We start from the raw sequence: 52824 nt of genomic DNA on the forward strand, positions 1-52824 counted from the left end.
ACCCGGCACGGCACCCGCTGGTCAGACCGGGACCGTCCCGCCGCAAGGCAGGACTATCGATCGTGCGCTCACTACAGCGCACTGAAAGGTAACGGCAGGGGTCAGGTCACGGGGGCGGATGTGACTGGCGGTCTTGCCGCGGAGTGCGGTTTCCAGCCGGTCGCGGGCGTCGGTGTGGGTGGCGATGCGTTCGTTGAGGACTGCCAGGCGGTCCAGCGCGACGCGCAGGCCGGCGGGTGAGGGTGGCGCGGCGGCGACATCGCCGTCCAGGCAGGGCAGGAACACGCGCACGTCGTCGAGGGTGAGTCCGGCGGCCAGCAGGTGGCGGATGTTGCGGACCCGCACCGCGGCTTGCTCGTCGTAGCTGCGGTAGCCGTTGGCGGCTCGTTCGGAGGAGATCAGCCCGGCCTGTTCGTAGTGGCGCAGGGCCCGGGCGGTCGTTCCTGTCGCCTTGGCCAGCTCACCGATCCGCACGCTGTCTCCTCCCGGGTCACTCCTGTCACGCCACGACCGCTCCGCCGTCGATCGGCAGCACCACTCCGGTGACGAAGGATGCCGCTGGTGCGGCCAGCTGGGTGATCGCCCAGGCTACCTCCTCGGGGCGGCCGATCCGGGCCAGTGGGGTGTGCGCCAGTTGCCACTGCCGGACTGCGGCCGACTGCTGCGGCGTCAGGCCCTGGTGCTCGCCGATGGGGGTGTCGACCGCGCCCGGGGCGACCGCGACCACCCGGATCCCGCGGGGTGCCAACTCGACCGCCCAGCTGCGGGTCAACGTCTCCAGCGCGGTCTTGGTCGCGGCGTAGACCGAGTTGCCGGGCCAGGCCCGCTGCCCCACCGCCGTGCTGACGTTGACGATCACCCCGGCCGAGGCCTCCAGCAGCGGCAGCGTGGCCTGGGTCAACAGGATCGGCGCGACGAGGTTGGTGGCGATCTGCGGTGCGATCAGCTGTGGGGTCAGTGCGCCGAGGGCGCCGCCGCGCACGATGCCGGCGTTGTTGACCAGCACGTCCAATCGGCCGTATGCCTGCGACACCGCCAGGGCGATCTGCTCGGGGCCGTCCTCCGCGGTGATGTCGACGGGCAGCGGCGTGATCCGGTGGTGCCCGGCCGCGGTCTCCTTGAGCGGTTCGCTTCGCCGTCCGATCGCGACCACGTGGGCGCCCTCGGCGGCGAAGGCGCGGGCGGTGGCCCGGCCGATGCCGGTGCCGGTGCCGGCGCCGGTGACGGCGACGATGCTGTCGCTTCGCGGTGCGGTGCTGTCCATGCCGGTCATCGTGCAACGCTGCCGCCTGCGGCAAGGTCAACCTCTCGCCGGGAAGAGTGCATGCGGCGCCAGGGGCGGACCCGGCCAGGTGCGCGCATCCGGGCTGCGTCGGACCGATCACCCGACAGGTGGGTCGCGTTCATGCACGGCGCGGGCGGGCAGGGTCCGCGCTGGGGCCGGGTGCCGGCGGTGCCATCGGTGCGCTACCGCTCCGCACCTGGCCGCAACTCACCTGTCGGGTGATCGGTCCGATGTCAGGGAGCGTCGGAGGTCGGCGGTCGAACGGGCACGAGGGGGAGCTTCATGGCGAAGGACGAGAAGGACAAGGCGGCGGAGGATGCCCCCAAGAAGGGCGGCAAGAAGAAGCTCATCATGATCCTCGCGATCGTCCTGGTCGCGCTCGCCGGCGGTGGCGCCGGTGGGTACTTCATGTTCGCGCCGAAGAAGGCGGAGGCCGAGGTCCTCGTGGCCGGTGCCGTCGTGCCGCTGGACGCGGTCACGATCAACCTCGCCGACGGGCACTACCTGAAGCTGAAGATGACGCTGCAGGCGACCGACAAGGCGGCCGAGGCCCCGGACGGCAGCAAGGCGCTCGACGCCGCGATCTCGCTGTTCAGCAACATGGACTCCAAGGAGCTGCTGACCAACGAGGGCCGCGAGAAGTACAAGACGCAGCTCAAGGAGAGGGTCGTCAAGGCCTACACGGTCGACAAGGAGAAGGAGGTCATGGACGTGTACTACACCACGTTCGTGATCCAGTAGTCAGTGCGGGGCCCGGGCGGTCCGGCTCAGGCGGACGGCCGGCGGAGCGTGAGGTACGGCACAGCGCCCGGCTCGGGCTCGTAGCGGTCGACCTCGGCGAAGCCGCGCGCCTCCGCGAACCGGACACCGCCGGCGTTCGCCGCCCAGACCACCGTTTCGACCGCGGGGGCGGCGTGGCCGGCGGCCTGACGCATCGCCCGCTCGTACAGCGCCGAACCCAGCCCACGCCCCCGCCACCGGGGCAGGACCCGGACGATCACCGTGGACGCCCCGCCGTCGGCCTCGGGCGGGCGGACGGTGGTGCAGCCGACGAGCACGTCACCGTCGTAGGCGACCTCCAGCAGATACCTGCCGACGCGTTCGCGCGCCTCGTCCGCCGACATCGCGGCGTCCGGCACGACCGTGTTGTGCACCAGCCGCCAGTCCTCGAGCGTGGCGTCGTCGGTGACCGGTCCGATCCGCAGGCTCGACATGGCGTGACCATACGACAGCGGCGCCCGGCACGATGGCCGGGCGCCGCTGAAGCGCTTCGCGTGAAGACTTACAGAGCCCGACGGCCCCGACCGGCGAAGCCGGCAACCAGCGCCACACCGACGGCGGCGAGCAGCACCTGCACGACGAGCTCGCCCCAGTCGACGCCGGGCGTGTCGGTCGCGATGCCGATCGCGTTGGCCAGGACCGTGCCCAGCAGCGCGGCGACGACGCCGACGACCATGGTCAGCAGGATCGACATGTGCTGCCGGCCCGGGACCACGAGCCGCCCGAGCGCACCCACGATCAGACCGACGATCAGCGCGGTGATGATCCCAGTGACGGTCATTGCTCCTCCTGAACTTCGTAGCTTCCTGTGTGCCTCGGCCCTCTCCCGCTCCGCCTCGGCTCTGCTTCAGTGATGCCCGTGGGTTCCTGATCCGAAACCGATCGCACCCGTCCCCGATCGGGGACGGGTAATTCGTTGTACGGCGGGCGGGGCGCCTCCCTACCCTGGGCGGACCATGTCGACCACCAAGCGGCCCGATCCGCGCCTCGCCCGCACCGACGACTCCTGGCTGACCCTTCCCAACCCGCACGGCGTGCCGGTCGAGATCTGCGCGGGACCCGAGGTGCCGATCGAGCCCGCCGCCATCGACGAGCTGCTCACCGTTGTGGAGACGGCGGCCACGCTCGCCGCGATGGGCGCGAGTCTGGACCGGGTCGTGTGCACCCCCGACTTCCACAAGGGCGCCGGGATCCCGATCGGCACCGTCCTGCAGACCACCGGCGCCCTCATCCCGCAGGCGGTCGGCAACGACATCAACTGCGGCATGCGGGTCGAAGCCACGTCGCTGACCGTCGACCGGGTCCGGCCGCACCTGGACCGCCTGGAGCAGCACCTGCGACACCTGTTCTTCGAGGGCGGCCGGCGCATCGGCCTCACCCCCGCCCACCGCGAGGGCCTGCTCCGCGACGGGCTGCCGGGCCTGCTGTCCGCGGGTCTGCTCGGCGACGGGGCCTGGGCACAGGTGTCCCCGGAAGACCTCTCCCCGGACAACCTGCACGCCGCCGGGCACCCCGTCGCGTCCGCCGACGGTTTCCGCGACTGGATCAACAGCGGCGGCTCCGGCGGCGGCACCAGCTACGACAGCATCATCGGCAGCGTCGGCGGCGGCAACCACTTCGCCGAGCTGCAGTACGTCTCGGAGATCCACGACGGCGCGGCCGCCTACGCCTGGGGGCTCGCCCCGGGACGGGTGATGCTGATGGTGCACACGGGGTCGCTGTCCCTGGGCCACCAGGCCAACTCCACCGGCCAGGACCAGGCCCGCGCCCTGTGGCCCCAGGGCATGCCGATGCCGCGCAACCGCATCCTGCCCATGCTGCTGTCCGGCGACGAACGCCGCATCGAGAAGTACCTGACGGCGTTCGCGAACGCGGCCAACTTCGCCATCGGCAACCGCTTCTTCCTGGCCCTGATGATGCGGGCCGGCCTCTCCGCCGTCGCCGGTCAGGTCGATTCGCGCCTGGTGTACGAGTCGCCGCACAACCTCCTGTGGCCCTCCGCCGACGGCACTGTCGTGCACCGCAAGGGCGCCACCCCGGCGGCAGGCCCCGGCGAGCCGGCCCCGTGGGGGGAGCCGGTCATCGTGCCGGGCTCGATGGGTGCCCCCAGCTACCTGCTGCGCGGCCTCGGCAACCCGCGCGCCCTGCAGAGCGCCTGCCACGGCGCCGGCCGCAGCGTCCCGCGCGGCTCCGCCTCCCGCGGCAGCGACGCCGAGCTCGACGCGTTCCTGGAGGAGTTCCGCGTGGTGACCCCGCTGAACCACCGCGACCCGGCCCTCGCCGGCCGCCGCGACATCCTCGACGCCTGGCGCCGCGACCTCAAGCAGGAGGCGCCGTGGGCGTACAAGGAGGTGGGCCCGGTCGTCCGCACCCTGGAGACCGCAGGCGTGGCCATGCCGGTCGCCGAGCTCCGCCCCCTTCTCACCGTCAAGGGCTGACCTCTGGTGCCGCGGGCCACGCCGGGACGTGGCAGGCGGTGCCCGTGAGGTGGCCCGGTCGGGCAGCTCCGCCGGGACGTCGACCGTGATCTGCAGGGCGCCCGGCGGTGGTCAGGCGGTCGAGGCGAGGGACTGCTCGACCCAGCGGCGCAGGACGGTGGCGTTGGCGGCGCCGGACTGGCGGGCGACGACCTTGCCGTCCTTCACGATCATGAGGGTGGGCACGGCGCGGACGTCGAAGCGGCGCGACAGGCCGGGGGCCTTGTCGATGTCGACCTTCACGAGCTTGACCGTGCCGGCGAGCTCGGTGGCGACCTGCTCCAGGGCGGGGCTCACCGCGCGGCACGGGCCGCACCAGGTGGCCCACAGGTCGACGAGGACCGGGGTCGACGAGCGCTCGGCGACCTCGGCGAACGTGTCGTCACCGGCGTCGACGATCCACGGCAGCTTCGCGCCGCAGCTGCCGCAGGCGGGTCGGCCCGACGCCGCCGCCGGGACCCGGTTCCGTTTGCCGCATGCCGTGCACGCCACGATGTTGCCCGCCACCAGTCACTCCCGTTCACTCTGGACGCAGCTCAGACCCCCGCAGGTGCAAGCGCCGCTCGTACCGGCGAAATTCCCGCGACACGCGTCAGGACGTGCGGAGCTTGCGGACGGCGAGGGTCACGGCGCCGGCGGCGAGCAGGACGCCGACGGCGGTGCCCGCCGGGCCGCTGAAGCGGTCGACCTCCTGCCAGCGCTCGGCGAGCATCCAGCCGGCGCCGATGAACAGGGCGTTCCACACGCCCGAGCCGGCGGTGGTCAGCAGCACGAACTTCGGCAGCCGCATCCGCTCGATCCCCGCCGGGATCGACACGAGGCTGCGCAGCACCGGCACGCACCGTGACAGGGCCACGACCCACGAGCCGTGCCGGTGGAAGAGCCTCCGGCCGCGCTCCAGGTCGCGCTGCCCGGCGAGCAGGAACCAGCGGCGCCCCGCGAGCCGGTGCAGCCGCTCGTATCCGAGGCGGGCGCCGAGCCAGTAGAGCAGCAGCGACCCGGCGACGGCCCCGGCGGTCGCGCACAGCCAGACGAGCACCGGGTGCATGGCGCCGGCCCGCGCCCGGAAGCCCGCCAGCGGCAGGATCAGCTCCGACGGGATCGGCGGGACCAGGGTCTCCAGGGCGATGAGCAGCCCGACCCCGACGGGGCCCAGCTGATCGATGACGGCGAAGATCCAGTCTGTCATCGCATGGAGCCTACCCGCGGGCAGGCTCAGACGCTGGTCGCCATGGGGCCGCCGAGCCAGGCGACGGCGTCGGTGAGGGCGGCGACCGGGTCGACGTCGGTGCCGCGGCTGTCCGCATACGCGCGGTGCAGGTTGGGCACGAGCCGCTCCGCGTCGGCCCAGCCGGCGAACTCGCCGAGGTCGCAGCCGCGGGCGGCCTCGAGCGGGGTCAGCCCGGCCCGCATGCCCGCGTCGGCGGTGTCGAGGACGAGCCGAAGGTACCGCCGGATCCGGTCGAACACGGGATCGATGTCGGCGGCGGTGAGCAGCGGCCCGTGCCCCGGGACGAGATGGTCGGGCCCGAACGAGGCGAGCCAGTCCAGGGCCGCGATCGCGCCGGTGACGGAGCCCATGAACACCAGCGGGGTGAGGCCGTTGAAGACGAGGTCGCCGGCGAAGAGGACCCGCTCCTCGGGCAGCCACGCGACGAGGTCGCCGGTCGTGTGCGCGGGCCCGCCGGGGTGCACGACGTCGACCCGGCGCTGTCCGATGTGGACGGTGAGCCGGTCCTGCACGGTGATGTCGGGGAGCCTGCGGGTGACGGCGCCCCAGTCGGGGACGGGCTGCCACAGCGGCGGGCAGCCGTCGATGACCGGGTCGACGCGCAGCCCTTCGCGCATGAGCTCGTGGCCGACGATGACGGTGGCGGCGGGCAGGAGGCTGTTGCCATAGGTGTGGTCGCCGTGCAGGTGCGTGTTGACGGCGAGGCGGACCGTGCCGCCGGCGGTCGCGTCGTGCACGGCGGCGAGGAAGCGCCTGGTGCGGGCCTCGGTCGCGCAGGTGTCGACCAGCAGGACCTGGTCACCACCGGCGACGACGCCGGCGTTGTTGAGCCACCACGTGCCGTCGGCCTGGACCCACGCGTGCACCCCGGGCACGACCTCGTGCAGCGACATGCCCCGCAGCGTACCCCCCGGCCGCAGGCGACCGTTGTCAAGGCCGCCGGCGCAGCGGGATGTCGCCGGGGGTGATGAGGCCGAGCCTGACCAGGTCGAAGTCCAGGTCGCGCTCCCACTCGACGCGCGGCGCGACGAGCTGGCCGCCACTCTGCGCGAACGTCAGGTGCGCGGCCCCACCGGCCGAGCCCAGGAACAGGCCCGGGCGGCGGCTGGCGCCGAACCCGCCGAGCGTCTCCAGGCGCCGCGGGCGCTGCCCGTCGACGAGCGCCGCGGCCCAGCGCCAGGGGGCGGCGTTCGCCATGAGGGCGGTCGCGTTGGTGGTCCACTTGTCGGTCCACTCCCGCAGCCGGAAGCTCTCCGGCAGCCCCTGCAGCACGCGCGCGGTGGCCCGGTCGGTGGTGACGCCGCACATGTCCAGGACGTCCAGGGCGTGGCCGGCCAGCAGCGCGTCGACGACCGCGCCGGCGTCGGCGAACGCGCCCCACAGCTCGTCGACGCCGGTGGCGGGGGACTGCCAGTACTGCGGCATCCGGTCCCAGCGGTGATACGCCGACGCGCCCGCGACCCGCGTGAGGCCCGCCCGCAGGCCGCCGCCGGGGACCACGCCGACCGTGAGCCAGATGCCCTTGCCCGCCGGTTTCGCCGGCGGCACGACCTCCCGCAGCAGCACCTGGACGCGACCGGCGAGCCGGCCGCCGGTCCGGTCGCGCGGGAACCACCACCGGATCCCGGGCAGGAACAGCCCGGCGACGGTCTCGTCGAGGTCCTCCGCCTGCCGCTCCGACAGCACCGGCAGCAGCGCCGGGTCGAGTGCCACGTCGACGGGGACCCGGCCGCTGGTCAGCTTCGACGTCGCCAGGCGCTGCAGCCGGGCGCGGCGGCGGCCCTCGGCCTCGACCGCGGGGACGACGGACCAGGTCGCCTCCCACTGCGCCCAGTCCTCGACGGCGGCGACGACGTCCTCGGGGAACACCGAGTGGAACTGGCCGGACGGCACCGCGAGCGGGTCGCCGTGCTCCAGCGGCCGCGCGTCGCCCGGGCGGCGCTCGTAGAACGCGGCGGTGAACCCGAGCACGGCCGTCGGGTCCGGCAGGGCCCGCACCTGCTCCCAGTCGCCGACGCGGTCGCCGGGCCGGATGTCGGCGACGGTCACGACCGCGTAGGCCTCGTCGCCCGGCATCCGCACCCAGGCGCCCGGCTCCACCGGACTCGCCGACCATTGGCGCGGCGCCTGGCGGACCACCGGCTCCAGGCCGGACCGGCGCAACGCGTCGACCGCTGCGGTCAGGGACGTCTCCACGGGGAACACCATAAGGTGAGATCATGGACGAGCTGCAGGGGAGCTTGGCGGGGCCGGTCGCCCGTGGCGCGGTGCCCGGCCTGGTGGCCGCGGTCGCCGGCGCGGACGGGCCGGTCCGGATCGAGGTGCTGGGCACGACGTCGACCGGGCCGGACGCGGTGCCGATGCGCCGTGACACCCCCGTCCGGCTGACGTCGGTGACGAAGCCGATCGTCGCGGCGGCCGCGATGACGCTGGTCGAGGACGGGCTGCTCGCCCTCGACGAGCCCGTCGACCGGCTGCTGCCGGAGCTCGCCGGCCCGCGGGTGCTGCGCCGCCCCGACGGCGACGTCGACGACACGGTGCCGGCGCGGCGGGCGATCACCGTCGAGGACGTGCTCACCTACCGCATGGGTCACGGGCTGCTGCTCGACCCGGCGGCCGACCCGCCGATCAACCCGCCGGTGCCGGTCGTCCGGGCCGCCGACGCGCTCGACCTGGCCATCGTCCGGCCCGACCCGCGGACCCCGCACGACGTCGACGAGTGGATGCGCCGGTTCGCCACCCTGCCGCTGCTGTTCCAGCCGGGGGAGCGCTGGGCGTACAGCACCAGCGGCCACGTCCTCGGGGTGCTGGTCGCGCGGGCGGCCGGGATGCGGCTGGGCGACGCGCTGCGCGAGCGGCTGTTCGAACCGCTCGGCATGACCTCCACCGGCTTCTCGCTGCCGCCGGAGCGGGCCGCCGAGCTGCCGGCCGTGTACTTCCAGGGCGTCCGGCAGACGGACGTGGCGACCGCGGCGGCCTGGACCCGCGAGCCGGCGTTCCCCGACGGCGCCGCCGGGCTGGCGTCCACTGTGGACGACATGGTGGCGTTCGGCCGGCACCTGCTGCGTGGCGGCCCGGCGCTGCGGGCGATGACGGTGAACCACCTGACACCGGCCCAGATCGAGGGCGGCGGGATGCTGCTCGGCGGGCACGGCTGGGGGTACGGCATGGCGGTCCACGCCGACGGCACCTACGGCTGGGACGGCGGCTACGGCACGTCGTGGAGCAACAGCCCGGCGACCGGCACGGTGCGGGTCCTGCTGACCCAGGTGTCCGACGTGCTCTTCGACGGCACGGTGCAGGAGTTCACGCGCCGCGCGGTGTCCGCGCCTCCATCGGGGGGCTGAGCTTCTCGGCGGCCCTGGCACGCTGTGCGGTGGCCGGCCGCCCGGACTTGAGGCGCGCCGCGCCGGAGGGTGGGGTCGCTTGCGGCGTGCCGTTTGCCCGTGGGGTCTGCGCGCCGTTGGCCGGTGCCGGGTTCGACGGGCCGCGGGCCAGGCGTTTGCGGGCGCGGTTGCCGCACGGGTCGGCGGAGCACCAGCGGCGGGTGCCGGTGTGCGACGCGTCCAGGAACAGCGCGCCGCACGACGGGTCGGCGCACGCCCGCACCCGCGCGGCGGCGGGCGACGTGACCAGGTCGAGGGCGTCGCGGGCGACCAGCGCCAGGGTGGCCGTGACCGGGTCGGCGGCCTGCCAGCGCGGCACCCCACCGGCGTCGAGGAACGGCACCGGCACCGACCGGGCCGCGGCGTCGTTGACCGCGTCCCGCACCTGGGCGGGCACCCCGGCCGCACCGGCCACGACCAGCGCGTGGACCGCCTCGCGGAGGCGCCGCGCGCCGGCGACGATCGGCGCGGGCACGCTGCTGCCGGCCGGCGGCGCGACCGGGCCGAACTGCCGGACCCACGCCGCGAGCGCCGGGCCGTCGGGCAGGTCCTCGACCGGCGTGCCGCTGGCGCGGTCGCGCAGCGTGTGGACGAAGTCCAGACACAGCCGTCCTGTGCCCTGGCGAAAGGACATTGACGCAGCATAGCCGGTACAGTGCGGCCCGTGACTGTGACCGGGCCGGGGTACACGTGGCGGGGCGCGTTCACCGACGCTGAGGTGGAGTCGCTGCACGCCGAGGGCTTCGGCCACCCGCCGACCGGCAGCGCGTGGTGGGCCCGGGTCAACCGGCACAGCCTCGGCTGGGTCTGCGCCCGCGCGGAAGGCCGGCTGGTCGGGTTCGTCAACGTGGCCTGGGACGGCGCGTCCCACGCGTTCGTGCTCGACACCGTCGTCTCGTCCGCCGGCCGGCGCCGCGGCGTCGGCACGGGCCTCGTCGCCGCGGCCGTCCAGGGTGCCCGCGCCGGCGGCTGCGAGTGGCTCCACGTCGACTTCGAGGACCACCTGCGCGGCTTCTACCTGGCGTCGTGCGGCTTCACCCCGACCGGTGCCGGCCTCATCAAACTTTGAGCGGGGTTGCGGGCGCTGCCCGTACACCTGCAGAATGGACGACATGATCCGCACTCACCGGAAGGGCGCGTCCGCCCTCGCGCGTTGACCGCCACGGCGCGGCGTGCCGCCGCTGCCCCCACCCTCCGCCAGTCCGCCGCCCGTGAAACCCGGGTCCTCGAGCTGTGGCATCGCGCGGAGCCGATCCGCGACGAGTGGCTCGAAGCAGCCCGGTCCACCGGCCCGGCCGACCGGGCGACCACCGAACACCTCATCGCCGGCATCTACCGCCGGCAGCACCGGCGCGTGCCGGTGTTCCGCTGGGTCGCCTCGCCACGACAGGCGCTACCCCTGCTCACCGGGCTGCCGACGCACGAGGTCCTGCAGTCCTGGGTCCGCGACCGGCGTCCACGAGGGACACCACCGGTCGCCGGCGACATCGCCGCCGGCCTGGCCCGCCTGCGCGGCGCGCTCGACGACGCCGTCGAGCACACCGAGCTGACCGCGGCGGCGGCGAAGAAGCCGTGGCCGGTCCTCCCGCCGCGACAGGCCCTGCAGGCAGGGGTCCCGCTGCTGGAGGTCCTGCACCGGTCGCTGCACGAGCCCCTTGCCGCCGGCCTCACCTGGCCGGTGCGGTCCGCCCTGAGTCCACACAGGACGGTGCCGGTCTGCTGGTACGGCCAGCAGGACGCGACCTGGATCGGCTTCTACGACACGATCCGTAAGCTGGGCCTCGCCAGGTTCCGCCCGCACGACGACGCGCACCTCGACGAGTGGGCCGCCCTGGCCCGCGCCGCCGGCTGGTGGTGGCCCGGCGACGACCTGTGCGTCCTCGTCGAACGCCCTTCGCAGGTCGCCCCACGCCGCGTCGGCTACCGCGACGGCACCACCATTACCTGGTGACGCCGCTCAACGTCACCTGGTGACGCTGCTCAACGTCACCTGGTGACGCCGCTCAACCGAGGCTGAGCCCGTGCTCCTGCAGGGCCTCCTGCAGGAGCCGCAGCGCCTTCGGTCCGACGCCGTGCAACCCGGCCAGCCGCACACGGGGGACGCCGGCCACGTCACGCAGTGACGTGTACCCGGCGTCGTGCAGCGCCCGGGTCGCCGGCGCGCCGATCTTCGGCAGCGTGTCGAGGTCGGGTTTCGCGGTCATTCGGGTTCATCCAGGGTCATTCAGCGTCATCCCGGGTCATCCAGGGTCATTCGGGGAGCTCGACGCCCGACAGGGAGGCGCAGGCGGCGAGGAGGCCGTCCTGGACGGACCGGTCGTACGCGGCCGGGTTGGCCTTCAGGCCGGCGCGGCGCTTGAAGTAGCGGCCGGTGACCGTCGCGGCCGGGTCGTCGGAGGTCGCCAGCCAGACCTGGGTCTCGGCGCCCTCCGGCAGCCCGTCGGTGGCGTTGGGGCCGCCGAGCTTCGTGCGGATCCAGCCCGGGTCGACGGCGTTGCTGCGCACCTGCGGCCACAGCCGCGCGACCGCGAACGCGAGCGCCACGTCGTGCAGTTTCGAGTCGCTGTACGCCTGCATGCCGTGCCATGGTTTGCGCTCGTACTGCAGGTCGTCGAGGTCGGCGACCCCGACCGACTCCAGGCCGGAGGTGAGGTAGACCAGGCGCGACGGCTTCGGCATGAGCGCGGTCAGCACGTACGGCGCGAGCACGTTCACCTGGAACGTCCGCTCCAGGCCGTCGCCGGTGGTGCGCCGCTCGTCCTGCCCGCCGATGCCCGCGTTGTGCACGACCACGTCGAACTGCCCGGCGTCCCGCCCGAGGGCCTTCGTCTCCGCCAAGGACGCGAGGTCCCCGACGACCACCGGCACGCCCGGCAGCCCGGCCGCCGCGGCCCGCTCCGCGCTGCGCGCGTGCAGCACCACCTCGTGCCCGAGCCGCAGCAACTGCTCCGCGGTCTCCAGCCCGATCCCGTCCGTCGACCCTGTCACCAGTACCCGTGCCATACCCGACATTCTAGGATCGGCCGATGGCTGACTTCGTCCGGCGGTACTTCCGCGGACCTCACCTGGTGTGGGCGAAGGCGACCAGGCTCGTCGCCGACGACGACCGCGGCCTGCTGCTGTGGCTGCCCGCAGGCGCCGAGTTCGCGTGCCGGGTCGACGCGGACGGACGGCCGCTGCGGGCCGCGCCGACGGTGGACGCCTACGGCGCGGCGCCGCTCGCGACCCGGACGTGGCGCGGCTACGACGTCCTGTTGCTGCACCCGCCCGGCGCCGCGCACTCGGTGTGGTGGTTCTTCGCCGGCGGCGAGTTCGCCGGCTGGTACGTGAACCTTGAGTCCCCGGCGGTCCGCCGCGACGGCGGGATCGACGTCGTCGACCACCATCTCGACATCGAGGTGGCTCCCGACCGGCGCTGGCGGTGGAAGGATGAGGACAAGTTCACCGCCTGCATCGGCCGCCCTGGCTTCTGGAGCGCCGAGCAGGCCGCGGTGATCCGGGCCGAGGGTGAGCGGGTCGCCGCGGCCGTCGACGCGGGACGGTTCCCGTTCGACGGGACGTGGTGCGACTTCAGCCCGGGCGAGTGGCCGCTGCCGCAGCTACCCGCGGAAGGTGCGGCGGAGGTCGGCGACCCACTCGGACGGTAGCTCCCAGGGGATGAAGTGGCCGCCGCGGTCGTGGGCGGTGACGTTGACATGGTGGTACCAGGGGGCGCGGTCGCTGGCGAGGAACTGGTCGACGCGCTGCTGGGTGGTGGTGACGCCGGGTGGGTTCTCGTGGCCGACGAAGGTGATTCCGGTGGGGGCCTCGACGACCGGCCGCCGGTCGTGTGAGGGCTGCCACGGGTAGCGGTTGTTGTTGGCGTACGTGCGGATCGAGCTCCCGATCGACCCGCCGGCCCAGATGATGGTCGCGTGGGTGAGCAGGTCGTCCTTGGAGAACACGGTCTCGATGTCGCCGCCGTTGTCTGACCACGCGGTCCAGCGGCGCAGCACCCAGGCGAGCATGCCGGCGGGTGAGTCGTTGAGCGCGTAGGCGAGCGTGTCGGGGTCCAGGACGTGCACGGCGAGGTGCACCGCGAAGCGCCGGTCGAGAGCCAGGATCCGCTCGTACACCTCCGGCGGCAGGCCATCGGGGATCGGCCTGCCGCCGGAGAAGTCCCACGCCCGGTCGCCGGTGAAGAAGTCCAGCCTCAGCGCGGAGCCGATGTGGATGCCGTGCAGGTGGCCGGCGTACTTGTGGCCGAGCTGCCCGGTGACGAGCGCCCCGACGTCGCAGCCGGCCGCAGCGTACCGGTCGTGGCCGAGGACGCCGGTCATCAGCTGGTGCCAGACGTCGGCGATCTTCCAGAAGTTCATGTCGGGGTGCCCGGTCAGCGGGGTGGAGAACCCGAACCCCGGCAGCGACGGCACGATGACGTCGAACGCCTCGGCCGGGTCGCCGCCGTGCGCCGCGGGGTCGGCGAGCGCGTCGACGACCTTCGACCAGTGCCAGAACGTCCACGGCCAGCCGTGCGACAGGATCAGCGGCGTCGGCTCGGGTCCGGTGCCGGGCCGGCGCATGAAGTGCACGGGCACGCCGCCGACGTCGACGCGGTAGTGCTCGTAGGCGTTGATGGCCCGTTCGGCGGCGCGCCAGTCGTACCCGTCGGCCCAGTACTCGACGAGCGCCCGCAACTGGCCGGGCGGCACGCCGTAGAACCCGTCGTCGTTGCCGGTCTGCACCGGCCAGCGGGTGGCCTTGAGCCGGGCCGTGAGGTCGTCGAGGACCCCGTCGGGCACGTGGATCGGCTGCGGGATCAGGTTCATGACGCTCCCAGCGAGATGATGCGGGCGAGGGCGGGCATGGCACGGGCGATCGCGTCCTGCTCGCCGGCGTCGAGCCCGGCGATGAGCTCGGCGAGCCGGTCGACCCGGCTCTGGTGCCGCGACCGCACGATGTCGGCGCCCGCGTCGGTCAGCGTGACGAGGACCGCCCGCCCGTCGGTCGGGTCCGGCCGCCGCCGCACGAGGCCGTCCTCCTCCAGCCGCTGCACGAGGCTGGTGATGCCGGGCTGGGTGAGCTGCTCCGTCGCCGTCAGCGCGGTCAGCCGCATCGGCCCGCGCCGCGACAGCGTGTGCACCACCGACAGCGCGCTGAACCCGAGCCGCTGCACCATCGGCAGCCGGATGAACAGGGTGTTGAAGTCCTCGATGAGCGTCGTCAGCTCGTCGACCTGTGCCGTCTCCATCCGATGAACTGTATCGAGAATCTATATAAAAATTCAATGTGTCAATCATGCGGGGTGTGGAGGCACATACGCTCACCGGATAGCTCCGCCGCGGCCGTGGCCTCGGCCTGCGCCGCGCGCTGTCCGGCGGTGGCACGGAGCCGGCGAGGCGGTCCACGGCTGCTGTGACGACGACCCGCGCGAGGACCGTTCGTCGACGAGGCCGCCGACGACTGTGAGGAGCGCGTCCGCGAGTACACCGGCGCAACGGCGTGGCCATGGACGTAATGCCTATCGTACCGGTAGGATTCGATGGGATGGACCGGTGGGGTGGTCGCGCGGGGATACTGGTGCCGGCGCTGCTGTTCGTGGCGGCGATGGTGGCGCTGTTCCAGCGGTGGGAGGTGGTGTTCTGGGTGTGCGCCGGAGCGACGGTGCTCACCCAGTACGCCACCATTCACCGCGACTGAGCCGGTCCGCTACGGCGCTGACGAGCGGATGCCCGGCGACGTGACCACGTGACCCGGGGACGGTGTGCCGCCGTCCCCCGAGAGCGCGGCAGGGCTCGGCGAAAGCGAATGCGAAAGCGATCGCGAAGGCGACGGCGACGGCGGGGACGACGTCGGTGGCGACGTCGGGTCGTAGGAGCCGGACGGCGATGGCGGCACCACGGTCGGCGGCTGCTGCGGGTCCGAGGCGGCCGGACGCAGTGTGACGATCACGACGGCCACCAGCAACAGGATCGCGGCCACCCAGGCGGCCCGCTGCAGGAGTATGAACGCCGGGCCGCGCGCCGGCAGTGCGGTCGGGGGGACCGCCGGGCGTAGCCGCTCCGGGGTGACTCGGGCCGCCTGTGCGGCGAGGGTCGAGCGCAGGCGTCGCTCAAGGTCGGCGTTCATCGTGGTGCCTCCGACAGTGCGGCACGCAGGATCGTCAGCGCCCGGTTGGCCGTCGACTTCACGGTGCCGGGCGACACGTGCAGCACCTCGGCGATCTCCCTCTCGGACAGCTCCGACCAGTACCGCAGCACGACCACCTGGCGCTGCCGGACGGTCAGTCGGGCCAGCGCCGCGAGCACCTGCTGGTCCTCCTCCGGCAGCAGGGCCTCGTCCTCCGCGGCGGGCGCGGGTGACTGTGGCGGTGGCACGTAGGCGCGGGCACTGCGGCGCCGGCGCAGGACCGACCGTGCCGCGTTCATCACCCCCGCCGTGAGGTACGCGTGCGGGTCGGCGATCGCGCGCAGGTCCGCCCCGTGCCGCTGGTACAGCGCCGCGAACACGTCCTGCACGACGTCCTCGGCGGTGGGCAGGTCGTCGACCATGAGGACGGCCAGCCGCACCAGGCTGAGCCGCCGCGCGTGGTACAGCTCGTTGATCGCCGGCGGGCCGTCCCGGTGCGGGGTGCCCCGGGAAACGGACGCGCCGGACAGCACCGAGCGCAGCACGCGCAGCAGCGGCCAGGGCAGGCGGATCGTGAGCGTCATGGGGCTCGCAGGTCAGGGGGCAGGCAGGCGACGATACCGCGGTGGCGCACCGGGGTCACCGCAGCGGCGACGGCGACGGCAAGACCGACGACGACCGCGGCACCGGTGACGGTGCGGCCGACGACGGCACCGGCGACGGCACGGGTGACAGCGAGGCGGACGGCGACCGCGGCACGGGTGACGGCACGGCGGACGACGACGGCACCGGTGACGGTGTGGCCGGCGACGGCTCCGGCGAGGACGCGGCCGCCGACGTCACTAGTGACGGCGCCACCGGCGACGGCGACGGAGCGTCGTCGGCGAACGCGACGGCAGACACGGCGCCGATCGTGGCGACAGCGGCCGCGCACACGACGTATGCAGCGGAACGAACCTTCAGGCGCATCGCGGAACTCCAGTGGACGAGGTACGGCTCTCGCTGCGATAGACGCACGACGCCACTGGAGGTTGGCTCCGCGATGGTGACCTGGGTCACATCCTCTGACGAGGGGCTACGACCAGGTGGTCGCCGACCAGTCGTCGCTGGACCAGGTGCGGCCCGACCAGGTGCCCGCGGACCAGGTGCGCCCCGACCATGTGCGGCCGGTCCACGCGGGATCGGTCCACGTCGCGCCGGTCGCCCACGGGGTCGCGGACCAGGTCGCCGGGGCCCACGTCTTCGACGCCCACGACGTGCTGGTCCAGCCGTCGCCGGCGATCTTGAAGCCCATCCACGTGCCGCCGGACCAGGAGGACTGGGTGGCGGCCTTCGCGGCCCACTGAGGTGCGGCCAGCGGGCCCCAGACGGAGCGTTCGCCGGACAGCGGGGTGTTGTCGAGGACGACATGGCTGGTGCCGCGGGACTTCTCGAACGTGCCGTTGCCGCTGGACGTGTTCCACGTCGGCTTCGCGACGGCGGTGCCGGTGCGGGCGAGCGCGCCGTTGACGTTGAGCTCCAGCAGGCCCATGGTGCCGGCCTTGCCGTTCGGCAGGTAGGTGCCGCCCTTGATCAGCCACTCCTTCACCTGGTCAGGGGTGGCGGCCGGCTGGGCCTGCAGCACGAGGGCCGCCGCCGCGGAGACGACCGCGGTCGCCTGCGAGGTGCCGCTGCCCTTGAACAGGGTGGTGCCGACGCGCGCGGACGGGTAGGTGTCGTCGATGTTGGAGCCGGGGTCGCGCAGCGACGCGATCGACGTGCCCGGCGCCAGCAGGTCGACCTGGTTGCCGCCGGTCGACAGGTTCGTGAACGTGGCGAGCGTGTCGTCCTTGGTGGCGTTGGTACCGTTCGTCGTGGTCGCCCCGACGGCGAGGACCCACTCGTCCATGGCGGGGTTGGTGAGCTTGGTCGTGTCGTTGCCGTTGTTGCCGGCGGCGGCGACGACCACGATGCCCGCCTGCCACGCCTTCTCCACCGCGAACTGCAGCGGGTCGGTCCAGTTCGGCGGGTTGCCGCCGGAGCCGTAGGACAGGTTGATGACGCGGATCGGGTTGGCGGGGTCGTCGTTGCGGTGCTTCACGACCCAGTCGACGGCGGCGATCATCTGGGTCACGTCGACCGCGCCCCGGGCCGTGCCGATCTTGATCGACGTGAGCTTCGCCTGCGGCGCGAGGCCCTTCGTCCCCGACGTTGTGTCGTCGCCGACGATGATGCCGGCCATGTGGGTGCCGTGCCCGTAGGTGTCGAGGTAGCGCAGGTTCGCCGCCTGCGACTCGAACGACAGGTCGGGGCCGTTGACGACCTGTGCCGCCGGCAGGCCCGGCACGGGCGCGACGCCGGTGTCGATGAGCGCGACGCCGACGCCCTTGCCGGTCAGTGCCGCGGCCGCCCCGGTGTCGGCGCCGATGATGGAGCGCACCTGGGCGAGGGTGGTCGCCGGGGCGCTGGTGTCGGCCGTCGAGGCCCAGGAGCTGGACCAGCCCGCGGTCGCGGCGGCCGGCGCCGCGGTGGTGCCGGCCGTCAGCGCGACCGGGAGGGCCAGCGCGCCGGCCGTCAGGGCCAGCATGGTTCGTCTGCGGGTCACCAAGGTGCGCGCTCCAATCACTTCGGCGGTCGCGTTCACGATCGCCGTCCCGAAGCGGTCCTGTCACCGGCGGACGTCGCGTTTCGCCCGGTCACCCGACACGGTCTGCCCGACCCGCGTCCGACCGGCGGGTCGTGTTCGCGGGAAACCCTCAGGTCGCCCGCCGGGCTGCCGAAGCGTTACCGTCCTGCGGGTGGACGAGGTTGTTTCCCTGGCGAGCGAGCTGATCCGGTTCGACACCACCAACACCGGCTCGCCGGACGGCACCGGCGGTGAGCGGCTCGCCGCCGAGTACGTGGCGGAGCGGCTCGAGGACGCGGGCTACGAGACGACGTACGTCGAGTCGGGCGCGCCGGGCCGCGGCAACGTGTTCGCCCGCCTGCCCGGCCGCGACCCGTCCCGCGGCGCGCTCATGGTGCACAGTCACCTGGACGTCGTGCCGGCGGACGCGTCGGAGTGGTCGGTGCACCCGTTCTCCGGCGAGGTGTCCGGCGGGTACGTGTGGGGTCGCGGCGCCGTCGACATGAAGCACCTGGCGGCGATGAGCCTCGCCGTCGCCCGCCGGTTCCGCCGCGACGGGGTCGTCCCGCCGCGGGACCTCGTCTTCGCGTACCTCGCGGACGAGGAGGCCGGCGGGGTGCACGGCGCCGGCTGGCTCGTCACGCACCGGCCCGACCTCTTCGACGGGGTCACCGAGGCGGTCAGCGAGGTCGGCGGCTTCTCCCTCACCGTGGCCGACGGGGTCCGCGCGTACCTCGTCGAAACCGCGGAGAAGGGCGTCGGCTGGCTCAGGCTGTCCACCCGCGGCACCCCCGGCCACGGCTCGCTGCTGCACGCCGACAACGCCGTCGCCAAGCTCGCCGCCGCTGTCGCCCGGCTCGACGCGCACGAGTTCCCGCTCGTGCTGACCCCGCCGGTGCGCGACTTCCTCGCCGGGGTGAGCGCGCTGACGGGTGTCCCGTTCTCCGAGGACGACCCGGCGGCGGTGCTCGGCCGGCTCGGGTCCGTCGCCCGCATGATCGGCGCGTCGCTGCGGGACACGGCGAACGTCACCATGTTCAACGCCGGCTACAAGGACAACGTGGTCCCGTCGACCGCGTCCGCCATCTTCGACTGCCGGATGCTGCCGGGCCGCGAGGAGGCGTTCCTGAGCGAGGTCGACGCCGTCGTCGGCCCCGGTGTCAGCCGCGAGTGGAAGAGCATGCCGCCCGTGTCGACCACGTTCGACGGCACCCTGGTCGACGCGATGACCGCCGCGCTGGTCGCCGAGGACCCTGACGCGCGCCTGCTGCCGTACATGCTGTCGGCCGGCACCGACGCGAAGTCCTTCCAGCGCCTCGGCATCCGCAACCTCGGCTTCGCCCCGCTCCGCCTGCCGCCGGACCTCGACTTCACCGCCCTCTTCCACGGCCTCGACGAGCGTGTCCCGGTCGACGGCCTCCTCTTCGGCACCCGCGTCCTGGACCGCTTCCTGCGAATGTGCTGACCGCGGCTGGGTAGTGTGGCCGCATGTCGGTCCTGATCGCGTTCAGTGTCACCCCGCTCGGCTCGGGTGAGGAGGTCGGTGCCCTGGTGGCGGAGGCCGTGCGTGTCGTGCGGGCATCGGGCCTGCCCAACCGGACCGACGCGATGTTCACCACCGTCGAGGGCGAGACCTGGGACGAGGCGATGGCCGTCGTCAAGGCCGCCGTCGAGGCAGTCCACGCCAGATCCCCCCGCACCTCCACCGTCATCAAGATCGACTGGCGCGACGGCGTGACCGGCGCCCTCGACAAGAAGGTCGCCAGCGTCGAGCACCACCTCGCCGGCCTCGACTGACGCGTCCGGCCCCGCTATGCGGGGGAGTCCGCGAGGTCGCGGAGGGTACTGATGACCGGGCCCGGCCAGGTAGGGTCGGTGTCCTTGTGCTCGATGGTGCGCACCACGCGCATGCCGACCGCGGCGGCGCCGGCCAGCTCGCCGTCCGCGCCGTCGCCGACGTACACGCAGTCGGCCGGCTCGGCGCCGAGCGCGGCGGCCGCGGCCAGGTAGATGCGCGGGTCGGGCTTGCCGACGCCGAGGACGCTGGAGAAGACGGCGACATCGAAGCGGGCGGCGAGCGCGCACGCCGGCCACGCCTCGGCGGCCTCCGAGGTGGCGTTGCTCACCAGCGCCAGGCGGGCCCCGCCGACCCGCAGCGCGTCCAGGGCTTCCAGGGTCGCCGGGGCGACGGCGTCCAGGACCCGCCGCGCGAGGGCCCGGCGGTGCGCGGCGGCGCGGGCGACGGCGTCATCGGCGGGGGAGACGCCGAGCCGGCCGGCCAGGATGCGGATCGTCTCCTCGACGCTCCAGCGGGTGAGCCGCTCGTCCCAGGTGTCGCGGTACGCCTGCCGCAGCGCCGCCGGGTCGACGCCCACCATCTCGGCCATCTCGCCGACGACCCGGTCCCGCTCGCCGTCGGCGCCGTCGACCAGCGTGTGGAAGAGGTCGAACACCAGGAACCGGGGCAGCATGCCAGGCACGCTAACAGCAGCCGTGACCGGGGATCGCCGCAGCCGTGTGAATCGATGCACGTTCCCTTGAACGGCGCGCCGGCGGGCGGTTGGCTCGGCGGATGGGGCGGATCACGTACGACGACAGGGAAGCGGCGGCGTTCGAGGCGAACCGGCACCTGAGCGAGGCGAGCCTGGACGCGTGGCGGGAGGCGGTCGGGCGGCACGTCTCGCCGCGGCCCGGGCAGCGGCTGCTGGACCTCGGCTCCGGCACGGGCAGCTGGGCGCGGACGTTCACGCAGTGGTTCCCCGGCGTCGAGGTGCTGGCGGTGGAGCCGTCGGCGGCGATGCGGGCCCGGTCGCTGCACCTGCCGGTGGTCGACGGCCACGCCGCGCGGGTGCCGATCGGGGACGGGGCCGTCGACGCGGCCTGGATGTCGACGGTGATCCATCACGTGCCCGACCTGGCGGCCGCGGCGCGGGAGCTGCGGCGGGTCCTGCGCCCGGGTGCGCCGCTGCTGATCCGGTCGGTGTTCGCCGGCCGGCACGACGGGCTCGCGCTGGTCCGGTGCTTCCCCGAGGCGGCGGAGGTGCTGGACACGTACCCGAGCGTGACGGACGTCGAAGCGGCGTTCCGGGACGGGTTCCGCACGGTCGCCCTCGAACGGGTCCCGCAGATCACGGCGCCGTCGTGGCGGGAGGCGGCACAGGCCCTGCGCCGCGACGCGCACACCCCGCTGAAGCTGATCAGCGACGAGGCCTACGCGGCGGGCCTGGCCCGCCTGCGGCGGTTCGCGGAGACCGAGCCCGGCCCGGTCGTCGACGCGCTCGACCTGCTCGTGCTGGCGTAGCCCAGCAGTAGCGCCACCGCGCGGTGGCGGACGCTTGCGGGGGCCGAGCCCGGCGTGGTTGTCGACGGGCTCGGCCCCCGCGCTGGCGTAGCCCGGCAGCCGCGCCACCGCGCGGTGACGGACGTTCGCGGGGACCGAGTCCTTGTCGGCGGGCTCGACCTGCTCGTGCTGGCTCAGTCCAGCAGCCGCGCCACCGCGCGCGCCGCGCGGGCCGGAGCGGACGGGTCGCGGCGCAGGCGGTGCGCGGCGTGCAGGGCCAGCATGATGCCGGTCAGCTCGAAGACGACCTGCTCGGCGTCCTGCGCCACCTCGCCGTGCGCCTGCCGCGCCTGGTGCAGCAGCTCGCGGTGCCAGCGGTCGGCGGCGCCCGCGACCGCGTCGCGGACGGGGCCGGGCCGGTCGTCGAACTCGGGCCCGGCCGCCATGAAGAAGCAGCCGCCCGGCGGCCGGTCACCGGTCAGGTACCGCAGCCAGGACCCCGCGACGGCGCGCAGCCGCGGCAGCCCGGCCGGGGTCGCGGCCACGGGCTCCCACACGTCGCGCCAGAACTCGTCGGCGGCCAGCTCGACGACGGCGAGCTGGAGGGATTCCTTGTCGCCGAAGTGGCCGAGCACGCCGGACTTGCTCATGCCGAGGTCCGTGGCGAGCCGGCCGATCGTGAGCCCCTCGAGGCCCTCGACGGAGGCGACGTCGACGCCGTGCCGGATGATGCCGGCCCGCGTCTGGCGGGCCTCGGCGAGGGTTCGGCGGGGACTCATCACACCACTATAGCGTCCGACCGTTCGGACGCTATTCTCTGCCGATGCGACTGCTCCGATTGCTGTTCTCGCTCCTGTACCGCCCGCGCGTCGAAGGGCTCGACCACCTGCCGGGCCGGGGCGCGGTCATCGTCGCCGCCAACCACCTGTCCTTCTACGACAGCGTCGTCATCCCGCTGGTCGTCCCGCGCCGCGTCGTGTTCCTCGCGAAGGCCGAGTACTTCGAGCGCGGCCGGCTGCGCCGCTGGTGGTTCCGCGCGACCGGGGCGGTCCCGGTCCGCCGGGGTGACGGCCGGGCCGCGCAGGGCGCGCTCGACGCGGCCGTGGACGTCCTCGCGGGCGGCGGTGCCTTCGGCATCTACCCCGAGGGCACCAGGTCGCGGGACGGCCGCCTGTACCGTGGCCGCACCGGCGTCGCGTGGCTGGCTCTCACCACGGGTGCGCCGGTCGTCCCGGTCGCCCTGGCGGGCACGGGTGCGCTGCCCCGCCGGTCGCGGATCACCGTGCGCTTCGGCGAGCCGCTGCACTGCGCGGGCCTGCCCGGCGACCCCCGCGCCCGCCGCGCCGTCACCGACGAGATCATGGCCGCGATCGGCGCCCTCTCCGGCCAGGACCGCGCCGACCGTTACAACGCCCACCCGGGCGGCACGGGCACGCCATCGGCGGCCGGCCGGTAGCGCGCGTGGACCGCCGCTGTGCTGGGTCGCACAGTGCGAGGTGGCAGGACGACAGCGTGCGCTCGCGGCCCAGGCTCAGCAGCCCTTGAGGATCAGGCGGAGCGAGCGGCGCGCGTGCACACACCACACCGCGACCAGCTCCCGCGCCACCTCGGCCCGGGACTGCGGGGGGTCCTGCACGCTCCAGCTGCTGATCACCACCATGCGTCCAAGTGTGGCCGGACCGGATTGCCGGACGGTAGCCGGCGCGGAGGTCGCCGGGGTGCGTCTGGTCACGTCGCCGGTGACGAACACGTCGCCTGCGACGAACAATTGGGAGATGGCACGTTTCAGCGTCACGGTCGACGTCGCCGCACCCGCCGGGCGGGTGTGGGCGGCGCTGGTCGACTGGCACCGGCACGGCGACTGGGCGCCGCTGACGTCGGTGCGGGTCCTGACACCGCGCCCCGACGGGATCGGTGCCACGTTCGTCGCGCGCTCCGGCATCGGCCCGGTCGGGTTCGACGACCCGATGACCGTGGCGGTGTGGCGCCCGCCGGCAGGCGACGAGCCCGGCGACGAGCCCGGCCGGTGCGACATCGACAAGTCCGGCCGGGTGGTCCACGGCACGGCGGCGTTCGACGTGATCCCGCTGTCCGGCGGCCGCACCCGGGTCGTCTGGCACGAGGACGTGACGGTCGCACCACACGCGCTGTCCAGGCGGTTCCCGGTCATCGTGACGACGGTCGGCAGGATCGGGTTCCGCCGGGCGCTGCGCGCCATGGCCCGCGAGGTCGAGCGCTCGCCGGTGCCCCGTCAGTAGCGGAACGTGCGGACCAGGTCCGTCAGCTCGGTGGACATGCGGGCCAGGTCGGCGGTCGCCTGCTCCGACTCGGTCACGCCGGTGCTGGTCAGCCGCGCCGCCTCGGCGACACCCGTGATGTTCCGGGCGATCTCGCCGGTGCCGGCGGCCGCCTCCGTCACGCTGCGGCTCATCTCCGACGTGGTCGCGGTCTGCTCCTCCACGGCGGACGCGATCGTGGTCTGGAAGTCGCTGATCCGCGCGATGACCGAGGACACCTGCTCGATCGCGGCGACCGCCCCGCTGGTGTCGTCCTGGATCGCCTGCACGCGCCGCGAGATGTCCTCCGTGGCCCGGGCCGTCTCCTGCGCCAGGTCCTTGACCTCCGAGGCGACGACCGCGAAGCCCTTGCCGGCCTCGCCCGCGCGGGCCGCCTCGATCGTCGCGTTCAGGGCCAGGAGGTTCGTCTGCTCGGCGATCGACGTGATGACCTTGATGACGTTGCCGATCTCCGCGGACGAGTCGCCGAGCCGGCTCATCGTCGCCGACGTCTGCTCGGTGATCTGGACGGCCTCGTTGGCGACCCGGGCGGCCTCGCTGGCGTTCTGCGCGATCTCGCGGATCGACGCGCCCATCTGCTCGCTGCCCGCCGACACGGTGTCGACGCTGCGCGACACCTCCTCCGCGGCGGCGGCGACCGTCTGCGCCTGCGCCGAGGTCTGCACGGCCGACGAGGCGATCTTCGTCGCCACGCCCGACATCCGCTCCGACGCCCCGGCGAGCCGGCCCGCGGACCCGTCGATCGTCGACACCGTCTGCCGCAGCCGTGCCGTCGCCGTGTCCAGCGCCCGGCCCATCAGCCCCGGCTCGTCCCGCGACGTCAGCCCGGTCGTGCGGGTCAGGTCCCCTTCGGCGAGCCCTTCACAGACCGCCTTCACCCGCTGCAGCGACCGCACGATCCCGCGTGCCACGAACAGCCCCAGCGCGAGCGCGCCGATCATCCCGATCCCGAGCAGCGCGATCGCCGTCGTCCGGCTCGACTCGTAGGAGTTGCGTGCCGCCTTCGCCGAGGCGGCCGCCGCGCTCGCCTCCGCGTTCTCCAGCGAGTCCAGGTCCTTGTTGATGATCGTGAACACCGGCGCCACCTGCGTGTTCCGCACGTCCAGCCACGCCGCCATGTCGCCCTTCATACCGTTCGGCATCTGGACCGTCTGCCCGATCTGGACGAACTTGTCCCAGCTCGCCTGCAGCTCGTCGACGGTCGCCGGGTCGCCCGCCGCCCCGCTGTTCCGGTACGCCGTCAGCGCCGCGGTGAACTTGCCGACGTCGTCGGTGAAGTCCTGCTCGTACTGCGTCTGGTTGGCCGGGTCCCCGTGCGAGATGGCGTGGTTGGCCAGGTCGAGCCGGGTCTGCGCCGCCGCCAGCCGGATCTGGGCGACCGCGCTCGTGTGCGCCACGTTCTCCCGATAGATCTGCTGGGCGGCGTCGCTCGAGTCCCCGAGCGCCGACACCGCGAGCACCCCGTTGACCAGCGCCACCAGCACCGCGACCAGTACAGCCGCGACAATCCTGACGTTCACACTCAGATTACGCAGAGCCACGCTTCTACGTTAGGGCGAGACACCCACCGCGAATGAGACTTCCTCAGATTCGCATCGCCGCGAGTCCGTGAACCGTGCCCACCGTTGCCCCTGGCGGGCGTTTTCGGCACGGGTGCGGTCGGAGTGCGCCGTTCACGGCCCGTGCCTGGCGGCCGATGGTCGCACGTGTCCCCGAATGTGTACCGCGCCGCCGCCGCCCTGGCGCTGCTGTCGGCGCCCGCGGTCGCGTTCGGCGGCGACGAGTTCGCCGTCGTGCTGCCCGGTGCCGCCGCGGAGGACGCGGTACGACTGGCGCGGCGCCTCCTCCGCGACGTGTGCCTGCCGGTCGAGCACGAAGGCCGCTGGTACTCCGTCGGCACCAGCATCGGCATCGCCGACTCGTCCTCCGCCGGGCCGTCGGCCCTGCTGCGGGCCGCGGACACCGCGATGTACGAGGCGAAGCATCTCGGCCGCGGGCAGTGGGTCCTGGCGGGCTGACCGGGCCTCGCGCTCAGGCGCCGGGCACGCCGTCGACCAGGAGCACCACGCCCTCGGTGGCGGCGACCCGGTCCTTGGAGATCTCCTGGTACTCCGGTGAGCGCGCCCACCGCTCGAACGCGGCTCGGTCCTCGAAGGCCATCAGGATCAGCTTGTCGTGCGGCCACGCGCCCTCGACGACGGTGGCCCGCTCGTCGGCGGCGAGGAGCCGGCCGCCGTACTGCTTGAGGACGGGCATGAACTGGGCGACGTACCGCTCGTACCGCGGCCGGTCGTGAACGGAGATCTGGGCGATGGCGAAGACTGTCACATGGTCATCTCATCGGCCCGCGACCGCGTCCGCGCTCACTCTGTCGGCAAGGTGACCGCCAGCAGTGCCCCGCCGTCCGGGGTCAGCGCGTAGTCGAGCCGTTCGACGCGCTCGTCGTACACCGCCAGCCGCACCGCCGCTTCGTGGTGGACGCCGGGGGCCTCGCCGCCGAGCCGGTGCCAGCGCAGCGCTGGATTCTCCGCCGGCACCGAGCGTGCCGGGCCGACCGCGCACAGCGCCGCCAGCAGGACCATCGGCGACATGTCGGCGACCGCCAGGGTCGCGTCGTCGTCCATGGCTGCGGCCACCTCGGCCGGGTCTGGCAGCAGCAGGTCCGGGTCGATGACCGGACGCCAGCCTTCCGCGGCGACCTCCAGCGCGAACGCGCGCGCCGCCGCGACGACGTGCTCGGGCGCCCCGAGCTCCTCGAACGCCGCCACCCGTGCCACCGCCCGCGCGAGCGTCGCGTCGACGACGGACCCTTGCTCCATCAGCGCCGCGACGAGGCCCGGCAGTCGCTCGCGGACGAAGCGGTCCAGGGCCTCGGTCCGGGGCGGGCCCGGCTCGACCGACCCGCCGGTGACGACCCATCGTTGCGCCATCGCCTCCCGTACGGCGGCGTCGAGCGCCACGACCTCGGCCACGTCGACGGGGAAGACGTGTGCGCCCGGCGGGAACACCCCGTGCACCAGGCCCGAGGCGTCGACGCAGAACGTCTCGCCGCTCCACGTCACGCGTATGGCTCCGGCGGCGCAGCAGGGCCGCTGCGGTACAGCTGAAACAACGGCATCGGGCTCGGCACCCCCAGATTGTTCCATTGTGGACGGGCAGGCTCGCTTTGAAGTCCTACCGGAACAGAGTAGGCGCGCGGGCGGGCGGGGTGTCCTGCCGCGACCGGCGAATCTTGCTCAGCAACCGTCCGGCAACGCCGATGTAGCGGGTGGATCGGGTGGTGCGCCCGTGGCGACAGTGTGATGGGGGACCAGATGGGCATGTTCGCCGACCTCGGCATCGTGCAGAAGATCGGGGTGCTGTGCGCCGCCGGTGTCGTCATCTCGGCGACGACCGGTGGCGTCGGGATCGTCGCGCAGGTGACGCTCGCGAAGCAGGCCGAGATCGTGCGCGACCTGCAGGAGGCCAGCGGGCTCATGCACCACCTGGACACGCGCGAGGCGGAGCTCAAGGTCGACGCGTACCGGGCGATCGCGGAGCAGGACATCGCACCGATCATCGAGGATCTGCCCGGCGACCTGGCCTCGGTCACCGACACCATCACAGAGCTGGACGCGTTGTCGTTGCCGGATGATGTACGGGCGGCAGTCGACGACATCAAGGCCGACGCCATCGCGTTCAACGAGTTCATCGACACGTTCGTGCGGGACGCCCAGAAGGATCAGGCCTCGGTGCAAGCGCGGGAGCCCGAGATCGCCGAGCGCAACCACGCGGTCGACGACAAGCTCGGCGCCCTGCAGGACAGCATCGACGCGCACGTGGCGGAGGAGCGCGACACGATGCAGGCGGCGCAGACCACGGCCCGGTGGGCGACGGTCGGCGTGATCCTGGTCGGGGTGGTGTTCCTGCTGCTGCTGTCGGTGCCGGTCATCCGGGCCATCGGCGGGCCGGTCCGCCGGGTCAGGGCGGTCCTCGAGGCGCTCGCCGAGGGCGACCTCACCCGCCGGGCCGAGATCAAGGGCCGGGACGAGATCGGCCAGATGGCCTCGCACCTCGACGCCGCCCTGGACAGCATCAGCGGGTCGATCCGGGAGGTCAGCGCCAGCTCCGACACGCTCGCCGCCGCGTCGCAGCGCCTGTCGCAGGTCAGCGAAGGCATCTCGGGCGCGGCCGAGACGTCCAGCCGCGAGATGCACGGCGCCTCGGACGCGTCGAGCGAGGTGTCCCGGCACGTCAACGCGATCGCGGCTGGCGCGGAGGAGATGGGCGTCTCGATCCAGGAGATCGCCCGCAACGCCGCGAACGCCGCCGGGGTCGCCGGCGGCGCGGTCCGCGAGGCCGCCGCCGCGAACGACAAGGTCGACCGGCTCGCCGCCTCGTCCGACGAGATCGGCTCGGTGCTGAAGCTGATCACGTCGATCGCCGAGCAGACGAACCTGCTCGCGCTCAACGCGACCATCGAGGCCGCCCGGGCCGGCGAGTCTGGCAAGGGCTTCGCCGTCGTCGCCAACGAGGTCAAGGAGCTCGCGCAGGAGACCGCGAAGGCGACCGAGGACATCCACCAGCGGGTCACCGCGATCCAGGCCGACACCGCCGCCGCGGCCGAGGCCATCCGGAGGATGGGCGACGTCGTCGAGGAGATCAACCAGTACCAGGCGACGATCGCCTCCGCCGTCGAGGAGCAGTCGGCGACGACCGCGGAGATGAGCCGCTCGGTCGCGGAGGCGGCCACCGGCGCGGACACGATCGCCGGCAGCATCTCCGGCGTCGCCACCGCCGCGGCCACCACCACCCGCGGCGTCGCCGAGGCCCAGGGCGCCGCCGCCGGCCTGGCCCAGATGTCCCAGGACCTCCGCCGGCTGGTCGGCCGCTTCCGCCTGTAACCCGGAAGCGGGTCGCATGTATCTGGGCGGCACCCCGCGCTCTCTTGTCGTCGGAGGGACGAGTCACGGAGGTCGCGATGCCGTTCAACCTTGAGGGCGCCGGGGACTGGTACCGGCTGGCGGGGCTGCCCGAGCCGCACCACAGCGACCCGCCGCTGCTCGTCGCGTCCGGCGGGGACCTCGCCGCGGCGGTCGCCTGGTGCAACGCGCGGCTCGCCGACCTCGGCTCCGGGTGGCGGGTGGCGCCGGAGGACGGACCGGCCACGCGCCCCGTCGTGACGCCGCTGGTGGTCCGGCGGCCCGAGCCGCCGTCGCCGGACGAACCCGTGCTGGCCGTCAGTGACGTACTGGCGCTGCTGAAGCTCCGGACCGGGCCATCGCCGTGGCCCGGTCCGGTCCTGGCCGTGGGGTCGTTCGGGTTCGACAACCCGGGGCCGAAGCCCGGCGCGGTACGGCAGACGGGCCCGCTGCCCGAGCTGGCCGCGCTCGTCGGCGGGCCGCTGGGCCGGATCCCGGTCACGACCTTCCTGCCGCCGCCGGCCCGCCGCCCGCTGTCGGCGCTGCCCGGCGGGCGGCGGCCCGTGGTCGCGCTGCTGGACACCGCGCTGGACCCGCACGCGCCCGGCCGGCCCGCGCCGTGGCTGGGCGATCCGGACCCGGGCCCGGACGGTGTCTGGGCCGACGCCGGCCAGTACGGCTGGCAGCGTGGTCCGGCCCGCCTCCGGCCGCCGGAGACCGCCGCGTTCCGCAGCATGCCGAAGTGCTTCGGGCACGGCACGTTCTCCGCCGGGCTGATCCGCCAGGTCGCCCCGGACGCGCGGATCCTGTCCGTCCCCGTGGTCGACGACGACGGCACGACCCACATCGACCAGCTCATCAACGCGCTCGGCTGGCTGCACGACCAGCTGACCGCCGACCCCACGTTCGTCGACGTCGTGTGCTGCCCCATCACCATCACCGCCAACCTGCCCGACGACGCCCTCGTGCTCGGCTGGCTGCGGGCGGTGCTCGGCGCGCTCGGCGGGGCGGGCGTGCCGGTCGTGGTGCCCGCGGGCAACGACGGCTCGCCGGTGCCGACGTTCCCGGGGGCGTTCACGGCGTACTCGACCGCCGGCACGCCGGACGTCCCGGTGGTCACCGTCGGCGCGCTGAACCCGGACGGCAGCGACGCGTACTACAGCAACCACGGCGACTGGGTGCAGGTCCGCCGGCAGGGCTCGGCGCTGATCAGCCTGATGCCGGCGTGGGACGGCGACGAGCAGCCACCGGTCCGCGGCACGGCGGGCATCGGCGTCGACCCTGACGCCTTCCGCGGCTGGGCCCGCTGGAGCGGCACGTCCTTCGCCTGTGCGCTGCGCGCCGGTGAGCTCGCCGCCCGATGAACACCCACGTGGAGGAGGCACGGGCCGACCGGTACACGCGACTCGCCGGCTGCCTGGAACGCGCCCGCGGCGGCGACCGAGAGGCCCTCAGGGAGGTCGTCGTCGAGCTGAACCCGACGCTGTGGCACGTCGCGAGGGCCGCCGGCCTGCCGCCCGACGAGGCCGAGGACGTGGTGCAGGCGACGTGGCTGGCGTTGCTGCGCCACCTGGACGGCATCCGCTCACCGCAGTCGCTGACCGGCTGGCTCGTCTCGACGACCCGCCACGGCGCCTGGCGAGCCCGCCGGCGCCTGCTCGGCAAGGCGACCGGCGACCCCGACGCACTCGTCGAGCTGGAGGACCCGGCGCCCGGGCCGGTCGAACAGGTCCTCACGGACCAGCGGGACCGGATCCTGCTGCGGCACTTCGCGAAGCTGCCGGAGCGCTGCCGGCGGCTGCTGCGCATCGTCGCCACCGTCCACCGCCCCGACTACACCGAGGTCGGCGAGGCGCTGCTGATGCCGCGCGGCTCGATCGGCCCGACCCGCGGCCGCTGCCTCAACAAGCTGCGCGACCTCCTCCTCGCCGACGCCGCCTGGGACCCGACATGGACGAACTGAACCTCCTGCGCCTGCTCGCCGGCGCCTTCGACCGTACTGACCCGCCCCCGCCCGGCCTCGACGAGCGGGTCATGTTCGCCCTCGAGGCCGACGCCGTCGACACGGAGATGGCCTGGCTGGATCGCGAGGTCCTGACCGGCTCCGGCGCGCGGGCCAGCGAGCACAGCCGCACCATCACGTTCGACTCCGCCAGCCTCACCGTGATGATCTCCGTCGTCGAGCGGGCCGACGGCCGGATCCGCCTCGACGGCTGGCTCGCCCCGCCCGGCCCGCTGCGGGTCGAGCTACGCGTCGCCGCCCGCCCCGACAGCGTCGTGGAGGCGGGCCCCGACGGCCGGTTCGTCTTCGACAACGTCCCGCGCGGCCTCGCCCAGCTGCTCGTCCAGCCCCCGTCCGGCCCGACGGTCGTGACCCCGGCGCTCGCCCTGTGAGCACGTCAGACGTGACGCGGTCCGCCACGACCGGCGCCGCCGGCCGCCGTGCCTCCCGCACCGTCCCGCCGGCCGCATCACCACCGGCCGTGCCCGCGTCGGCTGTGCCCGGTTCGGTCGTGTCCGGGCCGGTCGTGCCCGTGTCGGCTGTGCCTGGTTCGGTCGTGTCCGGGCCGGTCGTGTCCACGTCGGCTGTGCCCGGTTCGGTCGTGTCCGGGCCGGTCGTGCCGGCGTCGGCGTTGTCACCGGCGGGTGTGCCGGCGGGGGCGCGTGGCCGTGGGCGGTCCGCCGTCGTCGTGGAGCGGGCCGCGGCGCTGCACGACCGGGGGCAGCGGGTCACCGCCGACATGCGTCCCGTCCAGGGTGCCAAGCTGCTGCGCGAGGGCCTGCGCCTCCTCGACCGGCTCCCCGCGGCGGACCAGGCCGGTGCCGCGACCGTCCGGGCGCGGCTGCTGGCGACGCTCGGCTATGCGGAGGTCGACCAGGGCCGCGTCGACGCCGGCCTGCGCCTGCTCGACGAGGCGGAAAAGCTGCTGCCACCGGACGGCCGCGGCGCCGTGTACGGCCAGCGTGGCGTCGTCCTCAGCCGCCTCGGCCGCGACGAGGAGGCGCTGCGGCAGTTCGACGCGGCCGTCACCGCCCTGCGGTCCGGCAGCGAACCGGAGGCGCTCGCCCGCGCCCTGTACAACCGCGGCAACGTCCACATGGGACTGGCCCGGATGCGCGCGGCCCGCAACGACTTCCAGCGTGCCGTCCGCGTCGCCGAGCGGGCCGGCTTCGACCGCATCATCCCGATGGCCAGGCACAGCCTCGGCTACCTCGACTACCTCAACGGCAACATCCCCGCCGCGCTCGCCGTCTACCGGGAGGTGGCTCCGCGGTACCAGCTGAGCAAACCCGGCATGCTGCCGATCCTCGCACTGGACAGGGCGCGGGCGCTCACGGCCGCCGGGCTCTTCCGCGACGCCGAGCAGGAGCTGGTCTGGGCCGTCGCGCAGTTCCGGCGGCGGCGGACCGGCCAGGACTACGCGGAGGCGCAGCTCGCCCGCGCCGAGGCCGCCCTCCTGCGCGGTGACCCGGCCGCCGCCCGCGGCCTGGCGAGCGTCGCGAGGGCCGCGTTCCTGCGCCGCGACAACCACCGCTGGGCCGCGCTGTCGCTGCTGCTCGTCCTGCGCGCCGAGCAGGCGGCGGGCCGCTCCGGTCTCGCCGACCGCGCGTCGGAGCTGGCGTCCACATTGGACGAGCTGGGCCTGCGGGAGGACGCGACCATCGGGCGCCTCGTCGCGGCCCGCTCGGCGCGGACCGTCCCACCCGAGCCGCCGCGCTCCGGCCGCCTCGACGCGCGCCTGCTGTGGCACCTCACCCGCAGTGAGCTCGCCAGTACGTCCGCCGCAGATGGCACGTCTGTGGCCGGCGCGTCCGCCATGGCCGGCAGTTCCGCGGCCGGCACGTCTCTGGTCGGCACGTCTGTCGTGGCGGGCGCGTCTGTCGTGGCGGGCGCGTCTGTCGTGGCGGGCGCGTCTGTCGGGGCCGCCGCTCGGTATTGCGAGGCGGGCCTCCGTGAGCTGCAGCGGCACCGCGCCCGGTTCGGCTGCCTCGACCTGCAGACGAGCACCTCGGCGCACGGTCGCGACCTGGCCGCCGCGGGTCTGGCAGCGGCGGTCCGCGACGGCACGCCACGCGACATCTACCGTTGGTCCGAACTCGCCCGCGCCCAGGCGATGCTCCTGCCGCCGGTACGCCCGCCTGCCGACCCTGCCGCAGCCGCCGCCCTGGAGGAGCTCCGCCAGGTCCGCGCCGTCCTCCGCCAGGCGGAGCTGGAGGGCAGCGTGCGCTCGCCCGCTCGAGACCGGACGGGCCGCGCGCTGGCCACCCTGCGGCAGCGGGAGGCAGCCCTGCTGCGCACGATCCGCGAGCAGTCCTGGACCGTGACCGGCCCGGGCACGGCGACCCGGCCCGCATCGTTCACCGCCGTCCGCGCCGCCCTGGGCACCACCGCCATGGTCGCCTACCTCCGCGACGGCCCGCGCCTGCTCGCACTGACCATTGTGGACGGTAACGCCACCGTCGTCACGCTCGGCTCCTACGCCGCGGCCGCCGAGGCGCTGCTGCGCCTGCGCGCCGACCTCGACGCCGCTGCGGGCCGGTCGCTGCCGCCGAGGATGGCCGCCGCCCTGTCGACCGCCACCACCGGCGACGCCGCCAACCTGGCCGGCATCCTGCTCACCCCCGTCCTCGACCGCATCGCCGACCGCGACCTCGTGGCCGTGCCAACGGGCGCCCTCGTGACCGTCCCGTGGGCGATGCTGCCCGGCTGCACCGGCCGCCCCGTCACCGTCGCACTGTCCGCCACCACCTGGCTCGCCGCCCGCTCCCGCCTGTCCCGCACCACACCAGCCACGGCGCCGCTCACAGTGCCCGGCCACGACCGCACCGAGGCCGAGGCTCATGCGATCACTGCCCTGACCCGCGCCGCGACCATGCTGCCCGCCGCTCCCGGCGTTGCCGCCGCTGCCGCCGCTTCTGCCGCTGGCGCTCCCGCCACTTCCGGCGCTGCTGGAGCTGCCGCCGCGGCGCTGCTCGCGTGGCCCGGCGACGACCGCGCCGAGGCCGAGGGCCATGCGATCGCCGCTCTGGCCGGCGCCGCGACCGTGCTGCCCGGCTCGGGCGGCGTCCACGCCGCGGTGCTGCCCGGCTCGGCCACCCGCTCCGCAGCTCTGCCCGGCTCGGCTGCTGCCTGCGCCGCGACCGTGCTGCCCAGCCCGGCTGCCGCCCGCGCGGTGGTGCTGCTCGCAGGGCCCGGGAACGACCGCGCCGAGGCAGAGATCCACGTGATCGCCGCTCTGTCCCGCGCCGCGACCGTCCTCACCGGCGCGGCCGCCACCCCCGCCGCCGCACTGTCCGCCATGGACGGCGCCGACATCGCCCACATCGCCGCGCACGGCCACCACGAGCCCGACAACCCGCTCTTCTCCGCCCTCGACCTCGCCGGCGGCCCGCTCATGGGTTACGACCTCCAACGCCTGGCCAACCCTCCGACGATGGTCGTCCTGTCCGCCTGCGACCTCGGCCAGTCCGAGGTCCGCCCCGGCGACGAGACCCTCGGTATGGCCGCCGCCCTCCTCGCCACCGGCACCGCCACGGTCGTCGCCAGCACCAGCCGCGTCGGCGACGACACCGCCATGGCCACGATGACCGCGTTCCACAGCCACATCCACGCCGGCGCCGACGCCGCGACCGCCCTCGCCGCCGCCACCCAGGACCACCCCAGCCCCTTCGTCTGTCTCGGCGCCGCCTGAGCTGCGCCCCCGACCCACCTCGCCCGGCATCAACAGACGCCCCCGGCTCCAGCCGACGTCTTCAAAATGAACGCCTGGTTGCGCAGCGTGGCCGGGACAGCGCGGCAGCCTCACGTGCCGAACGGCATGTTCTCGGCGTCATGGACGAGCAACGCCACCTGCACGCGATTGTTCAGCTCCAGCTTCGACAGCAGCCGCGACACGTGCCCCTTCGCGGTCGGCACGCTCATGCCGAGCTCGGCGCCGATCTCCGCGTTGGTCAGCCCCCGGCCGAGCGCGACCGCCACCTCCCGCTCCCGCTCGGTCAGCCCGGCGAGCCGCGCCCGCGCCCTGTCCCGCCGCGGCCCGGCATGCGGGTCCGCGACATGGTCGATGAGCCGCCGGATGACCGTGGGGGAGAGGATCGCGCCGCCTCCGGCGACGGTCCGGACCGCCTCGATGATGTCCCGCGGCGGCGTGTCCTTCAGCAGAAACCCACTCGCCCCGCCCCGCAACGCCTCGAGCACATACTCATCCGCGTCGAACGTCGTCAACACCACCACCTGCGGCGCCCCCACCCGCCCCCGAATCCGCTGCGTGGCGACCAGCCCGTCGACGCGAGGCATGCGGATGTCCATGAGCATGACGTCAGGCCAGTGTGCATCGGCGACGTTGACGGCCTCCGCACCATCGCCTGCCTCCGCCACCACCTCGATGTCGGCCGAACCACCCATCAGGATGCGCAACCCCGCCCGCACGAGCGGATCGTCGTCCACGATCGCCAGCCGAATCGGCCGATCCACCCGCCCCGACCCACTCGGCTGTCCGGCCCCACTCTGCTGTCCGGCCCCGCCCGGCTGTCCGGCCCCGCCTGGCTGTCCGGCCCCGCCCGGCTGTCCGGCCCCGCCTGGCTGTCCGGCCCCGCCTGGCTGTCCGAGCCCGCCTGGCTGTCCGGCCCCGCCGGGCTGTCCGAGCCCACTCGGCTGTCTGACCCCGCCCGGCTGCCTGAGCCCGTCCGGCTGGCCGCTCCCGTTCGGCTGGGCCGGGGTCACGGCGGCCATGGGAGCCAGGCCTGGAGGCGGAACGTGTCGCGGTCGGCCACATGCTCGACCCTGCCGCCCGCGAGAGCGACGCGCTCGCGAAGGCCGACGAGCCCCAGACCCGAGCCCGGAATCGGCGAACGGTGCCCCTGGGACAGGGCGTTGGTGACCGTGACCCGCAGCTCCGCGCCGGCGGCGCCGTCGAGGAGCACCTGCACGTCACAGCCCGGGGCGTGCTTGCGGGCATTCGTCAGGCCCTCTTGCACGAACCGGTACACGGTCCGCCCGAGCATCACGGCCGGGCCGTCCGCCGGTACCGTCGACGTGAAGCCGACCGTCATGCCCGAAGCGCGGGCCGTGTCGACGAGGTCGGGCAGGTCGCCGAGGCCGGGCTGCGGCGGCTCTGGCCGGTCCCGCAGGATCCCGAACACCGTGCGCAGTTCCTGCAGCGCCTCGTGCGCGCTGCCCCGGATCGCGCCGGCGGCGAGCGCCGTCTCCTCCGGCCGTGCGTCGGTGCGCACCTCGAGCGCTCCTGCGTGCAGGCTGATCAGCGACAGCCGGTGGGCGAGGACGTCGTGCATCTCCCGGGCGATCCGTGTGCGCTCGGTCAGCCGCGCCTGCTCGACCCGCAGGTGCTGCTCGGCCTCGAGGCGCGTCGCATGGTCCCGCAGTGACTGGGTCAGCCGCCGGTGCGCCCGCACGAACAACCCCCACCCGACGGCCGCGGCCGTGACCACGGACCGCATCAGGATGTCGACCCACAAGGGGATTGGCGGGTCGTCCTGCAGCAGGAAGTACACGGCGCCGGTGGCCACGTTGGCCGCGCCGAGCCACAGCACGATCGCCGCCCGATGCCGGACCGCGACCGTGAACAGGGCCACGGTGATCGCTCCGGTCGCCATGACCGACACCGCCCCGAACGGCAGCAGCGCCAGCGCCACCGCGCGCGGATGCCGCCGCCGCACCACCAGCGTGAGGACGCACAGCACGCCGATGCCCACGTCGACCTGCCACGGGATTGCCGCCCCGGGCTTGGTCGCGTCGCCGAGCGGCACCATCAACGCCCCATACGCCGTGGCCAGCCCGACCGCGATCGCGTCAGCCACCCGATCACGCCGGCGCGTCGACATGGCATCCCCGGGCTCGGGGACGAGCAGTGCGAACAGCAGCGCCGACATGCACGCAGCCTACGAGCGATCCCGGCCGCGGCGGCACCTACCAAAGTCGGGTATCGGTCCCCATAATTTGGCCGATGCGCCGCCGAGCCGCCCGCGCCAGAGTTGGCCTCAGACCGAAACGGAGGCGACCCGATGTGGCGGCAAACACTCACCGCGATCCGGCGATGCATGGGGACAAGGCGCCGGCGCTGGCTGCTCGCGGCCACCCTGCTGATGGGCGCGGCAACGGCGTTCGGTGTGGCTGACCGCACCTTCGCCGGGCTCAGCGGCGCGACGCAGAGCCTGATGTCGGCCACCGTGCCGTTGCTCGGCATCCTGCTCGTCCACGACCTGCGCCACTCGGACCTCCGCGCCCGCCTGGCTCCGACGCTCCTTGCCGCCGTTGTGGTGGCGGGCGGCGTCGGCGTGCTCGGCGTGCTGTTCTGCGCGGCGGGCCTGGCGTTCAAGGCGTCGGCAGGCGCGTGGGACCACGCGGCGACCATCGCGGTCGGCGGTGTGCTGGTGCAGATCCTCGCCCAGCTGGTCGGCACCGGCATGGGGCTGCTGCTGCGCTCGCCGTGGGCCGCGTTCCCCGCCACGTTCCTGCCGTTCGCGGTGTGGCTCGCGTTGAGTCCAGTTGTCGAGTGGCGTTGGCTCACACCGTACGAGACGGCGCGGCACCTCTTATCGGGTCAGATGAGCACGCAGGCCTGGCTGCAGTGGCTGGCTGTCCTGCTGATCTGGGGCGTGGCGCTCAACGTGTTCGGTGCGGTGCGGCATGCCGGGCGTAGCCACCCAGGAGAAGCCAGCGACGGTGTGGGCGCGACCGGCGCGGCCTGAGTCCTGGTATTCGGGGTCCTGGCGACCTGGAGTCCTGGCGGTCTGGAGTCTTGGCGGCCGCTCGGCGGGGCGTGGCACGTGCACCGGGTCGCCGTCCCTGGAGGCATGGCGGCCTGGAGTCCCTGGGGTTCGAAGTCCTGGCGGCCTGGAGTCCCTGGGCTCGGAGTCCTGAGTCGTGGAGTCGTGGAGTCGTGGAGTCGTGGCGTCGTGGAGTCGGAGGATCCCGCACCTGCGGAGTTGCGGAGTGGCCCGGACAGCGTTGGGGTGTGCAGGCCGGCGACGCTGCCGGTGCCGGCCGGTTGAGCGATGGCTATGGCGCTACGTTCAGGAAGCGCTTGGCCAGGCGGGTGCAGGCGGCCCGCAGCTCTGCGGGGCCGATGACCTGGACGTCGGCGTCGAACCTGGCGACCGAGGCGGCGAGGCTCATCCACGACCACGACTCGAGCGTCAGCCGGCACCGGTCGGGTCCGAGCTCCTCGACGGCGCCGTCGGGGGTGTACTGCGCGACCGTCGTGGCTGGCAGGTCCAGGACCACCATGCCTCGGCAGGTGTTGCCGTGGAAGGTGCTGGTCACGTATGCGGCGACGTCACCGCCGGGCACCACCCGTGGCGTGAACCGCGGACCGTTGGGTGTGCGCAGGGCGATCCGGTCGGCGCGGAAGATCCGCCAGTCCTGCCGGTCGAGGTCCCAGCCGACCAGGTACCACCGTCCGTCGCGGGTCACGACGTGGTGCGGCTCGACCCGGCGCGTGCCCCGCTCAGCGTAGTCGAACCGCAGGACCTCCCGCGCATGCGCGGCGGCGCTGAGCGCCACGAGCACGTCCCCGCGGACCGTCGCCTCGCGGGAAGCGGACCCTAGCGCCGGGGGCGGAGCCGAGGTCGAGGTGGAAGGGGAAGCTGAAACGGAAGCCGAAGGGGAAGCGGGAGCTGGCGCCGGGACGGAAGCGGCAGCCGAAGGGGAACCGGAAGCCGGCGCCGAAGAGGAAGCCGGCGCCGAAGGGGAAGCCGGAACTGAAGCGGAAGCCGGAGCCGAGGGGGAAGCCGGAACTGAAGGGGAAGCGGGAACTGAAGGGGAAGCGGGAACTGAAGGGAAAGCGGGAGCGGAAGGGGAAGCTGGAGCGGAAGCTGAAGCCACGGCGGAGGCTGGAGTCGGGGCGGAAACTGAGGTGGAAGCGGAATAGGGCAGCCGTGCGATGGCGGTGACCTGCAGGGCGTCGATCCGGTGTCGTAGGCGCGCCGGCATGACCTGGCGGACGGTGTGCAGTGCGCGCGCCGCGGCTTCGCCGGTGCCGTTGCCGGGAGTGGTCGCGGCGACCTGCAGCGCGATGCTCAGCGCGACGGCCTGCTCGTCGTCGAACAGCAGCGGCGGCAGCTCGGTGCCGGCGCCGAGCCGGTAGCCGCCGTCGGGGCCCTTGAGCGCCGCGATCGGGTAGCCGAGCTCCCGCAGCCGGTCCACGTCCCGGCGCACCGTCCGCAGGCTGACCTCGAGCCGCTCGGCGAGCAGCAGTCCCGGCCAGTCCCGCCGGGTCTGCAGCAGCGACAGCAGGGCGAGCAGGCGAGCGGAGGTCTTCGGCATGAGCTCCATCTTGCCCGCAGTAGGTGCCACAACCTGGCACCTACCTCTGACAGCCTCGGGTCTCACAGCCGAACACACGAGGAGCTACCATGAGCATCACCACGACCACGCACCTGAACTTCCGCGGCGAGGCCCGGCAGGCGCTGGAGTTCTACCAGTCCGCTTTCGGCGGCGAGATCGTCCTCGTTCCCCACGCCGACGACGTGGAGCACGTCATGTGGGGGCAGGTCCGGGCGGACAACGGCTTCCACGTCATGGCCTACGACGTGCCCGCCGCCCTGTCGTACGACGCCGGCGACAAGGCCGTCTTCGTCTCGGTCCGCGGCACCGACGCCGACGAGATCACCACCTATTGGAAGGCCCTGTCGAGCGGCGCGACGATCGTCCAGGATCTCGCGCCGTCCGGCTGGTCCCCGCTGTACGGCATGCTCAAGGACCGCTTCGGCGTCACCTGGGTCCTTGACGTGGCCTGACCCGCAACCGAGGTCCGCCGGCACGCCTGCCCGTGCCGGCGGCCATACGGAACGGAGCCGTATGCGCCCGAGCCTGTTCACCGTCGACCTGCCGGGCCCCGGCCGGGTCAGTACGATGGCGAAACCGCGCGGCGGGGACTGGCTCGCGGACGAGATGACCGCCCTGCGCGCGGCCGGCGTGAGTGTGCTGGTCTGCGCGCTCACCGCCGAGGAACTGGCCGAGGTCGGCCTCGTCGACGAGCCCCGGGTAGCCCGCGACGCCGGCCTGGAGTTCGTGGCGGTGCCGATCCCGGACCGTGGCGTCCCAGCGCCCGGATCGGTCCTGCCCGACCTGCGGCGCCTCGCCGGTCTGGTCCGCGCCGGTCAGCACGTGGTGACGCACTGCCGGTTCGGGATCGGGCGCTCGGCCATGCTCGCCGCCGGCATCCTGGCTCTCAACGACGTCCCGCCCGCGCTGGCGTGGCAGCGTCTCGAAGACGCGCGCGGGCTGCCCGTCCCCGATACCCCTGACCAGCGGACCTGGCCGGACGCGCTGCTGGCAGTGAGCGGGCGACGGTGACGGGCGGGCTGACCGTCGGCACGGTGCTGCACCGCACGGACAAGTCGCTCGTGACCGCCGGCACGTTCAACGGGGTGCCGGTGGTCGTGAAGACGATCACGACGGACGACGCGTACTGGATGGAGCGGCGGCGGGAGCTGGCCGCCTACCGGTGGTTCGGGGAGCCGGAGGTGCTGTGGGCGGCCACCTGAAAAGCCGGCCACCTGAAGAACCGGCCGCCTGAGAACCCGGCCACCTGAAGCGGTCGCCTGAAAAGCCGGCCACCTGCAACGGTCACGTGCGGGCGCGGGCGCGCAGATGCGAGAGGATCTCGACGACGGCCGGCGGGACGCGGAGCTGGCGGCGGTGCAGGGCGGCCATGGTGACGACCGTGGTGTCGCCGCGCAGGGGCCTGGTGACGATGAGGCCGGCGCGTTCGAGCGGGTCGCCGTGCACGCTGTAGTCGGGCAGGACGGTGAGGCCGATGCCCTCGGCGACCATCATCTTGCCCATCTCCGCGCCGTCGGTGGAGTGCCAGCGGGCCGGCAGGTCGGCGCCGAAGAGGCGGTGGGCGAAGCGGTACATGAGGTAGCCCGCGCGCATGGCGACGAAGCGCTCCCCGCGCAGGTCGTCGACGCTGACGTCGGTGCCCGCGGCGAGGGGGTGGCCGGCGGGCAGGACGGCGGCGGGGCGGCCGGTGAGCAGCGGGGTCGCCTCCAGGTCGGGTGGCACGTCGTCGCCGTCGAGGAGGTTGACCAGGCCCAGGTCGAGGGTGCCCTCGGCGAGTGACACGTGGATCTCGTCCTGCTGCAGGTTGCGGACCTCGACCACGGCGGCGCTGTCGGCGGCCTGGAAGGCGCGCACGGCGGGCAGGACGAGCGCGGCGGTGCCGGCGTTGACGGTGCCGATGCGCAGCATCCGCCGGGTGGTGCGCTGGTCGCCGGCGGCGGCCTTGAGCCGGTCCACGGCCTCCAGGACGTCGACGATCGGCTGCAGCAGCTCCTGACCCGCGGCGCTGATCCGGGCGCCCGAGCGCCGCCGGTCCAGCAACCTCACGCCCAGCTCGTGTTCGAGCTTGCGGATCGCCTCGCTCAGGGCGGGCTGTGACACGTGCAGCTCCTCGCTGGCCCGGCGCAGCGAGCCGTGCCGCGTCACGGCGGCGAGGTATGTGAGCTGCTCGATCCGCATTAGCCCTCCAAGTTTCAACAGGGGGATCGGCAACGCCTTCCACCCGGGGTCTTGCGCGTCAATACCCTACTAAGTCTATAGTATTTACCGAGAAACAAGGAGATACGCATGCCCCAGCGACCCCTGCATTTCGCTGCCTTCGTGATGAACACCACCGGCCACATCATCCAGGGCACCTGGCGCCGGCCGACCGCGCGCCAGGCCGACTTCAACAGCCTTGATCTGTGGGTCGACCTCGCCAGGACCCTGGAGCGCGGCACGTTCGACGCGATCTTCTTCGCCGACGTGGTCGGGCTGTACGCGCCGTACCGTGGCGACGAACGCAAATACGTCGAGGCCGGCCTGCAGGTGCCGAGCAACGACCCCTCGGTCCTCGCCAGCGCCATCGCCTACGCGACCAAGCACCTCGGGATCGCCTTCACCGCGTCGATCCTGCAGGAGCACCCGTTCAACTTCGCCCGCCGCATCTCCACGCTCGACCATGCCAGCAAGGGCCGCGTCGCCTGGAACATCGTCACGAACTACCTGCCCAACGCGTCGCGCAACTTCGGCCTCGAAGGGCTGACGAAGCACGACGAGCGCTACGCGTGGGCCGACGAGTACGTCGACGTCACCTACAAGCTGTGGGAAGGCTCGTGGGAGGACGACGCGCTCGTCCAGGACCGCGAGACCGGCATCCACGCCGACTACGACAAGATCCACCGGATCGACCACGAGGGCCCCCGGTACAAGGTGGAAGGCCCGCACCTGGTGAGCCCGTCGCCGCAGCGCACGCCGCTGCTCTTCCAGGCCGGCGCGTCGGAGGCGGGCCGCACGTTCGCCGCGAAGAACGCCGAGGCTGTGTTCATCGTCGCGCCGAGCGTCGAGGCGGCCGCCCGCGACACCGCCGACATCCGCGCCCGCGCCGTCCAGCACGGCCGCTCGCCGCACGACCTGAAGTTCTTCCAGGGCCTGCACTTCGTCGTCGGCTCCAACGAGGAGGAGGCGAAGCGCCGCAGCGCCGAGCTCGACGAGTGGATCGACTACGACGGCCAGCTGTCGCACATGTCCGGCTCCATCGGCATCGCAGCCTAGATGGTGAACCTTGCGATGACGCGCGGGAAGACGCCCATCCGCCTTGGCGGCGGATGGGCTTAACCTGCCCTGCTCCGCAGGAGTTCCGTTTCCTCCCCGGCCTGAAGACCGGAGTATCCACGGAAGGAATCCGATGACCGACCTCAAGTTCCACTGGTTCCTGCCCACCAACGGCGGCGACGGCCGGCAGGTCGTCGGCGGCGGCCACGGCACCCCCGCCGGCGCCGCCGGCCGCCCGGCCTCCGTGCCGTACCTCGGCCAGATCGCGCGCTCCGCCGAGCAGCTCGGCTTCGAGGCGGCGCTCACCCCCACCGGGGCGTGGTGCGAGGACGCCTGGATCACCACCGCCATGCTGGCGAGCGTGTCGGAGCGGCTGAAGTTCCTGGTCGCGTTCCGCCCCGGCCTCACCTCGCCGTTCCTCGCCGCGCAGATGGCCGGCACCTTCCAGAACCTCTCCGGCGGCCGGCTGCTGCTCAACGTCGTCACCGGCGGCGAGAGTCACGAGCAGCGCATGTACGGCGACTTCCTGGACAAGGACGCCCGCTACGAGCGCTGCGGCGAGTTCCTGTCGATCGTCCGCGACCTGTGGTCCGGCAAGCCCGTCACCTTCGAGGGCCGGCACTTCCAGCTGTCCGACGCGGTGCTCGCGCAGATCCCCTCGCCGCTGCCGCAGGTGTACTTCGGCGGCTCGTCCCCGGCCGCCCTCGACGTCGCGGCCCGCCACGTCGACGTCTACCTCACCTGGGGCGAGCCACCGGCGGCCGTGGCCGCGAAGGTCGCCCGGGTCCGCGACCTGGCCGCCGCGGAGGGCCGGGAGCTGGCCTACGGCCTGCGGGTGCACACCATCGCCCGGGACACCGCCGAGGAGGCGTGGGCGGAGGCCGACCGGCTGCTCGCCGGCATCTCCGAGGAGCAGATCCGGCAGGTCCAGGACGGGCTGCGCCGCAGCGAGTCCGAGGGGCAGCGGCGGATGCTCGACCTCAACGGCGGCACCAAGGACGGCCTGGAGATCCACCCCAACCTGTGGGCGGGCGTCGGGCTCGTCCGCGGCGGCGCCGGCACCGCGCTCGTCGGCAGCCACCGGCAGATCGCCGACCTCATCGAGGAGTACGTGTCGGCCGGCATCACCGAGTTCGTGCTGTCCGGGTACCCGCACCTGGAGGAGGCGTACCGCTTCGGCGAAGGCGTCCTGCCCGAGCTGGCCGCCCGCGGTCTCTGGCGGCACCCCGCGCCACCTGCCGGGGCGACCGCTTCCGTGCCGTTCGGCGGGGCGGTGACCCGGTGAGCACGCTGCGGACCAACCAGGACCTCGACCCGGCCCGCCTGCGCGAGGTCTTCGGCATCTTCCCCAGCGGCGTCGTGGCCGTCGCGGCGCTGGTCGACGATGTGCCCGTCGGCCTGGCGGCGAGCTCGTTCACGTCGGTGTCGCTGGATCCGCCGCTGGTGTCGTTCTGCATCGCGAACACCTCGAAGACCTGGCCCGACCTGCGCCGCGCCGCCCACCTGGGCGTCACGATCCTCGCCGACCACCACTCCGCCGTCGCCCGGCAGCTCGCCGGCGCCGTCGACCGGCGCTTCGACGGCCTGCCCGTCACCGCCACCGCCGACGGCGCCCTCATCCTCGACGACGGCCTCGCCCACTTCGACACCACGATCTACAACGAGGTCCCCGCCGGCGACCACACCATCGTCCTGCTGCGGCTCAGCGCCGCCGGCCGGTCGGCCCTGCCCGACCCGTCGCCGCTCGTCTTCCACCGCAGCAGGTTCGGGCGTCTGGGCTTCTGAGCCGCGGCGCTCGAGGTGGCGCACGACGTCGGTGAGCTGGGGGTCGCCGACGCCGTGCACCCACGCGGCGAGCCGGTCGTGCTCCGCGGCGGGCAGCCAGCCGTGCCGGATGCCGCAGCCGGACCCGCGACATCGGGCCGTCCTGTCACTCCGGGACGTGCCGTGCGGGGGCGCGGCGGCGGCCGGTGCTGATCCTCTCCACGTGGCCGCAGTAGCACTCGAGAGCGAGCAGGACGCCGGTGTCGGTGTTGCGCAGGGCGCGGATGCGGCGCTCGGACAGCAGGACGCGGGACCCGTGGGTGGGGCAGTCGATGACGAACATGGTCTCAGCGTGCGCCCGGTGGCGTGATCACAACAGTGGCAGATCTGCGCGCGATCGCAGATTTTCTGCCATCATGGCGGCATGCATCATCCGTTCCGCAATGTCGCCGCGTACGTCCACCACGGCACCGGCGCGTTCGGGGCCGGGATCGTGAGCGAGATCTTCGGCTACGACCGCACGTCCCGGGGGCTGCCCGGGTTCGACTTCGCGGTCTGCACCGAGGAGCCGGGGCCGGTCGCCACCGATACCGGCCTCAAGCTGATGGTGGAGCACGGACTCGACCGGCTCGCCCAGGCCGACCTCGTCCTCGTCAGCTCGTGGGAGCACTTCGACGTCGCGCCGTCGCCGGCGGTGCTGGAGGCGATGAGGTCCGCGTACGAGCGAGGCGCGACCATCGCGGGCCACTGCACCGGCGCCTTCGTCCTGGCGTGCGCGGGCCTGCTCGAGGGCCGGCGGGCGACGACGCACTGGCGCTGGGCGGAGGCGATGGCGGCGCGCTTCCCCGACGTGCGGCTGATGCCCGAGGTGCTGTACGTCGACGAGGGGCGCATCGTCACCGGCGCGGGCGCGGCCGCCGGCGTGGACATGTGCCTGTACCTGCTGCGCCGCGAATACGGCGCGGCGGTCGCGAACGCCATCGCCCGGGACATGGTGCTGCCGCCGCACCGGGACGGCGGGCAGGCGCAGTACGTGGCGGCGGCGGTGCCGGCCGACTGCGACGACGAACGCCTCGGCGCGGTCCTCGGCTGGGCCCGGGAGAACCTCGACTCCCCGCTGACCGTCGAGGTCCTGGCCGCGCGGGCACTGATGAGCCAGCGCTCCTTCGCCCGCCGGTTCGCCGCCGCGACCGGGTCGACGCCGCACGCCTGGGTGCTGTCCCAGCGGCTGCACCGGGCCGAGGAGCTCCTGGAGACCGCCGACCTGCCGATCGAGGAGGTCGCCCGCCGCGTCGGCTTCGGCACCGCCGCCACCCTGCGCGAGCAGTTCGTGCGCCGACGCGGCGTCCCGCCCCGCGAGTACCGCAAGGCGTTCGCCTCCTGACTCCTCCTGCTCACGGCCGCACGGCTCACGCGGGCGGTCGTACGCGGGCGCTGAGGACGAGCAGCCACACCGCGTACGTCAGGAACAGCAGCCGAGGCGGCAACCCTTCCGGCGGGATCACGACCGACAGGGCCCAGTGCCCGGCCAGCCCGGCGAGCGGCAGCCAGGCCACCCGCCCCGGCACCGTGCCCTTGAGCAGCACCGCCGCGACGGGCAGCAGCACCAGCGCGCTCAGCCCGCAGACGACGTGCACGGTGCCGACCACCGAGAGCTCGGCCAGCGGCGTCACCACGGGATCGGCGACGAACACCCCCACTCCGGCCGTGCCCAGCGCACAGATACCGAGGACACCGAGCCCGGCCGCCCCGCTCCGCCCACGCACCGCCGGCCGGACCGCCACGAACAAGCACCCGTAGCTCCCCGCCGCGCACAGGAACGCCAGCACCGTCACCCACCCGAGCCGTCCGATCGCGTACTCGCTGACCGGCCGGCGCACCGGATCGATCTCCGGCCGCACGAGGACCGCCACCAGCAACAGCACCTGGTAGACGACGATCGCCACCGCCGAAACCCTGGCCGCCACCACCGCTTTCGCCACCCTCACAGCTGTCTCCCAACGCCGACGATCCGCACACCACGAACGTCGGAGCCGCCGCCGACAGCCGGACACGTTCTACGCTCCGGTGCATGATCGATCTCGCCGCGCGGTTCGCCCGGCTGGCCGCCGAACACGAGCACCGTCGGAGCGCGGCCCACGACCGGGTCGTGCACTGGGACTGGTACACCTGGCCCGGTCTGGACCCTCGCCCGCTGCACTTCGAGCGCGATCTGCTCCGCCCCGGCCGCCGGTTGGACGCCCGGCCGCCGCTGAACCAGAGCGTCCTGCGGATCGGGTTCGACGCCGAAGGCCGCGTCGCGGTCACCGACGAGCACAGCGGCTTCCTGCGCGGCCGCCGCACCTCCGAGACGTTCACGCACCATGACGGCGACGTCGTCGAGTCGGCGCACTTCGACAACGGCGGGCGCCCCGTCTTCCTGCACGAGTACCGCTTCGTGGACGGCCTGATGCGCTCGGCCGACATGGTGACCCGCCACGGGCACGAACGGGAGACCTACGAGTACACGGACGGGCGCGTCACCCGCGTCGAGATCTCGCACAACGGGCGGCCGCGGGCGCGGCTGGCGGCCGAGCACGACGCGGACGGGCTGGTCCGCATCGTCGAGGCCGCGCACCTGCGCAAGCCGGCGGAAGTGCGCTACGAGCGGCCACCCGCCGGGTTCGACCTCGCCGTGGCGTGCCGGACCATCGAGGACGCGCTCGTCGCCGCGATCCCACCGACCGTCGCGCGGCTTCCGCTCGACGGCGCCGCGGACTGTGTCGCGCTGAGCTACTTCCTGGCCGAGACGCTGAACATCGTTGTCCACGCGGCGACGGCCGACGAGCGCGCGGCGCTCGCGGCGACCTACGACGCCGACGCCGCCTGGTCCGCGGAGGACTTCGAGGCCAACACGCCCGTCGACACCGACATCGACGGCATCCGGATGGTCCGGCAGGAGCTGGCGCTGCGCAACGCCGACGACCCGGGCTCCGGCACCGAACTGGCCCGGCGGCTGCTGTGCGCCGTCGCCGCCCGGCTCAACCACCGCGACTGGTCGGACACCCTGCCGGTCACCGACGACTTCGTGGTGTACCCGGTCGATCTCGAACTGGAGTACCTGCATCAGAACCTGACCGACTGCGTGCCCCCGGCCCGCCTCGCCCACCTGCGTGAACGTCTCCGACTCGGCGGGACCACAGTCGACTGAGCATCAGGTGGTGATCTCGCCCTCCCAGAGCTTGAGCGTCAGCGGCCGGCCGTCGAGGTCCAGGCTGAGGCCGGTCGGCTCGTCGAATTCATCGCGGAGCAGTTCCAGGTGGGTGAGCGTTCGGGACATGACCGATGCGAACGGCGGCTCGGCTGACGCGTCCCGCGGCAACCATCGTCCGCCGTCGTAGTCGTAGTCGTAGCGATCGCGCCAGCCGTCGTCACCGGCGCTGGTTTCCGTGAGGCGTAGGGCCCAGTCGCTCCTGCCTTCGAGCACGAGGCCGCGGCCGTCGTCGAACACGAGCTTCACCGGCCCGACATTGACCTCGACGGGGTCGCCCGGCCAGTGCCAGGCCAGGCGCACGATGTGCACGGGCCTGCGACCGACCGGCGGGTCCATGTCCGGCTTAGGCGCGGAGCAGGGCCTCGGCGATGAAGAGGTCCTGCAGGGCGATGCCGGAGGAGTCGAAGACGGTGATCTCGTCGGGGGAGCGGCGGCCGGGGGCGCGGCCCGCGAGGACGTCGCCGATGGCGGTCACCGACAGGGTGCCCTCGGCGACGAGCGCGGCGACGTGCTGCAGCTCGCCGATGCGGACGGACTGGGAGGGCAGGTCGCAGAAGAGGCGGGCGGTGGTCAGCAGCGCGGGCGGGAGCTCCTGCTTGCCGGCGGCGTCGGAGCCCATGCTGGCCACGTGCGTGCCGGGCCGGACCCAGGCGGCGTCGAACAGGGGCGCCGTGGCGGTCGTGGCGGTGACGATGATGTCCGCGGCCGCGCAGGCCTCCTCAGCGGGAGCGAGCGTGCCGGTGAGGCCGCGGGCGGCGAGCCGGGACAGGAACTCCTCGCCATGTGCGGCACTGCGGGCGGCCACGAGGACCGTCGAGATGGGCCGCACGCGTGCGAGGGCCAGACACTCGTAGAGCGCCTGGTGCCCCGTTCCGAAGATGGCGAGTGTACGGGCATCGTCCCGCGCCAGCACGGAGGCGGCGACCGCGTCCGCGGCGGCGGTGCGGTAGGCGTTCACGACGCCCGCCTCGACGACCGCCTCGATGCGGCCGACGGACTGGTCGAAGAGCAGCACGACCGAGTTGTGCCTGGGCTGGCCCAGCGCGGTGTTGCCGGGCCAGTAGCTGCCGACCTTGACGCCGGCCAGCGAGGCGGACGCGCCGGACTTGACCGTGAACCGGTTCGCCGGGTCGGAGCCGTGGCAGGCGACGGCGGGGAAGACCGACGCCTGCGGGCCGGCGGCGGCGATCAGGGCCGAGCGCACGGCGGTGAACGCCAACTCCTCGGTGACGAGCGCGGCCGACTCGGCCTCGGGCAGGAACCGCATCGTGGTCACCATCCTCTGATTCGGGGCCACACGGCCTCGACGGCGCGGGAGCCCGGCCGGACCACGTGGTAGTGGTCGTGCTGCGCGGCGGTGGCGCAGGCGTGGTTGGGCAGGATCCGCACCCGGGAGCCGACCGGCAGGGAGGGCAGCGCGGCGGAGCTGCCGGGGCGGACGGCGAGGATGCCGTGCTCCTGGCTGGCGACGGTCATCAGCAGGTCGTCGTAGAGGGTGCCGTCGAGGTCGGCGACCAGCCCGTACCCCTGGTCGACGCGCTGGCGGGCGGTGCCGCGGTCCCGGGACATCGCCATCCAGCCGCCGTCGGTGAGGATCCAGCCCTTGTCGGGGCGGTGGCCGATGACGGTGGCGACCACCGTCATCGCCAGGTCCGACGGCGTGCACACGCCGATGCCGGCCATCACGAGGTCGAAGAAGAGGAAGTTGCCGGCCCGGACCTCGGTGACGCCGGTGAGGTCGGTCGCGAAGTGCGCGGTCGGGGTGGAGCCGACGCTCACCACCGGCGCCTCGAACCCGGCGGCACGCAGGAGCGCGGCGGCCCGCACCGCACAGTCACGCTCGTGCGATGCGGCCTCGCGGAGCGCGGCGTCACCGGCGGCGAAGTACGACTCGCCGGCGTGGGTCAGCACCCCGCGCGGCACGGCACCGCGCGCGGCGAGGGTGCGCGCGATGTCCGGCAGGGCCGGGCCGGTGGGCTGGACGCCGCCGCGGTGGCCGTCGCAGTCGACCTCGATCAGCGCGGGGACCCCGGCGGGCAGCGCGGCGGCCTGCTCGACGCTGTCGAGCAGCACGGTCAGGTCGACGCCCCGCTCCCGCAGCGCGGTCACCCGGGGCAGCTTGTGCGGCGCGATGCCGACGGCGTACAGGATGTCGCGGTACCCGGCGTCGGCGAACGCGGAAGCCTCGGCGAGCGTCGACACGGTGATCGGGACGGGCCGCCCGTCGCCGAGCATCGCCGCGAGGTCGACGGACTTCGTCGTCTTGACGTGCGCCCGCAGCGGCACGCCGAGCCCGGCGAGATGCTTGCTCAGGCGGTCGACGTTCGCCCGCACCACCTCCGCGTCGACCGCCAGGAACGGTGTCTGCGCGTCATCAAGCGTCAAGGGTGCTCCTCCGGCTCTCGGCGAGGTCGGCGTAGGCCGCGGACCGGGAGACCCCGAGCCGCGCGGCGACCCGGGGCACGGCGTTGCGGACGGCGAAGACGCCGCGCCGGTCCAGCGCGCGCAGGAGCGCGAGCCGTTCGGGCCGCGTCAGCGCCGCCACCGGCCTTCCCCGTGCCAGCTCCTCCGCTCGTACCAACGCGTCGACGACATCGTCGAAGTCGTCGCTGAACGTGGTGGCCGGCAGCTGCGCGGCCGCCGCGCCGGCCAGGGCGGTGAGCAGGTCGCCGGCCTGGCGCAGCGCCGTGACGTCGACGTTGACGCAGAGGGCGCCGAAGACGTGGCCGGCGCCGTCGCGCAGCGGCATGGTCGAGGACTTGACGATCCGGCCGTCGGGGGCGCGGGTGACGTAGTTGACGTCGTTGGTGGCGGCGTCGCCCTGGGCGAGCACGGCCAGGCCGATCTCGCTGATCGCGCCGCCGGCCTTGCGGCCGGTCACCGAGCCGGCCACCGCGACGACCGACTGCTCGCCCCGCCGGTAGTCGTGCAGCACGACCTCACACGTCGGCCCGAACGTCGCGGCCAGCCCGTCGATGACCGGCAGCAGCGCCGCCAGGATCGCGTCCGCTCCTGCATCCACCGGCTCATAGTAGACGTCCAGCTTCTGGACGAAAAGTCCGAGCGCGGGTTTCGATCTCTCGGGGGGTGGGAATGGCGCCACCATGCGTCGTCGCCCACCGTGGTTCGTCATTCGCAAGCAGCGCCGGCAGGGCGCGGGCGTAGGGTGACCGACGTGGACTCCGAAGACCGGATCGCGCTCTTCCTCGACTACGAGAACCTGGCGCTTGGCGCCCGGGATCACCTCGGCGGCATGACGTTCGACTTCCGGCCGATCGCCGACGCCCTCGCCGAGCGTGGACGGGTGGTGGTCCGCAGGGCGTACGCGGACTGGTCGTACTTCGACGAGGACCGCCGGATGCTGACCCGCTCGCACGTCGAGCTGATCGAGATGCCGCAGCGGATGGGCGCCTCGCGCAAGAACGCCGCGGACATCAAGATGGCGGTCGACGCGATGGAGCTGGCGTTCGAGCGCGACTACATCTCGACGTTCGTGCTGTGCACCGGCGACAGCGACTTCACCCCGCTCGTCGACAAGCTGCGCGGGCTCAACAAGCGGGTCATCGGCGTCGGCGTCGAGAAGTCCACGTCGGCGCTGCTGCCACCGGCGTGCGACGAGTTCCTGTACTACGACCGTCTCGAGGGCGTGGACGCGCGCTCGACCCGGACCCGCGGCGGTGGCCGGCCGGCGCGCCCCGCCGACGTCGAGCACCGCCGGGCCGACGCGAAGCCGGCGCCTGAGCCGGCCCCAGAACCGACCCCCGAGCCCGAGCCCGAGGTCGGCGACGTCGACGAACTCGCGGTGATCGTGGCGCAGACCGTCGCGGGCCTGCAGGGCAGCTCCGGCGGTGAGGTCACCGCCTCGACGCTGAAGCGGACCCTGCTGCGCAAGGACCCGACGTTCAGCGAGTCCGACTACGGGTTCCGCGCGTTCGGGGAGCTGCTGCGCCACCTCGCCGATCGCAATGTGATCGAGCTCGCCGACGGTCGCGCCAAGGGTGACCCCGAGGTGGCGCTGCCCGAGCACGGCGACCAGGAGGCCGGGTTCGCGCTGCTGCGGGCCGTGGTGCTCGAGGCCGGCGAGGGCGGCGCGGCCCTGTCGGGGCTGAAGAACCAGGTCCGGCGGGTCCGGCCGGACTTCAGCGAGAAGAAGCTCGGCTACCGCACGTTCCTGCAGTTCTGCAAAGCCGCCGCGACCGGCGGCGCGGTCCAGCTGCGCTGGAACCCCGAGGCGGACGACTACCTGGTCACCGCATCAAGTTAGCGCGCACATAGGCGGCGGTCTGGGCATTGACGCGATGGCATGTGAGCGATAACAATCGTCGCCACCCGCCTATAGACATGGACACCAGCAGATGAAGCATGCGGTCCGGCTCTTCGCGCTCCTCGTCCTGCTCGCCGCCTACGCCACCACCGTCGCGCAGCCCGCCCGGGCGGCGGTGACCGGCACGCAGGTGCCGGTGCCGCCACCGCCGATGGGCTGGGCCTCGTGGAACACGTTCGCCGCGAAGATCAACTTCAACGTCATCAAGGCGCAGGCCGACGCCCTCGTCTCGTCCGGCCTGGCCGCCGCCGGCTACAAGTACGTCAACATCGACGAGGGCTGGTGGCAGGGGACCCGGGACGCCGCCGGCAACATCACCGTCGACACCGCCGAGTGGCCCGGCGGCATGGCCGCGATCGCCGACTACCTGCACGGCAAGGGGCTCAAGGCCGGCATCTACACCGACGCCGGCCGCGACGGCTGCGGCTACTACTACCCGACCGGCCGCCCGGCGGCGCCCGGCAGCGGCAGCGAGGGCCACTACGCGCAGGACATGCTGCAGTTCTCCCGCTGGGGGTTCGACTTCGTCAAGGTCGACTGGTGCGGCGGCAGCGCCGAAGGGCTCGACCCGCAGAGCACGTACCGCGCGATCAGCGCCGCCGTCACCAGCGCCGCCGCCACCACCGGCCGCCCGCTCGTGCTGTCCATCTGCAACTGGGGCGTGCAGAGCCCGTGGAACTGGGCGCCCGGCATGGGCGCGATGTGGCGCACCAGCACCGACATCATCTACTACGGCCAGACCGCCACCCAGGCGATGGTCCTCAACAACTTCGACCAGGGCCTGCACCCCGCCGCCCAGCACACCGGGTACTACAACGACCCCGACATGATGATCGCCGGCATGCCCGGCCTGACCGCCGCGCAGAACCGCACCCACATGGGCCTGTGGGCGATCTCCGGCGCGCCCCTGCTCATCGGCGACGACCTCGCCACGATGGACGCCACGACGAGGGCGACGCTCGGCAACGCCGAGGTGATCGCGGTCGACCAGGACCCGCGCGGACTGCAGGGCGTCAAGGTCTCCGATTCGCAGGGGCGGCAGGTGTACGGGAAGGTGCTCGCAGGCTCCGGGCGACGCGCCGTGCTGCTGCTCAACCGGGCCGCCACGGCCGCGGCGATGACGGTCCGCTGGACGGACCTGGGCCTTGCCGCGACCTCCGCCTCGGTCCGCGACCTGTGGTCCGCGCAGAACGCCGGGAGCTTCACCTCCTCGTACACCATGAACGTCCCGGCGAACGACGCCGTGCTGCTGACCGTCACCGGCACCGAGGCCGCCGCGACCACCTACGAGGCCGAGGCGACCGGGAACACCCGCACGGGCGCGACGGTCGTCGCCTGCGCCGGCTGCTCGGGCGGCGCCAAGGTCGGTGGCGTCGGCAACGGCGGCACCCTGCGCTTCAACGCCGTCGCCGCGCCGTCCGCGGGCCTCGCCGTGGCGACCATCGCGTACACCAACGGCGACGCCGCCACGCGCACGGCGACGCTGCAGGTCAACGGGCAGCCGCCGACGGTCGTCGCGTTCCCGCCGACCGGGTCGTGGACCACCGCCGGCACCGTCTCCGTCATCGTGCAGCT

General features: G+C 73.5%; 62 protein-coding genes (1 of these 62 only partly in view). 29 read left to right on the forward strand and 33 right to left on the reverse strand.

Going from position 1 to position 52824, the window contains the following annotated elements; translation table 11 throughout:
• Positions 1 to 21: 21 nt before the first annotated feature.
• Positions 22 to 474 (reverse strand): MerR family transcriptional regulator, encoded by a 453-nt coding sequence (locus tag ACFY3L_RS51075; protein WP_389342025.1) that lies wholly within the window; start codon positions 472 to 474, stop codon positions 22 to 24.
• Positions 475 to 499: 25 nt separating this feature from the next.
• The gene (locus ACFY3L_RS51080) at positions 500 to 1264 is read right to left on the reverse strand and encodes an SDR family NAD(P)-dependent oxidoreductase (RefSeq protein ID WP_389342028.1); all 765 of its coding nucleotides are present in this window, start codon (positions 1262 to 1264) and stop codon (positions 500 to 502) included.
• Positions 1265 to 1567: 303 nt separating this feature from the next.
• Here ACFY3L_RS51080 and fliL point away from each other — a divergent pair, with 303 nt between their 5' ends.
• A complete protein-coding gene (gene fliL / locus ACFY3L_RS51085; protein WP_389342031.1) occupies positions 1568 to 2026 on the forward strand; it encodes a flagellar basal body-associated protein FliL in 459 nt (152 codons plus the stop codon).
• A 26-nt stretch (positions 2027 to 2052) separates the two neighbouring features.
• Here the strand turns inward: fliL and ACFY3L_RS51090 are convergent, their stop codons facing one another.
• Positions 2053 to 2499 (reverse strand): GNAT family N-acetyltransferase, encoded by a 447-nt coding sequence (locus tag ACFY3L_RS51090; protein ID WP_389342034.1) that lies wholly within the window; start codon positions 2497 to 2499, stop codon positions 2053 to 2055.
• Between the two features lie 68 nt (positions 2500 to 2567).
• Entirely contained in the window at positions 2568 to 2846 is a 279-nt protein-coding gene (locus ACFY3L_RS51095) for a GlsB/YeaQ/YmgE family stress response membrane protein (RefSeq protein ID WP_360561068.1), read from the reverse strand.
• A gap of 175 nt (positions 2847 to 3021) precedes the next feature.
• Between ACFY3L_RS51095 and ACFY3L_RS51100 the strand changes: the two genes are divergently transcribed.
• Entirely contained in the window at positions 3022 to 4503 is a 1482-nt protein-coding gene (locus ACFY3L_RS51100) for an RtcB family protein (RefSeq protein ID WP_389342037.1), read from the forward strand.
• Positions 4504 to 4614: 111 nt separating this feature from the next.
• On the opposite strand, the gene trxA is transcribed toward ACFY3L_RS51100, so the two are convergent.
• The 4 genes from trxA to ACFY3L_RS51120 form a co-directional block, all read right to left on the reverse strand.
• Positions 4615 to 5049 carry a thioredoxin gene (gene trxA, locus ACFY3L_RS51105; RefSeq protein WP_389342040.1) on the reverse strand — a complete coding sequence of 145 codons (435 nt, stop codon included), beginning with the start codon at positions 5047 to 5049 and terminating at the stop codon, positions 4615 to 4617.
• An 85-nt stretch (positions 5050 to 5134) separates the two neighbouring features.
• On the reverse strand, positions 5135 to 5731 hold the full coding sequence (locus ACFY3L_RS51110) for a DedA family protein (protein ID WP_389342043.1): 597 nt from the start codon (positions 5729 to 5731) through the stop codon (positions 5135 to 5137).
• Between the two features lie 26 nt (positions 5732 to 5757).
• Positions 5758 to 6666 (reverse strand): MBL fold metallo-hydrolase, encoded by a 909-nt coding sequence (locus ACFY3L_RS51115; RefSeq protein WP_389342046.1) that lies wholly within the window; start codon positions 6664 to 6666, stop codon positions 5758 to 5760.
• Between the two features lie 37 nt (positions 6667 to 6703).
• On the reverse strand, positions 6704 to 7969 hold the full coding sequence (locus tag ACFY3L_RS51120; protein ID WP_389342049.1) for a hypothetical protein: 1266 nt from the start codon (positions 7967 to 7969) through the stop codon (positions 6704 to 6706).
• A gap of 23 nt (positions 7970 to 7992) precedes the next feature.
• Here ACFY3L_RS51120 and ACFY3L_RS51125 point away from each other — a divergent pair, with 23 nt between their 5' ends.
• Complete coding sequence (locus ACFY3L_RS51125) at positions 7993 to 9120, forward strand: serine hydrolase domain-containing protein (RefSeq protein ID WP_389342052.1); 1128 nt, start codon at positions 7993 to 7995, stop codon at positions 9118 to 9120.
• On the opposite strand, the gene ACFY3L_RS51130 is transcribed toward ACFY3L_RS51125, so the two are convergent.
• On the reverse strand, positions 9080 to 9793 hold the full coding sequence (locus ACFY3L_RS51130) for a CGNR zinc finger domain-containing protein (RefSeq protein ID WP_389342055.1): 714 nt from the start codon (positions 9791 to 9793) through the stop codon (positions 9080 to 9082). The two genes, ACFY3L_RS51125 and ACFY3L_RS51130, sit on opposite strands and share 41 nt — an antisense overlap.
• 30 nt (positions 9794 to 9823) lie before the next feature.
• Here ACFY3L_RS51130 and ACFY3L_RS51135 point away from each other — a divergent pair, with 30 nt between their 5' ends.
• Positions 9824 to 10228 (forward strand): GNAT family N-acetyltransferase, encoded by a 405-nt coding sequence (locus ACFY3L_RS51135; protein ID WP_389342058.1) that lies wholly within the window; start codon positions 9824 to 9826, stop codon positions 10226 to 10228.
• 84 nt (positions 10229 to 10312) lie between these two features.
• Positions 10313 to 11110, forward strand: a complete 798-nt coding sequence (locus ACFY3L_RS51140; protein WP_389342061.1) for a DUF6745 domain-containing protein — start codon at positions 10313 to 10315, stop codon at positions 11108 to 11110.
• Between the two features lie 52 nt (positions 11111 to 11162).
• Here ACFY3L_RS51140 and ACFY3L_RS51145 read toward each other — a convergent pair whose 3' ends face one another.
• Positions 11163 to 11363 (reverse strand): helix-hairpin-helix domain-containing protein, encoded by a 201-nt coding sequence (locus ACFY3L_RS51145; protein ID WP_389342064.1) that lies wholly within the window; start codon positions 11361 to 11363, stop codon positions 11163 to 11165.
• A 46-nt stretch (positions 11364 to 11409) separates the two neighbouring features.
• Positions 11410 to 12162 (reverse strand): SDR family NAD(P)-dependent oxidoreductase, encoded by a 753-nt coding sequence (locus tag ACFY3L_RS51150; protein WP_389342067.1) that lies wholly within the window; start codon positions 12160 to 12162, stop codon positions 11410 to 11412.
• Positions 12163 to 12185: 23 nt separating this feature from the next.
• On the opposite strand from ACFY3L_RS51150, the gene ACFY3L_RS51155 reads away from it, so the two are divergent.
• On the forward strand, positions 12186 to 12806 hold the full coding sequence (locus tag ACFY3L_RS51155) for a DUF402 domain-containing protein (protein WP_389342070.1): 621 nt from the start codon (positions 12186 to 12188) through the stop codon (positions 12804 to 12806).
• Here the strand turns inward: ACFY3L_RS51155 and ACFY3L_RS51160 are convergent.
• Together ACFY3L_RS51160 and ACFY3L_RS51165 are read right to left on the reverse strand one after the other, a co-directional pair.
• Positions 12759 to 13967 carry an epoxide hydrolase family protein gene (locus ACFY3L_RS51160; protein WP_389342073.1) on the reverse strand — a complete coding sequence of 403 codons (1209 nt, stop codon included), beginning with the start codon at positions 13965 to 13967 and terminating at the stop codon, positions 12759 to 12761. The two genes, ACFY3L_RS51155 and ACFY3L_RS51160, sit on opposite strands and share 48 nt — an antisense overlap.
• Entirely contained in the window at positions 13964 to 14389 is a 426-nt protein-coding gene (locus ACFY3L_RS51165; RefSeq protein ID WP_389342076.1) for a MarR family winged helix-turn-helix transcriptional regulator, read from the reverse strand. The genes ACFY3L_RS51160 and ACFY3L_RS51165 overlap by 4 nt, the downstream gene beginning before the upstream one ends.
• 296 nt (positions 14390 to 14685) lie before the next feature.
• Between ACFY3L_RS51165 and ACFY3L_RS51170 the strand changes: the two genes are divergently transcribed.
• The gene (locus tag ACFY3L_RS51170) at positions 14686 to 14838 is read left to right on the forward strand and encodes a hypothetical protein (RefSeq protein ID WP_389342078.1); all 153 of its coding nucleotides are present in this window, start codon (positions 14686 to 14688) and stop codon (positions 14836 to 14838) included.
• 9 nt (positions 14839 to 14847) lie between these two features.
• Here ACFY3L_RS51170 and ACFY3L_RS51175 read toward each other — a convergent pair whose 3' ends face one another.
• The 4 genes from ACFY3L_RS51175 to ACFY3L_RS51190 form a co-directional block, all read right to left on the reverse strand.
• Entirely contained in the window at positions 14848 to 15267 is a 420-nt protein-coding gene (locus ACFY3L_RS51175) for a hypothetical protein (RefSeq protein ID WP_389342081.1), read from the reverse strand.
• Positions 15264 to 15851, reverse strand: coding sequence for an RNA polymerase sigma factor (locus ACFY3L_RS51180; protein ID WP_389342084.1), 588 nt, complete (start codon positions 15849 to 15851; stop codon positions 15264 to 15266). Before ACFY3L_RS51180 ends, ACFY3L_RS51175 begins: the two co-directional genes overlap by 4 nt.
• Entirely contained in the window at positions 15848 to 16201 is a 354-nt protein-coding gene (locus tag ACFY3L_RS51185) for a hypothetical protein (protein WP_389342087.1), read from the reverse strand. The genes ACFY3L_RS51180 and ACFY3L_RS51185 overlap by 4 nt, the downstream gene beginning before the upstream one ends.
• 141 nt (positions 16202 to 16342) lie before the next feature.
• Positions 16343 to 17851: a S8 family serine peptidase gene (locus tag ACFY3L_RS51190; protein ID WP_389342090.1), complete on the reverse strand. Its 1509-nt coding sequence runs from the start codon at positions 17849 to 17851 to the stop codon at positions 16343 to 16345.
• A gap of 187 nt (positions 17852 to 18038) precedes the next feature.
• Between ACFY3L_RS51190 and ACFY3L_RS51195 the strand changes: the two genes are divergently transcribed.
• Positions 18039 to 19337 carry a M20/M25/M40 family metallo-hydrolase gene (locus tag ACFY3L_RS51195; protein ID WP_389342256.1) on the forward strand — a complete coding sequence of 433 codons (1299 nt, stop codon included), beginning with the start codon at positions 18039 to 18041 and terminating at the stop codon, positions 19335 to 19337.
• Between the two features lie 23 nt (positions 19338 to 19360).
• The gene (locus ACFY3L_RS51200; RefSeq protein WP_389342093.1) at positions 19361 to 19669 is read left to right on the forward strand and encodes an MTH1187 family thiamine-binding protein; all 309 of its coding nucleotides are present in this window, start codon (positions 19361 to 19363) and stop codon (positions 19667 to 19669) included.
• A gap of 14 nt (positions 19670 to 19683) precedes the next feature.
• Here ACFY3L_RS51200 and ACFY3L_RS51205 read toward each other — a convergent pair whose 3' ends face one another.
• The gene (locus tag ACFY3L_RS51205) at positions 19684 to 20343 is read right to left on the reverse strand and encodes an HAD family hydrolase (protein WP_389342096.1); all 660 of its coding nucleotides are present in this window, start codon (positions 20341 to 20343) and stop codon (positions 19684 to 19686) included.
• A gap of 101 nt (positions 20344 to 20444) precedes the next feature.
• Between ACFY3L_RS51205 and ACFY3L_RS51210 the strand changes: the two genes are divergently transcribed.
• On the forward strand, positions 20445 to 21173 hold the full coding sequence (locus tag ACFY3L_RS51210; protein WP_389342099.1) for a methyltransferase domain-containing protein: 729 nt from the start codon (positions 20445 to 20447) through the stop codon (positions 21171 to 21173).
• Positions 21174 to 21346: 173 nt separating this feature from the next.
• Here the strand turns inward: ACFY3L_RS51210 and ACFY3L_RS51215 are convergent, their stop codons facing one another.
• The gene (locus tag ACFY3L_RS51215; protein WP_389342102.1) at positions 21347 to 21931 is read right to left on the reverse strand and encodes a TetR/AcrR family transcriptional regulator; all 585 of its coding nucleotides are present in this window, start codon (positions 21929 to 21931) and stop codon (positions 21347 to 21349) included.
• 44 nt (positions 21932 to 21975) lie between these two features.
• Between ACFY3L_RS51215 and ACFY3L_RS51220 the strand changes: the two genes are divergently transcribed.
• The gene (locus ACFY3L_RS51220) at positions 21976 to 22608 is read left to right on the forward strand and encodes a lysophospholipid acyltransferase family protein (RefSeq protein WP_389342105.1); all 633 of its coding nucleotides are present in this window, start codon (positions 21976 to 21978) and stop codon (positions 22606 to 22608) included.
• 75 nt (positions 22609 to 22683) lie between these two features.
• On the opposite strand, the gene ACFY3L_RS51225 is transcribed toward ACFY3L_RS51220, so the two are convergent.
• Complete coding sequence (locus ACFY3L_RS51225) at positions 22684 to 22812, reverse strand: hypothetical protein (RefSeq protein ID WP_389342108.1); 129 nt, start codon at positions 22810 to 22812, stop codon at positions 22684 to 22686.
• A gap of 115 nt (positions 22813 to 22927) precedes the next feature.
• Here ACFY3L_RS51225 and ACFY3L_RS51230 point away from each other — a divergent pair, with 115 nt between their 5' ends.
• Positions 22928 to 23410 (forward strand): SRPBCC family protein, encoded by a 483-nt coding sequence (locus ACFY3L_RS51230; RefSeq protein WP_389342111.1) that lies wholly within the window; start codon positions 22928 to 22930, stop codon positions 23408 to 23410.
• Here the strand turns inward: ACFY3L_RS51230 and ACFY3L_RS51235 are convergent.
• The gene (locus tag ACFY3L_RS51235; protein WP_389342114.1) at positions 23404 to 24990 is read right to left on the reverse strand and encodes a methyl-accepting chemotaxis protein; all 1587 of its coding nucleotides are present in this window, start codon (positions 24988 to 24990) and stop codon (positions 23404 to 23406) included. The two genes, ACFY3L_RS51230 and ACFY3L_RS51235, sit on opposite strands and share 7 nt — an antisense overlap.
• A gap of 165 nt (positions 24991 to 25155) precedes the next feature.
• Here ACFY3L_RS51235 and ACFY3L_RS51240 point away from each other — a divergent pair, with 165 nt between their 5' ends.
• Complete coding sequence (locus ACFY3L_RS51240; RefSeq protein WP_389342117.1) at positions 25156 to 25467, forward strand: GGDEF domain-containing protein; 312 nt, start codon at positions 25156 to 25158, stop codon at positions 25465 to 25467.
• Between the two features lie 13 nt (positions 25468 to 25480).
• Here the strand turns inward: ACFY3L_RS51240 and ACFY3L_RS51245 are convergent, their stop codons facing one another.
• Together ACFY3L_RS51245 and ACFY3L_RS51250 are read right to left on the reverse strand one after the other, a co-directional pair.
• Complete coding sequence (locus ACFY3L_RS51245) at positions 25481 to 25777, reverse strand: DUF1330 domain-containing protein (RefSeq protein ID WP_389342120.1); 297 nt, start codon at positions 25775 to 25777, stop codon at positions 25481 to 25483.
• A 35-nt stretch (positions 25778 to 25812) separates the two neighbouring features.
• Positions 25813 to 26511 carry a hypothetical protein gene (locus tag ACFY3L_RS51250; protein WP_389342122.1) on the reverse strand — a complete coding sequence of 233 codons (699 nt, stop codon included), beginning with the start codon at positions 26509 to 26511 and terminating at the stop codon, positions 25813 to 25815.
• A 252-nt stretch (positions 26512 to 26763) separates the two neighbouring features.
• Between ACFY3L_RS51250 and ACFY3L_RS51255 the strand changes: the two genes are divergently transcribed.
• The 5 genes from ACFY3L_RS51255 to ACFY3L_RS51275 all read left to right on the forward strand — a co-directional run bounded on the left by ACFY3L_RS51255 (position 26764) and on the right by ACFY3L_RS51275 (position 34043).
• Positions 26764 to 28332, forward strand: a complete 1569-nt coding sequence (locus ACFY3L_RS51255; RefSeq protein WP_389342125.1) for a methyl-accepting chemotaxis protein — start codon at positions 26764 to 26766, stop codon at positions 28330 to 28332.
• A 77-nt stretch (positions 28333 to 28409) separates the two neighbouring features.
• Entirely contained in the window at positions 28410 to 29714 is a 1305-nt protein-coding gene (locus ACFY3L_RS51260; RefSeq protein ID WP_389342128.1) for a S8 family serine peptidase, read from the forward strand.
• Positions 29711 to 30313, forward strand: coding sequence for an RNA polymerase sigma factor (locus ACFY3L_RS51265; protein ID WP_389342131.1), 603 nt, complete (start codon positions 29711 to 29713; stop codon positions 30311 to 30313). Before ACFY3L_RS51260 ends, ACFY3L_RS51265 begins: the two co-directional genes overlap by 4 nt.
• Positions 30301 to 30744, forward strand: a complete 444-nt coding sequence (locus tag ACFY3L_RS51270) for a hypothetical protein (protein WP_389342134.1) — start codon at positions 30301 to 30303, stop codon at positions 30742 to 30744. The genes ACFY3L_RS51265 and ACFY3L_RS51270 overlap by 13 nt, the downstream gene beginning before the upstream one ends.
• 164 nt (positions 30745 to 30908) lie before the next feature.
• Positions 30909 to 34043 carry a CHAT domain-containing protein gene (locus ACFY3L_RS51275; RefSeq protein WP_389342137.1) on the forward strand — a complete coding sequence of 1045 codons (3135 nt, stop codon included), beginning with the start codon at positions 30909 to 30911 and terminating at the stop codon, positions 34041 to 34043.
• Positions 34044 to 34153: 110 nt separating this feature from the next.
• Here ACFY3L_RS51275 and ACFY3L_RS51280 read toward each other — a convergent pair whose 3' ends face one another.
• A complete protein-coding gene (locus ACFY3L_RS51280; protein WP_389342140.1) occupies positions 34154 to 34825 on the reverse strand; it encodes a response regulator in 672 nt (223 codons plus the stop codon).
• Positions 34826 to 35070: 245 nt separating this feature from the next.
• Positions 35071 to 36240, reverse strand: a complete 1170-nt coding sequence (locus ACFY3L_RS51285; RefSeq protein ID WP_389342143.1) for a sensor histidine kinase — start codon at positions 36238 to 36240, stop codon at positions 35071 to 35073.
• A gap of 168 nt (positions 36241 to 36408) precedes the next feature.
• Between ACFY3L_RS51285 and ACFY3L_RS51290 the strand changes: the two genes are divergently transcribed.
• Positions 36409 to 37059 carry a hypothetical protein gene (locus ACFY3L_RS51290; RefSeq protein WP_389342146.1) on the forward strand — a complete coding sequence of 217 codons (651 nt, stop codon included), beginning with the start codon at positions 36409 to 36411 and terminating at the stop codon, positions 37057 to 37059.
• A 310-nt stretch (positions 37060 to 37369) separates the two neighbouring features.
• Here ACFY3L_RS51290 and ACFY3L_RS51295 read toward each other — a convergent pair whose 3' ends face one another.
• A complete protein-coding gene (locus ACFY3L_RS51295) occupies positions 37370 to 38644 on the reverse strand; it encodes a helix-turn-helix transcriptional regulator (RefSeq protein WP_389342259.1) in 1275 nt (424 codons plus the stop codon).
• Positions 38645 to 38724: 80 nt separating this feature from the next.
• Between ACFY3L_RS51295 and ACFY3L_RS51300 the strand changes: the two genes are divergently transcribed.
• The 3 genes from ACFY3L_RS51300 (at position 38725) to ACFY3L_RS51310 (ending at position 39858) form a co-directional block, all read left to right on the forward strand.
• Positions 38725 to 39108: a VOC family protein gene (locus tag ACFY3L_RS51300; protein ID WP_389342149.1), complete on the forward strand. Its 384-nt coding sequence runs from the start codon at positions 38725 to 38727 to the stop codon at positions 39106 to 39108.
• A 61-nt stretch (positions 39109 to 39169) separates the two neighbouring features.
• Positions 39170 to 39667, forward strand: a complete 498-nt coding sequence (locus ACFY3L_RS51305; RefSeq protein ID WP_389342152.1) for a tyrosine protein phosphatase — start codon at positions 39170 to 39172, stop codon at positions 39665 to 39667.
• A complete protein-coding gene (locus ACFY3L_RS51310; protein WP_389342155.1) occupies positions 39664 to 39858 on the forward strand; it encodes a hypothetical protein in 195 nt (64 codons plus the stop codon). The genes ACFY3L_RS51305 and ACFY3L_RS51310 overlap by 4 nt, the downstream gene beginning before the upstream one ends.
• Before the next feature lie 82 nt (positions 39859 to 39940).
• Here the strand turns inward: ACFY3L_RS51310 and ACFY3L_RS51315 are convergent, their stop codons facing one another.
• Entirely contained in the window at positions 39941 to 40834 is an 894-nt protein-coding gene (locus ACFY3L_RS51315) for a LysR family transcriptional regulator (protein WP_389342158.1), read from the reverse strand.
• Between the two features lie 108 nt (positions 40835 to 40942).
• Here ACFY3L_RS51315 and ACFY3L_RS51320 point away from each other — a divergent pair, with 108 nt between their 5' ends.
• The 3 genes from ACFY3L_RS51320 to ACFY3L_RS51330 all read left to right on the forward strand — a co-directional run bounded on the left by ACFY3L_RS51320 (position 40943) and on the right by ACFY3L_RS51330 (position 43693).
• Entirely contained in the window at positions 40943 to 41908 is a 966-nt protein-coding gene (locus tag ACFY3L_RS51320; protein WP_389342161.1) for an NtaA/DmoA family FMN-dependent monooxygenase, read from the forward strand.
• 133 nt (positions 41909 to 42041) lie between these two features.
• Positions 42042 to 43193 carry an LLM class flavin-dependent oxidoreductase gene (locus ACFY3L_RS51325; protein WP_389342164.1) on the forward strand — a complete coding sequence of 384 codons (1152 nt, stop codon included), beginning with the start codon at positions 42042 to 42044 and terminating at the stop codon, positions 43191 to 43193.
• Positions 43190 to 43693: a flavin reductase family protein gene (locus ACFY3L_RS51330; protein ID WP_389342167.1), complete on the forward strand. Its 504-nt coding sequence runs from the start codon at positions 43190 to 43192 to the stop codon at positions 43691 to 43693. Before ACFY3L_RS51325 ends, ACFY3L_RS51330 begins: the two co-directional genes overlap by 4 nt.
• 145 nt (positions 43694 to 43838) lie before the next feature.
• On the opposite strand, the gene ACFY3L_RS51335 is transcribed toward ACFY3L_RS51330, so the two are convergent.
• Entirely contained in the window at positions 43839 to 44015 is a 177-nt protein-coding gene (locus ACFY3L_RS51335; protein ID WP_389342170.1) for a hypothetical protein, read from the reverse strand.
• Between the two features lie 81 nt (positions 44016 to 44096).
• Here ACFY3L_RS51335 and ACFY3L_RS51340 point away from each other — a divergent pair, with 81 nt between their 5' ends.
• Positions 44097 to 45056, forward strand: a complete 960-nt coding sequence (locus ACFY3L_RS51340; RefSeq protein WP_389342173.1) for a GlxA family transcriptional regulator — start codon at positions 44097 to 44099, stop codon at positions 45054 to 45056.
• Between the two features lie 25 nt (positions 45057 to 45081).
• On the opposite strand, the gene ACFY3L_RS51345 is transcribed toward ACFY3L_RS51340, so the two are convergent.
• Positions 45082 to 45660, reverse strand: coding sequence for a DUF998 domain-containing protein (locus ACFY3L_RS51345; protein ID WP_389342176.1), 579 nt, complete (start codon positions 45658 to 45660; stop codon positions 45082 to 45084).
• Positions 45661 to 45743: 83 nt separating this feature from the next.
• On the opposite strand from ACFY3L_RS51345, the gene ACFY3L_RS51350 reads away from it, so the two are divergent.
• Complete coding sequence (locus ACFY3L_RS51350; RefSeq protein WP_389342179.1) at positions 45744 to 46862, forward strand: hypothetical protein; 1119 nt, start codon at positions 45744 to 45746, stop codon at positions 46860 to 46862.
• Between the two features lie 3 nt (positions 46863 to 46865).
• Here ACFY3L_RS51350 and ACFY3L_RS51355 read toward each other — a convergent pair whose 3' ends face one another.
• The 4 genes from ACFY3L_RS51355 to ACFY3L_RS51370 are packed head-to-tail and all read right to left on the reverse strand — an operon-like array spanning position 46866 to position 49947.
• Positions 46866 to 47234, reverse strand: coding sequence for a hypothetical protein (locus ACFY3L_RS51355; RefSeq protein WP_389342182.1), 369 nt, complete (start codon positions 47232 to 47234; stop codon positions 46866 to 46868).
• A gap of 34 nt (positions 47235 to 47268) precedes the next feature.
• Positions 47269 to 48192 carry an ornithine cyclodeaminase family protein gene (locus tag ACFY3L_RS51360; RefSeq protein WP_389342184.1) on the reverse strand — a complete coding sequence of 308 codons (924 nt, stop codon included), beginning with the start codon at positions 48190 to 48192 and terminating at the stop codon, positions 47269 to 47271.
• Between the two features lie 5 nt (positions 48193 to 48197).
• Positions 48198 to 49310 (reverse strand): alanine racemase, encoded by a 1113-nt coding sequence (locus ACFY3L_RS51365; protein ID WP_389342187.1) that lies wholly within the window; start codon positions 49308 to 49310, stop codon positions 48198 to 48200.
• Positions 49300 to 49947 (reverse strand): transcriptional regulator, encoded by a 648-nt coding sequence (locus ACFY3L_RS51370; RefSeq protein ID WP_389342190.1) that lies wholly within the window; start codon positions 49945 to 49947, stop codon positions 49300 to 49302. The genes ACFY3L_RS51365 and ACFY3L_RS51370 overlap by 11 nt, the downstream gene beginning before the upstream one ends.
• A 153-nt stretch (positions 49948 to 50100) precedes the next feature.
• Between ACFY3L_RS51370 and ACFY3L_RS51375 the strand changes: the two genes are divergently transcribed.
• The gene (locus tag ACFY3L_RS51375) at positions 50101 to 51189 is read left to right on the forward strand and encodes an NYN domain-containing protein (protein WP_389342193.1); all 1089 of its coding nucleotides are present in this window, start codon (positions 50101 to 50103) and stop codon (positions 51187 to 51189) included.
• A gap of 91 nt (positions 51190 to 51280) precedes the next feature.
• Positions 51281 to 52824 carry the 5' portion of an RICIN domain-containing protein gene (locus tag ACFY3L_RS51380; protein ID WP_389342196.1) on the forward strand. It continues 484 nt past the right edge of the window, so the window shows 1544 of its 2028 coding nt (coding positions 1-1544); its start codon is at positions 51281 to 51283; its stop codon lies beyond the right edge, outside the window.

Source organism: Dactylosporangium sp. NPDC000521 (assembly GCF_042898305.1).
GTDB lineage: Bacteria > Actinomycetota > Actinomycetes > Mycobacteriales > Micromonosporaceae > Dactylosporangium.

Excerpts from the sequence above, each read along its gene's own strand:
- ACFY3L_RS51155 (WP_389342070.1), top strand. The coding sequence starts at position 12,186 with ATGGCTGACTTCGTCCGGCGGTACTTCCGCGGACCTCACCTGGTGTGG.
- ACFY3L_RS51080 (WP_389342028.1), bottom strand. The coding sequence starts at position 1,264 with ATGGACAGCACCGCACCGCGAAGCGACAGCATCGTCGCCGTCACCGGC.
- ACFY3L_RS51300 (WP_389342149.1), top strand. The coding sequence starts at position 38,725 with ATGAGCATCACCACGACCACGCACCTGAACTTCCGCGGCGAGGCCCGG.
- ACFY3L_RS51095 (WP_360561068.1), bottom strand. The coding sequence starts at position 2,846 with ATGACCGTCACTGGGATCATCACCGCGCTGATCGTCGGTCTGATCGTG.
- ACFY3L_RS51290 (WP_389342146.1), top strand. The coding sequence starts at position 36,409 with ATGGGGACAAGGCGCCGGCGCTGGCTGCTCGCGGCCACCCTGCTGATG.
- ACFY3L_RS51285 (WP_389342143.1), bottom strand. The coding sequence starts at position 36,240 with ATGTCGGCGCTGCTGTTCGCACTGCTCGTCCCCGAGCCCGGGGATGCC.
- ACFY3L_RS51360 (WP_389342184.1), bottom strand. The coding sequence starts at position 48,192 with ATGCGGTTCCTGCCCGAGGCCGAGTCGGCCGCGCTCGTCACCGAGGAG.
- ACFY3L_RS51270 (WP_389342134.1), top strand. The coding sequence starts at position 30,301 with ATGGACGAACTGAACCTCCTGCGCCTGCTCGCCGGCGCCTTCGACCGT.
- ACFY3L_RS51315 (WP_389342158.1), bottom strand. The coding sequence starts at position 40,834 with ATGCGGATCGAGCAGCTCACATACCTCGCCGCCGTGACGCGGCACGGC.
- ACFY3L_RS51205 (WP_389342096.1), bottom strand. The coding sequence starts at position 20,343 with ATGCTGCCCCGGTTCCTGGTGTTCGACCTCTTCCACACGCTGGTCGAC.
- ACFY3L_RS51220 (WP_389342105.1), top strand. The coding sequence starts at position 21,976 with ATGCGACTGCTCCGATTGCTGTTCTCGCTCCTGTACCGCCCGCGCGTC.
- ACFY3L_RS51090 (WP_389342034.1), bottom strand. The coding sequence starts at position 2,499 with ATGTCGAGCCTGCGGATCGGACCGGTCACCGACGACGCCACGCTCGAG.
- ACFY3L_RS51265 (WP_389342131.1), top strand. The coding sequence starts at position 29,711 with ATGAACACCCACGTGGAGGAGGCACGGGCCGACCGGTACACGCGACTC.
- ACFY3L_RS51255 (WP_389342125.1), top strand. The coding sequence starts at position 26,764 with ATGGGCATGTTCGCCGACCTCGGCATCGTGCAGAAGATCGGGGTGCTG.
- ACFY3L_RS51320 (WP_389342161.1), top strand. The coding sequence starts at position 40,943 with ATGCCCCAGCGACCCCTGCATTTCGCTGCCTTCGTGATGAACACCACC.
- ACFY3L_RS51295 (WP_389342259.1), bottom strand. The coding sequence starts at position 38,644 with ATGGAGCTCATGCCGAAGACCTCCGCTCGCCTGCTCGCCCTGCTGTCG.
- ACFY3L_RS51150 (WP_389342067.1), bottom strand. The coding sequence starts at position 12,162 with ATGGCACGGGTACTGGTGACAGGGTCGACGGACGGGATCGGGCTGGAG.
- ACFY3L_RS51225 (WP_389342108.1), bottom strand. The coding sequence starts at position 22,812 with ATGGTGGTGATCAGCAGCTGGAGCGTGCAGGACCCCCCGCAGTCCCGG.
- ACFY3L_RS51145 (WP_389342064.1), bottom strand. The coding sequence starts at position 11,363 with ATGACCGCGAAACCCGACCTCGACACGCTGCCGAAGATCGGCGCGCCG.
- ACFY3L_RS51325 (WP_389342164.1), top strand. The coding sequence starts at position 42,042 with ATGACCGACCTCAAGTTCCACTGGTTCCTGCCCACCAACGGCGGCGAC.
- ACFY3L_RS51340 (WP_389342173.1), top strand. The coding sequence starts at position 44,097 with ATGCATCATCCGTTCCGCAATGTCGCCGCGTACGTCCACCACGGCACC.
- ACFY3L_RS51175 (WP_389342081.1), bottom strand. The coding sequence starts at position 15,267 with ATGAACGCCGACCTTGAGCGACGCCTGCGCTCGACCCTCGCCGCACAG.
- ACFY3L_RS51100 (WP_389342037.1), top strand. The coding sequence starts at position 3,022 with ATGTCGACCACCAAGCGGCCCGATCCGCGCCTCGCCCGCACCGACGAC.
- ACFY3L_RS51335 (WP_389342170.1), bottom strand. The coding sequence starts at position 44,015 with ATGTTCGTCATCGACTGCCCCACCCACGGGTCCCGCGTCCTGCTGTCC.
- ACFY3L_RS51260 (WP_389342128.1), top strand. The coding sequence starts at position 28,410 with ATGCCGTTCAACCTTGAGGGCGCCGGGGACTGGTACCGGCTGGCGGGG.
- fliL (WP_389342031.1), top strand. The coding sequence starts at position 1,568 with ATGGCGAAGGACGAGAAGGACAAGGCGGCGGAGGATGCCCCCAAGAAG.
- ACFY3L_RS51350 (WP_389342179.1), top strand. The coding sequence starts at position 45,744 with ATGATCGATCTCGCCGCGCGGTTCGCCCGGCTGGCCGCCGAACACGAG.
- ACFY3L_RS51305 (WP_389342152.1), top strand. The coding sequence starts at position 39,170 with ATGCGCCCGAGCCTGTTCACCGTCGACCTGCCGGGCCCCGGCCGGGTC.
- ACFY3L_RS51200 (WP_389342093.1), top strand. The coding sequence starts at position 19,361 with ATGTCGGTCCTGATCGCGTTCAGTGTCACCCCGCTCGGCTCGGGTGAG.
- ACFY3L_RS51180 (WP_389342084.1), bottom strand. The coding sequence starts at position 15,851 with ATGACGCTCACGATCCGCCTGCCCTGGCCGCTGCTGCGCGTGCTGCGC.
- ACFY3L_RS51130 (WP_389342055.1), bottom strand. The coding sequence starts at position 9,793 with ATGTCCTTTCGCCAGGGCACAGGACGGCTGTGTCTGGACTTCGTCCAC.
- ACFY3L_RS51215 (WP_389342102.1), bottom strand. The coding sequence starts at position 21,931 with ATGAGTCCCCGCCGAACCCTCGCCGAGGCCCGCCAGACGCGGGCCGGC.
- ACFY3L_RS51125 (WP_389342052.1), top strand. The coding sequence starts at position 7,993 with ATGGACGAGCTGCAGGGGAGCTTGGCGGGGCCGGTCGCCCGTGGCGCG.
- ACFY3L_RS51115 (WP_389342046.1), bottom strand. The coding sequence starts at position 6,666 with ATGTCGCTGCACGAGGTCGTGCCCGGGGTGCACGCGTGGGTCCAGGCC.
- ACFY3L_RS51165 (WP_389342076.1), bottom strand. The coding sequence starts at position 14,389 with ATGGAGACGGCACAGGTCGACGAGCTGACGACGCTCATCGAGGACTTC.
- ACFY3L_RS51160 (WP_389342073.1), bottom strand. The coding sequence starts at position 13,967 with ATGAACCTGATCCCGCAGCCGATCCACGTGCCCGACGGGGTCCTCGAC.
- ACFY3L_RS51110 (WP_389342043.1), bottom strand. The coding sequence starts at position 5,731 with ATGACAGACTGGATCTTCGCCGTCATCGATCAGCTGGGCCCCGTCGGG.
- ACFY3L_RS51210 (WP_389342099.1), top strand. The coding sequence starts at position 20,445 with ATGGGGCGGATCACGTACGACGACAGGGAAGCGGCGGCGTTCGAGGCG.
- ACFY3L_RS51170 (WP_389342078.1), top strand. The coding sequence starts at position 14,686 with ATGGACCGGTGGGGTGGTCGCGCGGGGATACTGGTGCCGGCGCTGCTG.
- ACFY3L_RS51230 (WP_389342111.1), top strand. The coding sequence starts at position 22,928 with ATGGCACGTTTCAGCGTCACGGTCGACGTCGCCGCACCCGCCGGGCGG.